This window comes from Micromonospora sp. NPDC047644, from assembly GCF_040704315.1.
GTDB lineage: Bacteria > Actinomycetota > Actinomycetes > Mycobacteriales > Micromonosporaceae > Micromonospora.
Map to the genome: position 1 here is coordinate 1 of NZ_JBEYSY010000018.1, position 57,220 is coordinate 57,220.

Consider the following 57,220-nt stretch of genomic DNA (forward strand, 5'->3'; position numbering starts at 1 on the left):
GCGGCAAGCGACGGCCCGTAGGGTGCGGCGGAGGTCGTGGGAGTCAGGGTTTCCGGGGAGCCCGGCCGGCGCAGGGATCAAGCCTGACCGCCCGGAGCCGGCCGGGCTGCCCCGAAACCCCCCACGGCAACCAGAGGCGGGCCGAGATCGGCAGAAGCAGGGACGAGGCGTGGGCCGACGCGGTGAGAAAGATCAGCCGAGGGCTGGCCGTAGCGGTGGACTACGGGCACCTGATCGGCGACCGACCCGTGGACGGGACGTTGACCGGGTACCGGGGTGGGCGGCAGGTGCCTCCGGTGCCCGACGGGTCGAGTGATGTCACCGCGCACGTGGCCATGGACTCGGTCGCCTCCGCCGGTGCGGCGGTCGCCCGGTGCGCGTACTCCCTGGTGTTGCAGCGGGAGGCGCTGCGGGCGCTCGGGGCCGACGGCGGGCGACCACCGCTCAGCCTGGCCGGCACCGACCCGGTCGGCTACGTGCGGGCGCTGGCCGCCGCGTCGACGGTGGCCGAGCTGACCGACCCGGCCGGGCTCGGCGGGCACTGGTGGCTGCGCCAGCCGGTCGGCATCCCGCTCCGGCCGGCCGTGGCACGATGACGGGCATGACCACCGACGCCGGGGACCTCCGTGAACTGACCGTCGGCACCGGGGCCGGACTGATCCCCGGCACCGGTGATCAGCAACTCGGCACCGACATGGTGCTGAACATCGGTCCGCAGCACCCCTCCACCCACGGCGTGCTGCGATTGAAACTGGTGCTCGACGGCGAACGGGTGGTCGCCTGCGAACCGATCGTCGGCTACATGCACCGGGGGGCGGAGAAGCTCTTCGAGGTGCGTGACTACCGGCAGATCATCGTGCTGGCCAACCGGCACGACTGGCTCTCGGCGTTCTCCAACGAGCTGGGTGTGGTGCTCGCCGTGGAACGCCTGATGGGCATGGAGGTGCCGGAGCGGGCCACCTGGCTGCGAATGGCCCTCGCCGAGCTGAACCGGGTGCTGAACCACCTGATGTTCCTCGGCTCGTACCCGTTGGAGATCGGGGCGATCACGCCGATCTTCTACGCCTTCCGGGAACGCGAGACCATCCAGGCGGTGATGGAGGAGGTCTCCGGTGGCCGGATCCACTACATGTTCAACCGGGTGGGTGGCCTCAAGGAAGAGGTCCCGTACGGGTGGACCGGGCGGGCCCGCGCCGCGATCGGCGAGGTACGCCGCCGGTTGCCCGACCTGGACCACCTGATCCGGCGTAACGAGATCTTCCTGGCCCGCACCGTCGGCGTGGGCGTGCTGTCCGCCGCGGACGCCGCCGCGTTCGGCGCGTCCGGGCCGGTGGCCCGCGCGTCCGGGCTCGACCTGGACCTGCGTCGCGACGACCCCTACCTGGCCTACGACGAGCTGGACGTGCCGGTGGTCACCAAGACCGCCGGCGACTGCCACGCCCGCTTCGAGGTGCTGCTCGACCAGGTGTACGCGTCACTGGACCTCGCCGAGCAGTGCCTCGACCGGGTGGACCGGCTGACCGGGCCGATCAACACCCGGCTGCCGAAGGTGCTCAAGGCGCCGGAGGGGCACACGTACGCCTGGACGGAGAACCCGCTCGGCATCAACGGCTACTACCTGGTGTCGCGGGGTGAGAAGACGCCGTGGCGGTTGAAGCTGCGCACCGCCTCGTACGCGAACGTGCAGGCGTTGGCCACCCTGCTCCCCGGCTGCCTGGTCCCCGACCTGATCGCGATCCTCGGCTCGATGTTCTTCGTGGTCGGCGACATCGACAAGTGACCCGAGTCGCCTGAGCGGTCACCGCCAGCGGTCGGTGGGCGGCGCGCCCCCGGCACGCGGTACGTCGTCCTGCGGCGGGTAGCCGTAACGCTCGTCGACCCGCCGCCGGCCGGTCCGTTCCGGCGCAGGTTCCGGCTGGTGGCCGCGTTGGCGCGGTGGGCGCCACTCCTCCGGCACCGGCACACCGCCCACCTGCAGCGCGGGCCTTCCCGGCTCGGCCCGCCGACCACCGTCGTGGCGACGCGGCTCCCCGTACCGGCCGGCGTCCTCGTAGCGGCCGGTGTCCTCGTGACGGCGCGGCTCCTCGTAGCGTCCGGCGTCCTCGTGACGGCGCGGCTCCTCGTGGCGGACGGCGGCCCAGCGGTCGGCCACCCGGTACTCGGTGCCGGTGGCGTCGGCGTGCACCTCGGCCCGACGTTCGCCGACGCGCAGCTCTCGACCGTTCTCGTCGTCGCGGACGGCAGCCCACCGGTCACCGGCCCGCAGCTGGGACCAGTACTCGCCGGTGTCGTCGGCCCGCAACGGCGGCCCCGCCTGCGGCGCCGGGGCACCCGCCCGGTCGCGCTGCTCCGACCAGCCCCGATCGTCCGGGCTGTCCCAGGATTCCGCCGTCGGCCTCTCCGAGCTGCGGTGTGACCGGCCCGCCGGGGCCGGCTCGTCGGGCTGGGCATACCCGTCGCGCCGATCCGTCCACTCCGGTTCGTCGCGGCGGCCCGTCCAGCCCGCCTCGTCGCCGTACCCGGCTCGGGGGTGCTGCTCCGGCTCGCTCCTCCGGCCAGCCGGGCGGGCAGGCTGATCGGCGTCGCCGCCCCGGGTCCACTCCTGCGCGGGCGGGGTCCACTGGCCGGCGTACCCGCCGCCGTAGCGCCCGGCCGGCTCGGCCGGACCGCCGTCCACCACCGTGTGCCGGGTGGTGACGTGCACGGTCTCGGTGTGCCGGACCACGCCACCCGAGCGGTGCGCCGTCTCGGGGCGGTCGTGCTCCCGGGGGCGAGCTGAGCCGTACGCGGTGGCGGCCGGTCGTTCCCCGCCGTACCTGCCGGAGGCGGCCGGCGGCTCGGCGGCCTCCCGGGCGTACGCCGGCTCGTCGTCGTCCGGCTGCCCGGAGCGCCCCCACCGGGGTGCGTCGTCGGGGCCGGAAACCCGGGCGCGGCCGGCCGGCGCGTCGGCCCGGTCAGGGGCCACCGGCGGTTCGTCCACCGGCGGCTCGACGGCGGCCACCCGAGCCCGTCCGGCGCCGGCCGGCTCGACGGCCGAGGCGGCACCGGCGAGGGCGGCACCAGTGGCGTCGAGACGACGGCGCAACGCCGTGATCCCCTCCTGGGCCCGTTGCGCCTGGTCCAGTGCCTGGTTACCGCGCTGGGCGGCGGCCACGATCTCGCCGCGCAACTCCCGACGCAGCTCCTCGATCTCGTCCAGCAATTCGTCGGTCCTCGCCGAGGCGCCCTCGTTGTCGGGCCGCAGCGCGATGGAGAGGCCGATCAGCACCACCGCCAGGATGGCCAGCACTGCGGCGAAACGCAACGGAGCATTGCCGTCGGCCACCAGCAGGATCAGCGCCGCCACCGGCGCGAGAGCGACGCCCGCCCAGAAGAGCATGGTCAGCAGCGGTGGTTGACGCCGGGCGTCAGGGGTGGCCGGGGCTGGCATGGATGTGCAGCCTACCGACGATGTCCGGCAGAGGGAACGGGGTCCCCGGGACGCGAGGACGCCCCCGCCCGGTCGGGCGGGGGCGTCCTCGACACGTACGGAAAGGGCTCAGCTGGTGGCGAAGGCGCCGTCCGAGGAGAAGATCAGACCCACGCTGATCGAGCCGTCGCGGAGCCCGCTCTTGGTCAGCGGCCCACCCTGGTCCAGGGAGGAGAACTTGCCGACCGACAGGCCGTAGGTCTTCTCCAGGCCCGGCTTGCAGAACGGACGCTGCTCGCACTCCGGCGGGCCACCCAGCACCGTCGCGCTGCCGGAGCACTTCGCCGCCAACTCGGAGAGGGTCCGCACGCCGTACTTGTCGGCGAAGGCCTGGGTCACCGCGAAGGCGTTCTGGTCCTGCGCGGCGGCCGGGGTGCCGAAGGTGAGGCCCGCCTTGTCGCCCTCGGTCTTCAACGCGGTCACCGTCGTGTTGACGTCCGGCGAGGAGATCGGCTGGGCGTTCGGACCGTTGGCCTTGGTGTTGAGGAACTCGGCCATCGTCGCCGCGTACTCCGGGACGACCTGGATCTCGCCCTTCTCCAGAGCCGGCGCGTAGAGCTCCCGGTTGCCGATCTGCTGCACCTTGACCTGGTAGCCGGCGGCGCCGAGCGCGATCCGGTACAGCTCGCCCAGGATCTGGCTCTCGGCGAAGTTGCCGGCGCCCACGGTGATGTCGCCACCCGGGCCCTTCGCGATGCCCGCGGTGAGGTTGTTCGCGCTGGCGAACTCCTCCGCCGCCACCTTGGGGGTCTTGCGGTCCTCGTTGACGGCCTTGTTGAGCTGGATCAGCTTCGGGGTGTCGAGGGCGGCGGAGACCTTGTCCAGTGCGGCGATCAGCTGCGGGTTGGCCGCCTTGCTGTTGACCGCGGGAATGACGTTGTCGGAGTTCTGGAGCTTCTTGTCGTCCTGCAGAGCGATCAGCTGCTGGCCGGCGACCGGGGCGCACCCGGCGCCGGAGGCGCTCGTCTGGGGTGCGTCGGTGCCGGACGAGCCGGCGTCACCGCAGCCGGTGAGCAGTGCTGCCCCGGCGACGGCGCTGACCGCCCCGATCGCCAGACGTGTACGTGCGCGCATGTGCCCGCCTTCCGTGTCCCGGCGCGGCCCGTCCCGGGCCGGCCGCGTGTCCGACGGGCGATCCTGACTGTCGGCCGCCCGCGAATGTCCACCCAACATGCTCCGGAACCGACCGACAACTTGAGATGGACTTCGTCACCCCATCGTCACCGAACTGACGGCTGTGGGTCGCCAGCTCGACGCGGGCTCACCCGGACGGGTCAGGCGCTCCCGGTGGCGTCGGCGGCCCGGGGTCGCCCGAGGCGCTGCCGCCCACGCCGCAGCGGCTTGGGGGTGACCAGCCGTTCGACGCCGCCGAGGACCGCCTCGGCCAGCAGCGCGAGCCCGGCCACCAGCACACCACCGGCGAGGATCTGCCCACCGCCGGCCGCGATACCGATGCCGAAGCCGGTCCGGATGATCTGGCCCAGGCCGCCGCCGTTGACGAAGGAGGCCAGCGCCGCGGTCGCGATCACCTGGACCGCCGCGGTGCGGAAGCCGGCCGCCAGATAGGGCACCGCGAGCGGCAACTCCACCCGGCGCAACAGCTGCCCGCCGGACAGGCCCATCCCCCGGGCCGCGTCGCGGGCCTCCGGGTCCACCTGCCGCACCCCGGTGTACGCGTTGGCCAGCAGCGGTGGCACGGCGAAGACGGCGAGCGCCACCACGACCGGTGTCTTCCCGAAGCCGCTGGCGAAGACCACCGGGAGGATGGTCAGCAACGCCAGAGTGGGGATGGCCAGGGTGGCATTGGAGATCAGCACCACGAGGCCACCACCTCGACCGAGGTGCCCCAACCAGAGCCCGAGCGGCCAGGCCACCAGGCAGCCGAGCGCCACGGCCAGGGCGGAGATCGTCAGGTGCTCGCCGAGCCGGTCCAACATGCCACCGGGGTTGGTCCAGTTCAGTGGGTCGTTGATCCAGGTGACGGCCTGACCGATCGGGTTCTCCGCGACGGTCACCGTGCCCTCCGGGTGGACCAGGGGGTCACCAGTCGGGCGACCAGGATGAGCAACAGGTCGAGCACGACCGCGAGCGCCACGCAGAGCAGTGCGGCCGTCATGATCTCGGCCTTGTAGAGGTTGTTCTGGAAGCCCGCGAAGATGAGCTGCCCGAGCCCGCCGTGCCCGACCAGCACCCCGACCGTGACCAACGCCACCGTCGAGACGGTCGCCAGCCGTACGCCGGTCACGATGCCCGGCAACGCCAGCGGGAGGTCGATCCGGAACAGCCGCCTCCAGCGGCCGTAACCCATGCCCTCGGCGGCCTCGCGAACCTCCGGGGGCACCTGGTTGAGGCCGGCCACCACGTTGCGCACGATCAGCAGCAGCGCGTAGAGGACCAGCCCGACCAGCACCGTGGTCGCACCGGTGCCCAGGTAGGGGGCGATGAACGCGAAGAGCGCCAACGACGGAATGGTGTAGACCACCCCGCTGACAGCGAGGATCGGACCGGCGAGCGGACGGACCCAGTACGCCAGCACGGACAACGGCAGGGCGATCAGCACCGCGATCAACACCGCTCGCCCGGTGAGGGAGGCGTGTTCGCGCACCGCGGCGAGGATCGTGTCAGAGTTGTCCCGCACGTACTGCCAGGAGAACCAGGGGTTACCCGGGTCGGCCCGGTAGCTCAGGCGGAAGGACATACGTGGACGTTACCCCGGAGGCTGCCGGCGTGGCCCAATCCCCTCGCGCGGCGTCGATCTCCCTGGAGGGCATCCAGAAGCGCTACCCGAATGGCACCGAAGCTGTCCGGGACCTCAGCCTGGAGGTTCGGGCCGGCGAGTTGGTGGTGCTGATCGGCCCGTCCGGCTGCGGCAAGTCGACGGTGCTGCGGATGATCAATCGCCTCATCGAACCGACCGCCGGTCGCATCACGCTCGGCGACGAGGACGTCACGAACGTCGACCCGGTGCGACTGCGCCGTCGCATCGGATACGTGATTCAGAACGTCGGCCTCTTTCCACACCAGACCGTGCGGGCCAACGTGGCCACCGTGCCGGGCCTGCTCCGCTGGCCCAAGGGCCAGACCCGGGCCCGGGTCGACGAACTGCTCGACCTGGTCGGGCTGGACCCGGCCGAGTTCGGCGGTCGCTACCCGCACGAGCTGTCGGGTGGCCAGCGGCAGCGGGTCGGGGTGGCCCGGGCGCTCGCCGCCGACCCGGTGGTGCTGTTGATGGACGAGCCGTTCTCGGCCGTCGACCCGATCGTCCGGGCCCGCCTCCAGGAAGAGTTCCTGCGCCTCCAGGCCGAGGTACGCAAGACGATCGTGCTGGTCACCCACGACCTCGACGAGGCGGTCCGACTCGGTGACCGGATCGCCGTCCTCTCCGAGGGCGGGCACCTGGAGCAGTACGACACCCCCGCCGCGCTGCTCGGCGCACCCGCCACCGCGTTCGTACGCGAGTTCGTCGGCGCCGACCGGGGCATCCGCCGGTTGGCGGTCACCCCGCTCGACCGGGAGGCGCTGGAGCCGGTGCCCGAGGACGCCGCACCGGACCTGCCCACCGTCGCCGTGGACGCCTCGGCGTACGACGCGTTGGCGGTCCTGCTCACCTCGGGCCAGGACCGGCTCCTCGTGACCGACGCCGGCCGGCCGGTGGGCGCGCTCAGCCGGCAGCGCCTCCTCGACCTCGGCCGCCCGAACAGCTGACCCCGGCGCACGCACGACCGTCGCGCCTGGCCCCACCACGGTGCGGTCAGGCGCGTCGGCCGAGGTGGGTCAGGCGCGACCTCCGACGTGGGGTCAGGCGCGATGGCCGAGGCTGGCGATGCCGATGATCCACCCGGTCAGGAAGCCGTAGCCGGCGCCGGCGCTGGCGTCCTGAAGGGCCCCCAGCAGTGACGGTGTCGGGCCGAGCAGCGCCGCCAACACCCCGGCCAGCCCGCCAGCCAGCACGTACGCGGCCCAGCCGGAGAAGAACTGGCTGACCGGGCCGGGCACCCGGGCGACCTGGGCGGCGGGCAACAGGTAGAGCAGCGCCACCGCGAGGACCACCAGCAGCACGGCTCGCAGGTCGGCGGCGAACAACCCGCCGGCCTGCCCGTCCGCGTCGAGCCGCCAGGCCGGCCAGGCGAGCAGGCGGGCGTAGAAGGCCCCGGCCGACTCCGGGTCGGTCAGGGTGACGGCCCAGCCGGTGTACGCCGGACTCCCGCAGATGCCGACCAGCAGCAGCACGGCGAGCGCGCCGGTGCCGGCGGCCGTGCCGTAGCGGCTGACCGGGCCGGAACGGTGGACGAACGACGCGATGCGCCCAGGCCCCGAACCGGTGGCTCGGGCGGACCTGGGCTGCCCCGAGCGGCTCAGTGCTTCATCAGGTAGTCGATGAAGGCGGCCCGCAGCAGCGGCGCCGACTCCTCGTAGCCGTGACCGGTCAGCTCCCGCCACAGCGCGTTGGCCTCGTCGATCGTCGGGCCGATCGAGTTCGGGGCGCCATCCAGCACCGTTGCCTCGTCCGCGTTCGGCAGGTGGCGGAGCACCGACCAGAAGAAGCCCACGTCCCGATGGTCCCGGGCTCGGGCGAACGCCCGCTCCCGCAACTCCTCGGTGGACAGCGCGTCAAGCTCCTCGAACGTGGTTCCGCCCGGGGTGGCGGCAGGTGAGTCGGTCATGTCGCCGAGCCTAACGGTCGAGATCAGCTCCGGCTCGGCGGACGCGGCGCGGCTCACCGCTCGTCGGTGTCCCACCGGCGCGGGCCGTCCTCCCACCGCGGATCCCGCCACGGGTCGATCGGCTGCGGTGCGGCCTGGGTCGGCAGCGTGGGAGGCCAGTTGTCGACGGACTGCGGCTGCGGTGTGGTCCAGCCCGAGCTGATCGTGCCGTCGCTGACCGGCTCGGGCCGCTCAGGCCTGCCCGGTCGGGGCCGCCCGAGCGTCTCGACCAGCCGGGTGGCCAGCAGCCCGACGCCGAGCGCGGCCCCACCGATCACCCAGTTGCTCAGCGTCCAGCCGCGCTCCGGCGCGTACACCTGGAAGACGGTGACCAGGCCGACCGCCAACAGCGTGCCGAACACGCCGCCGCGGCGGCCGTACGCGCTGGTGCCGGCGAGCAGGGCCACGCCGATGGCCAGCACCGTCCAGTCCAGGCCCGAGGTGGGCGCTACCGGCCCGGGGTCGTTGGCGGCGAGCAGCACGCCGGCCAGTGCGGCCAGCACCGTGGAGACGACGAGCGCGGCGGCGGTCACCGCGGCGGCCACCGCGCCCCGCCGACGGGCCGGGTCGGCGATCGGTCGGTATCGGCCGACGAGCCGGCGGATCGCCCGGATCGCGCCGAACAGCCCACCCAGGACGGCCACCGCGGCGAACCCGGCGAACAGGTAACCGGCGCTGCCGCTGGGGTCGTAGTCGCCCTGCACCAGCACGGGCGCCGATCGGCGTTCGATGAACACCACCACGGCGGCGGCACCGGCCAGGCTGGCCGCCCAGCCGGGCACGTGCAGCACCACCACGGCCAGCGCCAGCGCCAGCCCGCCCACCGCGGCGACCGCCACGGCCGGGCCGAGCGACGCCGTCAGGCCCCGGTCACCCTGCTCGGCGTAGTGCAGGGCGGCGGCCACCGCGACCGGACCGACGGCCAGGTTCGGCGCGGCCGTCCGCAGGCTCAGCCCTGCGGCCACTGCGAGCAACCCCAGCCCGACCGCGTCGATCAGCAGCGTGCGCAGGTTGCCGTCGCGCACGGCGGCCGGGTCCTCCCGCCAGAGCAGCCAGCTCACGGCGGCCAGCCCGGCCAGCAGCAGCAGCTCCCACCCCAGGTGTACGCCGATTCGATCCCGACCGGGCTCACCGTGGGTGGGATCGTCGAAGACGTTGTCCAGGACGGCGGCCGGCACCCCGGACGAGGGTTCGGCCGACCGGTCCCGGCCCGCTTCTTCGTAACCCATGACGCCGCCTCCCCAGTGGCCGGCCGTCCCCAGTCCGGCGCACGGACGGACCCTGGGCGGCCCTTGCTCCCCGATCGCAAGGCACCGTACCCGCGACCGCAGCCGGGCGTAACCCCCTGCTCAGCGCTGGCCGGGGCGGCTCTCCCGGGGGTCCTGCTCGCGCTCGTCGTCCGGGCGTTCCGGCACCCGGCAGGAGCGCTCCAACCAGAGCGCGGCGCCGACCAGGGCCAGTGAGGCGAGCAGGCCTCCACCGGCGGCCGGTCGATCGTCCAGGGCGGCGCGGGTGGTCTCCACGAAGAGCCAGCCGGTGAGCCCCGCGTAGAAGCCCGCGAAGATCGCGGCGGCCAGCGCCGACGCCTTGGCCAGCACCACGAAGCGGGCGACCAGCAGCGGGTTGACCGGCTCCCGACCCGGTTTGCGCTCGATCCGGCCCCGGGTGTTGATCGCGGCGTACGCCTCCAGCACGGCGAGCCCGGCCAGCGTCACCACCGGCAGCCAGGGCAGCCGGGGAATCCCGCTGTAGTAGAGGGTGCTGATCAGCAGCCAGGCCACCGCCGCCGCAGCCAGGCCGGCCACGACCAGGGTCGAGATCCGGGTGGGGCCCATCCGCGACCCGTCCGGGCCCGACCCGCGGGGTGGGGGCTTCGCCTGCGTCATGCCGGCCGGTTCCGCTCGGTCATGCCGTCGACTCTAACGCCAACTCCGGCCGGGGACGCAGTTCCAACGCCCCGTCCGCGGCAGGGCCGGTGGTCAGCAGGTCGGTCAGCCAGCCGTGACCGGGCAGCCGACCGTACGGCTGGATGTCGATCCACGGGCGCAGCACGAAGGCCCGCAGGTGCGCCCGGGGATGCGGCAGGGTCAACTCCTCCTCGTCGCTGAGCACCGGCTCGTCGTCGTCGCCCCAGACCGCGATCACGTCCACGTCGAGGGTGCGCGGCCCGAACCGCCGCTGCGGGTCACGGACCCGTCCGGCCGCGCGCTCCGCGTCGCGGGCCCGCTCCAGCCAGTCGCGCGGGGTCGCGCTCGCGTCCTGCACGAGCACCACCGCGTTGAGGTACGCGGGCTGATCGGTGTCGCCCCACGGTGGAGTCTCGTACACCCCGGAGAGCACGAGCACCGTGTCGCCGAGGGTGGCGACGGCCGTACGCAGGTGCTCCAGGCGGTCGCCCAGGTTGCTGCCGAGCGAGAGAACCGCCCGGGTCACCGGTTACGCCTCCGGGTCATGGTGACGGCCACATCGGTGAAGGTGTGCGGCACCGGCGCCTCCGGCTTGTGCACGGTGACCGTCGCGGCGTCGACCCGAACGTCCGCCAGGCAGACCGCGAGGAGCCGGTCCGCCAGGGTCTCGATCAGGTTGACCGGCTCGCCGGTCACCACCGCGACCAGGCGCTCGGCCAGCTCGCCGTAGTGCACCGTGGCGGCAACGTCGTCACTGGCGGCGGCCGGGCCGAGGTCCAACTCCAGGACGGCGTCTACCACGAAGTCCTGCCCCTGAGCGCGTTCGAAGTCGTACACCCCGTGCCGGCCGCGCGCCCGCAGGCCGGTCAGCTGGATCCGGTCCGTCGTCATCGCCGTACCCCATGCTCGTGATCGTTTTGCGTCAGCTTCCTGTCGTGCGGCGGCACGGCCAGGCGGGGGCTGCCGGTCGCCGCCCAGACGGCCAGCGCGTCGGCGGTGGCCCGCACGTCGTGCACGCGGACGCCCCAGGCTCCCGCGGCGATCGCCAGCACACTGGTGGCCACGGTGGCCGCCTCCCGCTGGGCGGTCGGTCGCGGCGTGCCGTCCGCGGCGGCGAGCAACCCACCGAGGTACGACTTGCGGCTCGCCCCGAAGAGCAGCGGGTAGCCGAGATCGAGCAACTCCGGCAGGCGGGCGCTGAGCTCCCAGTTGTGCGCGGCCGTCTTGGCGAAGCCGAGCCCGGGGTCGACGACGAGGCGGTCGGCGGCCACCCCGGCGGCCAGCGCCGTGTCGATCCGTTGGGACAGTTCGGCCCGCACGTCGGCCACCACGTCCGTGTAGGTGGCCAGATCGCGCATCGCACGGGAGTGCCCGCGCCAGTGCATCAGCACCCAGGGGCAGCCCGCGTCGCGGACCACCCGGGCCATGTCCGGGTCGGCCAGACCACCGGAGACGTCGTTGACCACCGTTGCGCCGGCGGCCAGGGCGGCCTCCGCGACCCGCGCACGGCTGGTGTCGACGCTGACCGCCACCCCGGCGGCGGTCAGCTCGCGAATGACCGGCAACACCCGCTCGGCCTCGGTCTGGGCGTCGATCCGCGCCGCGCCCGGACGGGTCGACTCGCCACCGATGTCGACCAGGTGCGCTCCGGCGTCCCGTAGACGGACGCCGTGTCCGACGGCGGCGTCCAGGTCGGCGTACCGTCCGCCGTCGGAGAAGGAGTCCGGTGTGACGTTGAGGACGCCCATCACCACCGGGCCCGAAGCCCGCACCAGATCGGTCACGACTAGACGGTACCGGTCGCGGCGACGGCACCCGGCGGCCCGGGTGGGCTCCGCACCACCACCCCTGACGTGCCGATTAGAACAGGTGTACGATCGGTCATCCGGGCAGTATCCGGCAGTCCCTTCGCGGCTTGTCGCAATCCGGGGCGGCCCGTACGCTTTGGAATTGGCCAGCATTGAGATGGCGAAGCTTGGAGGGAGGGCCGAAGCGGGGGAAATCCGTCCAAACCTCGCCACCCTCCGTGGTGAGTAACGAACACAGGGTCAAGAACGCCATGCCCTGTGGAGCACTTTTCCCGCCAGGCTTGCCTATTGCACCGCCGCGGCACCGCCGGCCGCGCTATGGGGAGGTTCCAGTGATCGCCTACGAGCTCATGGAGACGGCGTCGTCCGGCGTCGCCCACGCGCTCTCCACCCTGGCGTCGGCTCCACTCGCGGAGCCGGCACCGAAGGGGATCGACACCAACGGTGTCGTCACCTTCTTCGCCAGCAAGATCGCGCCGATCCTGCTCGCCGTCCTGGGCGTCATCTTCATCGGCCGTGCCAGCCGAGGCGAGATCTCCAAGGTGCTGACCAGCTCCGCGATCGCCATCGTCGGGCTCGCCTTCATAGCGGGCGCGGCAACACTCTTCTTCGTCGGCGATTACCTGATCGACCTGATCTTCGAATAGGCGCGTTCACCAGATGCGGCTCCGCACCGACGACGACATCTACCGGGCCCGCCTGGTCTACCTCGGGCCGCCCGGTTACACCCTTCCGGTCCACCTGCCCTACGCCCAGTACGGGCTCTTCATGCTGCTGGTCCCCCTCTATATGTTCATCCACTGGCTGTTCACGTTGACGGTCGAGCTCTTCCCCGCCTGGGAGATCGCGCTCGCCATCGTGACCACGTCGTTCATCTTCCGGCACGTCGACCCCGATCGGCCGGCGCGGGTGGTCATCCGCACCGCGCTGACCGACTGGCGACGCACCCGGGAGCCGGCGGTCGAGCAGCGCGATCCGCGCCTGGTCGGCAGCCGGATCAGGATTCGGGAGGAACTGGCATGACCGGACGTATGTCGAACGGCCCGTCGCAGGACGCGGACCTGGGTCTGCCGACAGCCGCCGAGGCGATCGCATGAGCCGCTCCTCCACGCCGGGCTCCCCGGCCGGCCGCCCGGGCGCACCAGTTGGTCACCGTGCGCACTCGTTCGACTACACGGAGGACGAGGACGAGGCGGCCCTCGACCCCGCGCTGGTGACGTCACCCGGCCACGGCGCCGTCGGCGTGTTCCAGGCACCCCGGCCGGTTCCCCGCCGGACGCCACCGGCCGAGCCCACCGCGGTGTCGGCCGGCGAGAACGCCGACATCGACTCCCCCTTCCTGGACCTCTTCGGCGGCGGAGGGCGACCCGGCACGGCTCGGGCCGTCACCGCCGGCCCGAGCACCCGCGAGCAACCGGCGATCCCGCACCAGCCGCCACCAACCGCCAGCCCGGCACCCGCTCGCGCGGTCCCCGAACTGGAGCCACCGTGGACGCCCGCCGACCAGCCAGGCGGCAACGGCCGACCCGTCGAGCCACGGCACGGCGGCGGCCACCCGGCCAGCGAGTCCCGGGTGCCGCACCAGGCTGGCGATCGACGGCCCCTGCTGCGTCCGTCCGATGAGCCCGACCCGTCCGCGACCGCCGGCCCCGCCCGCCGACCCGCCAGCACCGCGCCGGGTGGCCGCTCCTCAGCGACGCCCGCGGCCCGACCGGCGGCGCAAGCGCAGCCCCAGCCGACGGCCGCCGCCAGCCGGTCCACGGCTCCGCCGGAGCAGCCGGCCATGATCACATCTGCGGATCGGCCAGCTCTCGAGCGCACGGCGCGGCGGACGACCGAGCCGGACCGACCCCGGAGCACCGGCAAGGAGGTCGCCGCACCCCGGCAACGCGCAACGAGTCGACCGGACCGGCCGATCAAACCGACCCGGGTACGCGCTCCGAAGATCAAGTTCGGGGATCGGGATCCGTCGGTCGAGCTGGCCATCACCGAGATCGCCGGCCACCTCACCTTCACCCCGAACACCGTCACCGCCTGGTACTGGCTTCCCGAGGTCCGCTGGGCGTTCCGGCCGGACGCCGAACGTGAGGCGCTGCTGTCGGCCATCTCCGAGCAGTACGCCGGCCTGGCCGGCTTCCGACTGCACCTACGCCGCACCACCCGGCCGTTCCCCGCCGACGAGTGGGCTCGCACCATCGACACCCACACCTCGGCACCGCTGCCCGACGTCCCCGGCACCACCGGCTGGGCCGACCACCTGGTCGCCGCCCAACGCCACCTGATGGCGGTCAACCACGCCGAGGGTCAGACCTACCTCGGTGTCACCTTCGCCCGGCGTTCCCTCGGCGACTCACTCACCGAGCGGCTGCTGCGCACCTTCGGGCGAGGCACCGCCGACGGCGAGCGCCGTAAGCTCGGCCGCACCGTCGAACAGTTCGACGAGGTGCTCGGGGCATTCGGCATGCGCGGCCGACGGGTCACCGCCCAGGAGCTGGAATGGCTGCTCTACCGCTCGGTGGCGCTGTGCATGTCGCCGCCGAGCACCCTCTCCCCCGTCACCGACGGGCGCTGGGAGCGCGGCGACCTGCTGGCCATGACCGAACAGGTCGAGCGCTACCGCACCCCGTACGGCTCGACGGTCAAGCTGGTCAACCGGATGACCGGCGAGGAGCGGCACGTGGCCGTGCTCGCGGTCGGCCGGATGGAGCCGCTGGAGATCCCCGAACGACACGAGCCGTGGCTGCACTTCCACGAGCGGCTGCCCTGGCCGATGGAGATCTCCACCCGCGTCGACATCCTCGGCTCCGGCGACTCCTTCCGTAACCTGGAACACCGGCTGCGGATGATCCGCTCGCAACAGCTCGACTACGCCGAACACGGCATCGACGCACCCCCGGAGCTGGAACGACTGGCCAAGCGCGCCCTGGTGATCGGCGACGAGATGACCACCGGCCTCCCGGTCGACTCGGCCCGCGCGCACGGCTGGCACCGGATCGCGGTCGGCGGCCGGACCAGGGAGGAATGCCTGGAGCGGGCCCGCCGGCTCATCCAGCTCTACTCCCGGGAGCTGCGCATCTCGCTGCAGCACCCGAAGAACCAGGACTGGCTGGCCCGCGAGTTCATCCCCGGCGAACCGATCGCCAACACCGGCTACGTGCGTCGCATGCCGGTGCCGCTGCTCGCCGCCGCGCTCCCCCAGGCCGCGTCCAACGTGGGCGACCGGCGGGGCGACCTGATCGGCCGTACCGCCGGCACCTGCCGCCGCCCGGTCTTCCTCGACCTGCACTTCCCCATGGAGGTCCGGGAACGCTCCGGGCTCGCGGTCTTCGTCGCCGAGCCAGGCGGCGGCAAGTCCACCCTGCTCGGCGCCCTGGGCTACCTGGCCGCCCGCCGAGGTGTCCAGGTGACCCTGCTCGACCCGTCCGGCCCACTGGCCCGCCTCTGCGCGATGCCCGAGCTGCGGCCGTACTCCCGGGTGTTGAACCTGACCGGCTCGGAACACGGCACCCTGGCGCCCTACTCGCTCATCCCGACGCCGCTGCGCTCCGAGTTCGGCAGCGGGGCCGCCGGTGACCGAGAGTTCGAGATCGCCGTCTCCAATGCCCGAGCCGAGCGGCGGATGCTGGTCCAGGACATCTGCATGATGCTCGTTCCACCGCAGGTGGCCAGGGAGGCGTCGACCGCCACCCTCTTCCGACACGCGGTCCGCCAGGTCCCCGCCGAGGAGACCTCCACCCTGGACGACGTGGTGAGCTGCCTCGGGCGGCTCGACGACGACGCCGGCAAGGAACTGGCCAACCTCCTGCTGGACACCGCCGAGATGCCACTGGCCATGCTCTTCTTCGGCCGACCGCCGGAAGGGCTGCTCGGTGCCGACGCGGCACTCACCGTGATCACCATGGCCGGGCTGCGGTTGCCCGACCTCAAGATCGAACGCGAGTACTGGTCAGCCGAGGAGGCACTGGCCCTGCCGATGCTGCACACCGCGCACCGGCTCGCCGTCCGGCGCTGCTACGGCGGCTCGATGTCATCCCGCAAACTCGTCGGCCTCGACGAGGCGCACTTCATGGAAGGCTGGCGGTCCGGGCGTTCCTTCCTGGTCCGACTCGCCCGCGACTCCCGCAAGTGGAACCTGGCCGCACTGGTCGCCTCCCAGAACCCCCGCGACATCCTCGGCCTCGACGTGCAGAACCTCGTCTCCACCGTCTTCGTCGGCCGCATCGCCGAGGACGCCGAGATCGCCTCCGAAGCGCTACGACTGCTGCGGGTGCCGGTCAACGACGGGTACGAGGCCACCCTCGCCTCGCTCTCCGCCGCCGACGCCAGCTCGTCCAGCCGACTCGGCTTCCGCGAGTTCGTGATGCGCGACGTCGACGGGCGGGTGCAGAAGGTCCGCGTCGACGTCTCGTACGTCGAAGGGCTGCTGGACCACCTCGACACGACGCCAGCCGCGATCGCCGCGGCGGCCGGAGTCCTGCCGAGCATCCCCCTGCCGGATCTGGAGGCGTGACATGGCTAGGGCCTGGGCAAGGACCGCGTCGTTCCTGCTCGCCCTTGGCGTACTGGCCGGGGCCACCCTCACCTGGCCGCTGATCGGCGCGGAGGCCGCAGCCGCCGCACCGCCCACCGCCCAGGCCCGCGCCGACCTCTGCACGACCGCCGAATGGCAAGCCGACTTCCGCGCCTGCGTGGCAAAGCTGCAGGCGATCAGTGAAGACCAAGTCACTTGCCGCAACGCACCAACCCCGGGTACGCCGGACTCCGGGCTTGCCGGCTGGTTCGCCGCCGCGCCACCGACGGAGGCCGCGAATGGAGTAGCTGGTCGGTACAGCCTCTATGGCTACGGCGGCTACAGCTATAACACCTATGACATCGACGGTGGTTGCGCCTCGAGCGTGCTTCATCCGGACTACAAGTTCACCACGACAATCGCCAATGGCGAGTTCATGGCCGCAACGGCGATCATCGGTGCATCAAATGCGCTCAGGGAGCGCGCCTGGGACCCCGGTTCGATGTGGGGATGGGCTGACCCGCTTGTCGAACAGGCGACCAAAGCCGTGTACCAGAAGGTTTTCAGCGTCTTCGGAATCGTCACCCTGTGTGTCGTAGGACTCTATCTGCTCTGGCGGTCCCGACAATCAGACATGAGCAACGCGATGACCACCGCGGGCTGGGCACTGCTGGTGATGGTCGCGGTCACGGCGTTGGCCGCGTGGCCGGTCAAGTCAGCGAATATCGCCGACGGCGCACTTGTGACCGGCCTGGGAGTGGTGCATGACGCCGTTGGGCCGCAGGCAAAGGAGCCGGACCCTGGGCGGTGCATCGACCCTGACCGCTGCAAGGATCTTCGAACCCCTGCCGTCCGCGCCAGCGACACCGCTACCGAGACAATGCTGTATCGGAATTGGCTCCGCGGAGTGCTCGGCTCGGCCGACAGTGAGACCGCTCGTAAGTACGGTCCGGCGCTCTACGACGCCAAGGCGCTCTCCTGGGAGGAGGCGGAGAAGCTACGCGCCAACCCGGCTACTCGACCAGCGACGATCAAGGCGAAGCAGCAGCAGTGGGCGCGGGTGGCCCAGCAGATTAAGACCGAGGACCCAGAGGCGTACGAATACCTCCAGGGCATACGCGATATGGATCGAGTGGGCGCAGGTTTCATCGCCGTGCTCGCGGCTCTACTTTTCGCGATGTTCGACCTGACCGCGTCGCTACTGGTACTGCTGGGTTTCCTGATCTTCCGGTGGGCGGTGATTGCGGCACCAATCCTGGGCACCATCGGTTTGCTTCGACCGGCCAGCGCCGGCCTGCGGCGATTGGCGAACGCCGTGGTCGCCGCGCTGTTCAACATCGCCATCTTCGGCACCGGGGCAGCCATCTACCTGTTCGCCGTCGACCTGATCATGAGCACTCCCACCATGCCGGGTTGGCTGCAGGTGGTGCTGGTCTGGCTCTGCGGGGTGGTCGGGTGGCTGCTGCTGCGGCCGTACCGGAGGATCACGCAACTCGGCGGCAAGGACAGCAGCGAAGCGGTCAGTTCGGCCGGATCCTGGCACCGCCGGTTCTTCCGCGACATGCGGACCGCCGCTCGGCTGGACGTAGCCGAGCCGGGCGGCACCGCCGAGCCGGTGGGCGGACGTCGACGGTCACCCGACGCGGAACAGACCCGACTGCGCCCGGAGGCGCGGCGGGAGGACCCGGCCCCGGTGCCGACGGCTGCGGCCGAGGACCGACGCGCAGACACGGTGCGCCCCGACGGCCGAGAGCGGCCCGACGAGGCGCCGTCGGAGGAGGGCAAAGGTCGGACCCGCCCAACCGCCCCGCAGCCCCGCCGTCGACAGCCGGCGACCTGGACCGAGCCAGATGTTCCGGCTGAAAACCCGTCCTTCGTGGTCTACCGCCCAGGCTCCACCGAACGTGTTCCGGATCGCACCGGACCTCGGGTGCGCTCAGAGGCGAGGTGACGGCGATGCGACGGGCGCTGGAATTCCTCTTCACCCGGGCGTTGCGGTCCCGGCTGGGCGTTGCACTCGTGATCGGGGTGGTGGTCGTCGGTGTGCTCGGGGCGGCCAGGCTGATCTCCAGCCCGGGTGACTCGGCTGACGGATTGAGTAGCCGTCCGGATGGGCCGATCATCACGGTGGACCCGACGGCCGGCGACGACGGCCTGCTCAACAGCGCGGCTCCGCCGTCACCCGTGACGTCGCCCGGCGCCCGCACGCCCGAACAGACCGCCGATCGCTTCGCCAAGGCGTGGCTGGGCAGCCCCGGGATGACCACCGAAGAGTGGCAGGCTGGTCTGCGGCCACTTTCCACGCCGGCGCTGAGGGAGAAGTTGACCGGCGCCGAGCCCGAGAGCGTGCCGGCCGAGAAGGTCACCGGTCCTCCAACCATGCGAGAGCGGACCGAGACGTTCGTCGAGATGTTGCTACCCCTTGATGCCGGCGGGCTCCGGTTGGAGCTGGTCACCTCCGATGGCGGTTGGCTGGTCGACGTTCTGGACTGGGAGCGGCCATGAGCGACGTTGGTAACGTCAAGACCCGCCGCGGCCCCCTCCGGCGCGGGGTAGTTGCCGCGGTGCTCACCGGGGTGCTGCTTCTGCTCTGCTGCACCGGCGGCACTGCGGCGTTCTTCCTCACCGGGCTCGGAGGCGACGACGCCGAGAACGGCGACACCATGGCAGGCATGGAGTGCGGGCCGGTCCGAGCGGTGAACATCGGGGGCAAGCTGCCGCGATTCGCCCAGTACGGCGACACACAGGTCCGGAATGCCGCGATCATCATCAAGGTCGGCCAGGACATGGGCGTGCCTTCGCGAGGCTGGGTCGTCGCCCTCGCCACCGCGATGCAGGAGTCCGCCCTGCGCAACCTCGCCAACAGCGGCGTACCCGAATCCCTGGCCCTGCCACACGAGGGCGTTGGCGCGGACCACGACTCGCTGGGCCTGTTCCAGCAGCGCCCGGGTTGGGGCACCGTCGCCGAGCGGTTGAACCCCGCGTACGCAGCCCGCAAGTTCTACGAGAAGCTCGTGAAGGTGGGGAGCTGGCAACAACGACCACTGACGGTGGTCGCGCAGCGAGTCCAGATCAGCGCATACCCGGACGCGTACGCCAAGCACGAAGAGGTAGCCAGCCGGATCGTCGACGCACTGGCCGGTGGGGCGGCCCGCACTGTCGAGATCAACGGCAAGGCGGTGTGCAACGCGGCCGAACGCGGTCAGATCGCCGCCTCCGGTTGGACCGCGCCGATCCCCGGCGGAGTGGGCTCCGGTTTCCGCACCGCCAGTCGACCCCGTCACAACGGCGTCGACATCGGCGCGGCCAAGGGCACCGAGATCCGCGCCGCAGCGACTGGTCGGGTGTTGGTCTCCACCTGCGACGAGGACGACCGCGGCCGAGAAGACTGCAACGTGGACGGATTTCCCGGCAAGGGGGGCTGCGGCTGGTTCGTCGACCTGCTGCACGCGGGCGGCTACATCACCCGGTACTGCCACATGGTGGTGCAGCCCTTCGTCAAGAAGGATCAGATCGTGACAGCCGGTCAGGTGATCGGCAAGGTCGGCAGCAGTGGCAACTCCTCCGGCCCGCACCTGCACTTCGAGGTGCACCTGCGCAACGACCGTAACGCGTCTGGCGCGGTGAACCCGGTTCCGTTCATGCGCGCGCGGGGTGCCCCGCTGCGCGCCGCCGAGTGAGGCCAGCACCTGTATGACCGGGCCGTTACCTGACCCCTTCGCCGACCAGCCGGACTGGGCACCGCAGCCGCCGAGACCGCTGACCATCGTCCCCGCGACGGAGCGGGTCGAGCTACGCGGTCGTCGGGTGCTGGTCGGGCTGCCCGGGATGGGTTGGCGCGGCGACCTGCGCGCCGACGATCGGGTGGTGCAGAGCGCCCGGACCTACGTGCCGGTGATCCCCGAGCACGAGTGGTACCGGGCCGAAGCCGACCAGGTCGAGGTTTTCGCGCCGTTGGTGCCGGTGGAGCGGGTCTGGGTGGAGACCGTCGGCAGCCGTCCCGCAGTGGACGAGGCCCGGGACACGGGCATCCGCTTGGTCTCGCTGGACGGCCCGGCACACCGGACCCCCACACCGGTCTTCGAAGCGGACGCGGTCACTGGCCGACGGGTGGTGCACGTCGAGGGCGGCCTGGAGCACCGTGACCTCCGAGCGGTCACCGAGACCTACTCGGGCGCCGAAGGGGACATCTGCGTACGAGTCACACCTGAGGTGGAGTGGTACCGCTGGGCCTGGCGCGGCCAGTCACCCAGCACCCTGGAGGTGCCAGTTCATCTCTTGTGGATCGAGTGACGTCAGCCTAGTTTCACGCCGCCACAAACGCGCCAGCCCTCCTGCTTTACGACGTCAAACCGCCAAGAGTCCGTCAAGCTTTGTGGCACGCCATCCACGGTGGCGCTGCGCCGGATTACCGTCGAGACGGAGGCGGAATCACCATGAGAATCAATGTCAAGGCCACCCCAGCTAACGAGAATGGCGACGCCGAGTTGTTGTTCCCGCTCGACTAGATCGGTCCGCAGAGCGCGTAACGCCTCCAACTGTGACTCGCTCTCGCAGGTGAAGAGGTCCGCTTTGACGTCGTTGCGATCGACGAGGAACGCGCGCAGATAGTTGTCCACCACCACCTCCGGGGTGCTGCGGTCGGGTGTCGAGGCGCGGTTGTACCAGACCAGGGCGGTGGCGACCCCGCCGAGGCAGAGCAGGGCGAGCACGCCAGCGACGACCGTGAGCACCGTCCGCATTCGGCGGCGTGGCGGTTGCGGTGCCGGCGTTGCCGGGGCGGGCGGCAACTGCTCGGACGGTGTCCGCTGGGCCGGTACGCGGGAGACCTGGGAACCGGCGGGGGGCTGCACTGATTCCACCTCCTGACGTTATCGGCTGGACGCTCCGGAGCCAATGCCCCAGATCCAGCGGATCGTGACGCACCCCTACCCACCGGTGAGATCCACGACAACACCGGCGCAGCGCCGAGGCGCCTCCCGGAGGAGGACCGTCGGCTGGGATACCGTCTCTGCTCGGGGAGGGGTTGCCAACCTCGGGTAGAGGGGGTGGACGCGGTGGCCGGTCCGAAGGCTCGCACGAACCGCGCCGCAGCCCTGCACCGTCGGGCGTCGGCCGTCGTGACCGCGGCTGCCGGGATCCTGGACGAGACGCGGCCGGCTCCGGCCGATCAGCGCCGTCAGTACGAGGTGGCCGACCGGCTACGGACCGCTGCGGCCTTGCTGGCGCCAGGCTGGTCGGGTGCTGCGCTGGACTCACTCACCGTGGATTCGCCGGCCGGTGACGGTCCGCCGCCATTCGTTCGGGTCGGCACCGCAGCGCCGTTGGACGACGCTCGTTTCCCCGCGTTGGTGCCACTTGTCGGCACCGGTCACCTCAGCGTGGACGCTGACGCGCGGGAGCCACGGGTCGCGGGGTTGCTCCGGGCCGTACTTCTGCGGTTGTTGGGTGCGGCCCCGGCGGGTGCCCTGCTGATTCGCGCCGTGGATGCCACCGGGGCTGCGTTGACGCCGTTCGGGCCACTCGCGGACGCTGGCCTGTTGCCGCCACCGGCGGTGGACGTGGTGGGTCTGCGCGCGGTGCTGACCGAGGCGGAGCAGTGGGTGACGCCGGGGGCGAGTGGACGACGCCGCCATGATCGGACGCTGTTGCTGGTGGTGGCCGCGCTTCCGGAGTCGACCGGCCCGAGCGATCTGGCGCGCCTCGAGACGTTGGCCGAGCAGGGGCCTGCCGCTGGGCTGCACCTGGTGGTGGCGGGTTGGCCGCCGGCCGGGCCGTACTCGGCCCGGGCACCGCTGCCGCACACCACCGCGCTGTCGTTGCGGAATGCGTACGCGCTGCTCGGCGATCCGCCGGGGTCGTCGTTCGCCGGGCCGGGCGCTGATCCGCCGGGCGGTTTGAACTCGCCGGTCTTCGTCGAGTCGGATCCGCCGGCCGAGCTGGTCGACGCGGTCTGTCGGCGGCGCGCCGAGCAGGTGGAGGCGGGCTCCCGGTTGGCGTTGGCTGCCCTGCTGCCGCCGACTGGTGAGCGGCTGTGGGAATCGGACTCGGCCGACGGGTTGACCACGACCGTCGGCGATGCCGGGGGCCGGTCGGTGCCGTTGGGCTTCACCGAGTTGACCCCGCACTGGTTGGTGAGCGGCCGGTCCGCGGCGGGCCGGGGGGCGTTCCTGACCACCGCGTTGCTCGGCCTGGCCGCCCGGTACGGCCCGGACGACCTGGCGTTCTACCTGGCGGATCTCGGCGACGGCGAGTCCTTCGTGGAGTTCCTGCAGACCGAGCGGGACCGGTCGTGGGTTCCGCAGGTGCGCGCGGCGGCGATGGCCGCCGACCGGGAGTACGTCCGGGATCTGCTGGACGAGTTGTCGGCCGAGGTCCAGCGCCGCACGGAGGCGGGCGCTCGGGCCGGGGGGCAACGCTTCGCGGAGCTGCGTCAGCACCAACCGCTGCCCCGGATCGTCTGTGTGGTGGACAATGTGCCGCTGCTCTTCGCCGAGCGGGACCGGCTGGCCGCCGAGGTGGCCGCCCAGTTGGACGGGCTGGCCCGGGCGGGTCGGGCGTACGGCGTACACCTGGTGTTGGCGGGTGCCGGCGAGTTGGGGCTGAGCGCGCGCGCGGATGCTGGTCATCGGGATTCGGTGCTCGGGCAGTTCCCGGTGCGGGTGGCGCTGCCGGGTGGGAGTCCGGTGTTGGAGCCGACCAACGACTCGGCGGCCGGCCTACCGGTGGGCAGCGCGGTGGTGAACACGGCCGGCGGGCTCGGCGGCCCCCGGGGAGCGATCCGGGGTCACGAGAGGTTGATCCGTCACCCGGACCCGCAGGATCATCCGGAGGTCGTGGAGAAGCTGCGGCACGAGTTGTGGGCGGCCCGTCCAGCGGGTTCGGTGCCGCCGAAGGTCTTCGCGGGTTACGCCCGCCCGTTGCTGGGCAACGATCCGCGCCACCGGGCGGCGCTGGCGGGACAGGCTCACGGGCCGGCCGCCCTGCTGGGCCGGGCGGTGGACGTGGCCCGGTCGACGGTCGCCGTGCCGTTGGGGCCGGCGGCCGGGCGCAACCTAGCGGTGTTGGGGTCGGGCACCGCGGCGGGCGGGCTGTTGGCGACGGCGGCACGGAGCACGTCGGCTCACCACGCGCCGGGCACTGCCCGCTTCCTGGTGGCGGCTCCGGATCCGGGGGCCCGGGTCCTGGCGGAGGCGTTGACGGCCGATCTGGCGACCCGGCATCCGGCCGAGTTGGTGGATCTGCCGACACTGCTCGCGGACGCGGCCGACGACCTGCCGACATACCTGGTGGTCTTCGGGCTGGACCGGCCGGGTCCCCGGGAGCTGCCGGTGGACCGGCTGCGGTCGCTCCTGCGGGACGGACCGCCGACGGGGCGGCATCTGCTGGGCTGGTGGCGCGCGGTGCCGCCGTTCGCCGCGTTGTTCGAGCCGGCGGGTGAGGTCGACAAGCTGGCGGCGGTGGCCGTGCTGGACGTGCCGGTCGCGCAGCTCACGGCGGTCTTCGGTCGGCCGGTCAAGTGGCAGGTGCGCCCCGACCGGGCAGTGCTCTGGGACGGCCCGGACGAGCGGGGCACCGTCCTGGTGCCGTTCGCCGACGTGGCCGGCTGATCGGGTGGCGCACGTGGAGGGTGTCGAGGTGGATTCGATCGCGACGGTGACCGGGCCGGGACGGCAGCGGGCAGCCGCGGCGACCGGGGACCCCACGCCGCGGGCGGTCGAGCACAGCAGTGCCTGGACGGAGTATCTCGCGGCCGCCCGCCAGCTGGACGGGGTACGCCGGGGCGCGGCTGCCGCCGCCGGTGAGCAGGCCCGGTCGGCGGAGGCCGCCCGGGAGGAGTTGACGGTGCTCCGCACCGGCCTGGCGAGTCAGCAGGAACGGTTGCGCGAGTTGGGCGTACCGGCGATCTCCCTGGTGCCGTCACCGCCGGAGCTGACGGAGGCGGCCCGGTCGATGGCGGGCGGCCCGGCCGCCGTGTTGGCGGCGCTGCGGACCGCGCGGGGTTGGGCCGAGGCGGCGGACGGGGCGCTGGCGGCGCGCCGCCGGTTCCGGCCGGGGTCCTGGCCCGCGAGGGCGCGCAACCTCCTGGTGTACGGGCCGTTCGCGCTGTTGGTGCCGCTGATCCAGGTCATGGTTCTGGCGGCGACGGGGGTGGGACCGGCCACCGTGGCGGCGTTGATCTGCGGGCTGCCGATGCCGGCGGTCGCGTTCGTCGCCGGTTGGATTGGCATTGGCCGGTTGTTCCGGGTCGGCCCCACCGAGCGACTGGACCGTACGGTGCGTTTCGGCGCGTTGGTGTGCCTGGTGCCGGCGGTCCTGGCGACGGTCGGCCTGCTGCTGGCCCTGCTCGCCGGCTGACGGGCGGGACCTACCCGGCCGTGGTGCGACGGGATCTCAGCGGGGGATGATCAGCGCCATCGCCTCGGCCCGTGACTTGGAGTCCGACTGCAGGATCCCGCGTACGGCCGACGTGATGGTCTTGGCACCGGACTTCTGGATGCCGCGCATCGCCATGCACATGTGTTCGCATTCGAGCACGACGACGACGCCGCGTGGCGCAAGTTTGCTCATCAGCAGGTCGGCGACCTGTGAGGTGAGCCGTTCCTGCACCTGCGGACGACGGGCGAAGACCTCGACCAGTCGGGCCAACTTGGACAGGCCGGTGATCCGCCCGTCGGGGCCGGGAATGTAGCCGATGTGCGCGCTGCCCCGGAAGGGCAGCAGGTGGTGCTCACAGAGGCTCATCACGTCGATGTCCCGGACGATGACCAGCTCTTCGTGGTTGGCCTCGAAGGTGGTGCTGAGCACCTGGGCCGGGTCGACCCGCAGGCCGGCGAAGAGTTCGGCGTACGCGCGGGCGACCCGGGCCGGGGTCTGCTGGAGTCCGTCGCGGTCCGGGTCCTCACCGACCGCGATCAGGATCTCGCGGACGGCCTTCTCGATCCGGCCGAGGTCGACGGCGTCCTCGACGGGGCGGCCGGTCAGTTTGCCGCTGATCAGCCGCGCGGCCACGTAGTCCAGCTCGTCGTCGCCGTCGGGTTCGGTCGCGGAGACGGCCAGCTCCCGGTGTGGGGAGCTGGCCGTCGGGTCGTTGCTCAGTGCGTGCCGTCCGAGTTGTTCGACGGTGTCCCGCCGCCGACCGACGCCTGCGCGCCGTCGGCCTGGGCCTGCGCCTTGAGCTTGTCCTTCTCCGCAGGGGTGAGCACGGGCGGCTCGGTGGAGGGCTGACGCTTGCCGAAGCCGTTGTACGGCGCCAGCGGCGGGCGCTTGACCACCCGGGAGCAGATCCGCGCCATGTCGGCCGTGGAGAGGGTTTCCTTCTCCATCAGCTCGAGCACGATGTTGTCCAGGACGTCCCGGTATTCCACCAGGATCTCCCAGGCCTCGTCGTGCGCCAGCTCGACCAGTGCCCGCATCTCGCCGTCGATCTCGGCGGCCACCGAGTCCGAGTAGTCCCGCTCGTGGCCCATGTTGCGGCCGAGGAACGGCTCGTCCCCGCTGGTGCCGTACTTGATCGCGCCGAGCTTGGAGCTCATGCCGTACTGGGTGATCATCGCGCGGGCCAGTTGGGTGGCCTTCTCGATGTCGTTGCCGGCGCCGGTGGTCGGCTCGTGGAAGACCAGTTCCTCGGCAGCGCGACCGCCCAGCGCGTACGCCAGGGTGTCGATCATTTCGGCGCGGGTCTGCGTGTACTTGTCTTCGGTGGGGAGCACCAGGGTGTGGCCCAGCGAGCGGCCACGGGACAGGATCGTCACCTTGTGCACCGGCGCGGCGTGCGGCAGCGCCCAGGCGACCAACGCGTGGCCACCCTCGTGGTACGCGGTGATCTTCTTCTCCTGGTCGCTCATCACCCGGGTCCGACGCTGCGGGCCGGCGACCACCCGGTCGATCGACTCTTCCAACGAGTCGTTGGTGATCGCGCGCTGCTCCTTGCGGGCGGTGAGCAGCGCCGACTCGTTGATCACGTTGGCCAGGTCGGCGCCGCTGAAGCCCGGCGTGCGACGGGCCACCGCGTCGAGGTCGACGTCGGGCGTGAACGGCTTGCCCTTGGCGTGCACCCGCAGGATGGCCTTGCGACCCTCCATGTCGGGGGCGTCCACCGGGATCTGCCGGTCGAACCGGCCCGGGCGCAGCAGCGCCGGGTCGAGGATGTCCGGCCGGTTGGTGGCCGCGATCAGGATGACGCCGCCCTTGGTGTCGAAGCCGTCCATCTCGACGAGCAGCTGGTTGAGCGTCTGCTCCCGCTCGTCGTGGCCGCCGCCCATGCCGGCGCCACGGTGCCGGCCGACGGCGTCGATCTCGTCGACGAAGACGATCGCCGGGGCGTTCGTCTTGGCCTGCTCGAACAGGTCACGGACCCGGCTGGCGCCGACGCCGACGAACATCTCCACGAAGTCGGAGCCGGAGATGGAGTAGAAGGGCACCCCGGCCTCTCCGGCGACCGCGCGGGCCAGCAGCGTCTTGCCGGTGCCGGGCGGGCCGAACAGCAGCACGCCCTTCGGGATCTTGGCGCCGAGGGCCTGGTACTTGGCCGGGTTCTGCAGGAAGTCCTTGATCTCGTACAGCTCTTCGACGGCCTCCTCGGAACCCGCGACGTCCGCGAAGGTCGTCTTCGGAGTGTCCTTGGTGATCATCTTGGCCTTGGACTTGCCGAAGTTGAGCACCCGGGAGCCGCCGCCCTGCATCTGCGACATGAAGAACAGCAGCAGGAGCACGAGCAGCGCGATTGGCAGCAGGTTGACCAGCAGGCTCACCCAGATGCTGTCCGAGGAGACCTTGGTGTCGGCCGGGCCGGTGACCCGGTTGGCCGCCTTGGCGTCCAGCACCTCGTTCCAGATCTGGTCGCCAGCCTGGTACGGGAACTGGGCCTCGATCTTGTTGGTCTCGGTCTTGCCGAACTTGGTCTTCTGGGCCAGGTCCAGTTGGAGCGTCTGCTCCTTGTCCTGGAAGACCGCTTTGTTGATCTTGGCGGTATGCAGCTGATCGAGCGCAACGGAAGTGTCCACCCGGTGGTAGCTGGGACCACTGGTGAACAGTTGACTGAGCACAACGGCGCCGAGGATGACCAGGATGATCCAGACCACCGGTCGGCGGAAGAAACGCGTACGTTCCATACTGTTGTCGAGCGCCGGGGCGCCCGCATCCTCCTGATCGACGTCCTGACCGTCTGATGGTGTCGCCGCGCTGAGCGGCGGCCGGAGCCGCCGTGCGGGCCGACTCGACCCCGAGGCGCGAAAACTACCGCGCCGCGGTCATTCGACGGTACACCGTGTACGCGAGGAGTGAGCTTGCGAGCCCCGCAGTCGTGCACCATCAAAAGACCGTGTACGCCAGCAGCGAAACTGCGAGCCTGCGCACTCCGCGCGCCTTCGACATCGACGACACGCACCGTGGGCAGGCCCACCAGCCCCGCAGCCGCCGTACGGCGAGTCCGGGTGGAAGCCGGCGTGGCGGGGAGTCCGGCTCGGCCACCCGAGCGCCCGGTCACGCGATCGAGTGGGTCGAGCGCGGAGGAACCTCCGGGCCACCGTGCTACACGGTAACCGCATCAGCTGAGAGCGCGCTGAACGTCGGCTTGATGGATGCCGATACAAGTCGGGCTCACGTCGACCCGCAGGCCGTCGTGACGGGTCGGCCCGGCGTCAGGAGCGGGCGTAGACCTCGGGCTTGAGCACCCCGACGTACGGCAGCTCCCGGTAGCGCTCACCGAAGTCGAGGCCGTACCCGACCACGAACTCGGTGGGGATGTCGAAGCCGACGTACTTCACCGGCACCGGGACCTTCACCGCGTCCGGCTTGCGGAACAGGGCGACCACCTCGACGCTCGCCGCCGAACGCGACTCGAGGTAGCGCAGCAGCCAGGAGAGTGTGAGCCCGGAGTCGACGATGTCCTCGACGACGACCACGTGCCGACCGGCGATGTCCCGGTCCAGATCCTTGAGGATGCGGACCACCCCGGAGGAGGTGGTGCCCTGGCCGTAGGACGAGATGGCCATGAAGTCGAGCTCCGCCGGCGGGCCGTTGCGGCCCAGGGCCCGGGCGAAGTCCGCCATGAACATCACCGCGCCCTTGAGTACGCACACCAGCAGCAGCCCGTCGCCCACGTGGGCGTAGTCGGCGGAGACCTGCTTGGCCAGCTCCGCCGTCTTCTCGCGGATCTGCGCCTCGGAGATGATCACGTGGTCGATGTCGGCGTCGTACCAGGAGCCGTCAGCCATGACTCCTAGCCTGCCGTACGTCGGATGGCCTCCGTCGGCGGGGCCGCACCTTTTGGCGCGGTCCCGCCGAGGATTTTCTGCGCAAACAACGCTAATCACATCAGTTGGTGCGTGACCGCCAGCGGCGGCCATCGTCGCTCGGCTTCCAGTCGGCCGAATCGTGGCTGTCGACGGTGAGGCCGGCCGCCGAGGCGGCGGCGAGGAGGACGAGGAACAGGAGGATGAACAGGAACTCCATGGCGGCGCTCGCTTTCGCATGATTGCTGTCGGTTTCGCCGCCGGTGCGCACCGGACTGAGACAAGTCTGCGACCTCGCGAAGCGATCGGACAGTGGCAGGAATGCCATTGGTCATCGATTTACTGCCACCTTCCGGGTTACCCTCGTCACATGCTGCGGTCCGTTGCCGTCCTCGCCCTCGACCAGGTCGCTCCCTTCGAGCTCGGCGTGCTGGCCGAGGTGTTCGGCACCGACCGGACAGCCGACGGTTTCCCCGCCTACCGCTTCCAGGTGTGCAGTCCGGACGGCGCTCCCGTGCGTACCTCGTCCGGCTTCCACCTCACCCCCCACGCCGACCTCGGCCCGGTCGACGAGGCCGACCTGGTGGCCATCCCCGCGCACAGCCAGGGCACCACGGTCCCCGGCCCGGTGCTCGACGCGCTCCGCCGGGCCGACGCCCGCGGGGCGTACCTGTTCAGCGTCTGTTCCGGAGCCTTCCTGCTCGGCGAGGCCGGGCTGCTCGACGACCGCGAGTGCACGACCCACTGGCGGTACGTGGACGAGCTGCAACGCCGGCACCCGCGCGCCCAGGTGCGGTGCAACTCGCTCTACGTCCAGGACGGTCGGTTGCTCACCAGCGCGGGCACGGCGGCCGGCATCGACGCGTGCCTGCACCTGATCCGCCAGGAGCACGGCTCGGCCACCGCGACCCGGCTGGCCCGGCGGATGGTGGTCCCGCCGCACCGCGACGGCGGCCAGTCCCAGTACGTCGAGGCGCCCATCCCGAAAGCGCCCGAGGCACCCACCCTCGAACCGGTGCTGGAGTGGCTGATGGGCCACCTGGACCGGACGGTCACCGTGGAGGAGTTGGCCGCCCGCGCCGGCATGGCGCCCCGCACGTTCGCCCGCCGGTTCCGGGCCGAGACCGGCACCACCCCGCACGACTGGCTCACCAACCAGCGGGTGCTGCTCGCCCGCCGGCTGCTGGAGGAGACCCCGTTGAGCGTGGAGGCGGTCGCCGACCAGTCCGGCTTCGGCGACGCGGCCGCGTTGCGCCACCACTTCAGTCGCCGGGTCGGCGCCACCCCACACAGCTACCGGACCACCTTCCGGGACCGGGCACACAGCGGCTGAGAGCGGCCGGTCAGGTCAGGCCGGGCGCACCGATGTCAGCCGGCCGTCGCGGCGGAGCACCCGGACACCGCCGGGCAGGTCGGCCGGGCCCTGACCGCGCCATTCGGTCACCAGGGCGTCCAGAGCGGCGATGTGCCGGTGCGACAGGGCACCGGGCGGCGCGCCCAACTCGCGGGCCCAAGCGTGCAGAACCCGGTTGCGTACGGCGGGAACCAGGCCGAGCAGCGCCGGCACGGACAGCCCTCCGTCGGGGCACCGGGCCACCGCCAGGGCCGTCCCCGCCAACTCGTCGAGCGCGGCGTTGTCGGCCGCCACCAGCCGGGCGGTACGCGCCAGGTTGTCCACCACACCCGGCCCGAGCGCCCGTACCAGCGCCGGCAGCAGGTCACCCCGCACCCTCGAACGGGCGTACGACGGGTCGCTGTTGTGCGGGTCCTGCCACGGGCTCAGCCCGAGGGCGACGCAGGCGGCGCGGGTCTGATCCCGTCCGATCTCCAGCAGCGGGCGCAGCAGTGGCACCCCGCCCAGATCGCGCCGGGCGGGCATCCCGGCCAGCCCTCGTGGGCCGGCGCCCCGGGCAAGCGCGAGGAGCACCGTCTCCGCCTGGTCGTCACGGGTGTGCCCGGTGAGCACCGCGACGGCGTTCTGCTGCCGGGCCGCCTCGGTCAGCGCCTGGTAGCGGGCCTCGCGGGCGGCTGCCTCCGGCCCGCCGGGACGCCCGGCCACCTCCACCCGGACCACGGTCGTCGACCCGAACCCGACCTCTCGCCCCCAGGTGGCCACCGCCTCGGCGCGCTCCGCGGAGCCGTCCTGCAAGCCGTGGTCGACGGTGACGAGCCCCGCGGCGCGGTCCAGCCGCGGCGTCACGAATGCGGTGGCCGCCGCGAGCGCGAGCGAGTCGGCTCCACCGGAGCAGGCGACCAGCACCGGCCCGCCGGACGGCAGACCGGTCAGGGCGCGGCGGACCGCCACCCGGATCGCGGCCACCGGCGGTGCGAGCGCGGCCACCGGCGGGTGGTCAGCCAGCGGCCGGGATCGTGCCGGCCGGCCCGTGCACCCGGGCGACCCAGGCGTCCGGGTCACCCAACTCCGACAGTCGAGGCAGGGTCAGCGGCGAGTTGAAGATCGAGTTGAACCCGTCCATGCCGACGCGTTCCACCACCCCGTGCACGAACTTGCGCCCCTCGGCGTACTGGCGCATCTTGACGTCCACGCCGAGCAGCCGGCGGATCGCCTTCTCCAGCGGGTTGCCCGCCTCCCGGCGTCGGTTGAACGACGCCCGGATCCGCTCCACGCTCGGGATCACCTGCGGGCCGACGCCGTCCATCACGAACTCGGCGTGCCCCTCCAGCAGGGTCATCAAGGCGGTGAGTCGGTCCAGTACGGCCCGCTGCGCCGGGGTCTGCACGATGTCCAGCACGCTGGTGCGGCTCTCCGGGTCACGGACCGCGTCGGACAGGGTGGCCACCCCGCGCCGCAACCGCTCGACCAGGTGCTCGCTGCCGGTGGACGAGGCGTCGACGAACGCCTGCACCTCGCTGAGGAAGTAGGCCCGCATCCACGGCACGGCCGTAAACTGGGTGCGGTGGGTGACCTCGTGCAGACACACCCAGAGCCGGAAGTCCCGAGGGTCCGCGCCGAGCTTGCGCTCCACCTCGACGATGTTCGGCGCGACCAGCAGCAGCTGGCCCGGGTCGGCCGAGAAGACCTCGTACTGGCCGAGCACCCGGCCGGAGAGGTAGGCCAGCACCGTCCCGGCCTGCACTCCGGTGAGCCGGGACCCGATCGCCTCGGTCAACGCGCCCGGTTGCTTGTCGCCGGAGAGCCGGCTCACCAGCGGTGTGATCACCTCGCGGAGACCGGCGATGTTGGTCGCGGCCCAGTCGCGGCGATCGACCACCCGGACCGGCGGATGCGACACCTGCGCCCGCAACCCCGTGTAGTCGGCCACGTGCCCGGCCGCCTCGTCGGTCAGCCGACGCAGGTCGCCGACCACGTCGGTGGCTTCCGCGTACGACACGCGGGGGCCAGACTTGCTCAACGCCCCCGCGGTTGCGGCGGCCAGATCCCAGTCCACGAACTGCGCCATGAACCCACCGTACCCGCGCCGCGACACCCCGGCCCGGGCTCGCGCCCTCGATCGACGCCGATGGCGACCGCGTCGCTCCCGAACCGGCGACGGTCAGCCGCAGCCGCAACCGGCCAGCGCGGCGGCGATCCGGTCCAGTGCCGGCTGGGCGGTGTCCCGGTCCCCCGGCACCTTGTCGGTGAGCACCGCGAAGGTCAACAGCCGACCGTCGGCGGTGGTGACCAGGCCCGCGACGGAGTGCACGCCGGTCAGGGTGCCGGTCTTGGCCCGGACGCTGCCCGCGCCCGCGGCGGTGCCCGCAGCGGTGCGGTAGCGCTCGTTCAGCGTCCCGGACCATCCGCCCACCGGCAGACCGCCGAAGACGCCGGCCAGCTCCGGATGGTCCGGGCTGGCGGCCAAGCGGATCAGGTCGGTCAGCAGCGACGGGCTGATCCGGTTACGCCGGGACAGGCCGCTGCCGTCGGAGACGCTGATCTCGTCGGCGGGCAGGCCCAACTCCGCCACCTCGGCGTCCATGGCGGCGGCACCGCCGTCGAACGAGGCGGGTTGACCGCGGGCCAACGCGACCTGCCGGGCGAGCGCCTCGGCCACCAGGTTGTCACTCTCGCTGATCATGACGTCGACCAGCCTGATCAGCGGCGGGGACTGCACCACGCCCAGTTCGGTACCCGGTGCCGGGCTGGCACCGGCCGCCGCCTGGGGCGGGGCCGCTCCCCGCTTCACGGAGTCGGTCGGCACCCCGAGCAACCGGGCGAACGCCTTGCCGGCGGCCAGGTCCGGCTCGGCGAACCGAGGGGCGGACCCGTGCTCGACGCCCGGGTCGGTCCGCGCGCCGTCGGTCATCAGCGCGGTCACCGCGCCCCCGGAACCGCCGGTGGGGATGTCGTCGTCCCAGCCGGGGCCGTAGACCGGGCCGGAGTAGACCGAGCCGTCGACCGTGACACTGGTCGGGGGTGTGCCGCCGAGCGCGGTACGCACCTGGGCGGCCAGATCGTCGAGGCGCGCCGCGCCCGGGTAGTAACCCTTCTTGTTGATCGCGAGGGTCGGGTCACCACCCCCGATGATCACCACCTCGCCGGCCTTCGCGCCGGCCACGGCTCGGGTGGGAATCCGGTAGCCGGGCCCCCGGGCCGCCAGCACTGTCACCGCGGTCGCCAGCTTCGTCACCGAGGCGGGCACCGTGCCGTCGTCCGCCCCCTTGGCGAACAGCGTCTGACCGGTGATCACGTCGGCGACCGAGACGTTCACCCGGTCGCCCAGGGCGGCGACGCCGACCAGTGGATCGAGCGCGGCCCGAACCCCGTCCGGGGTGGGCACCGGGGCGTTCGCATCCGGGCCACCCAGCACGTCCGACGGGGCGGGTTCCGGAGTCACTCCGACCGCGTTCGGCCCGGACCCGGCGTCGTCGCCCAGCCACCCGGCGACCGGGCCGGGACGGGTGATCACGATCCCGACGCTGGCGAGCACCAGCAGGAGCACGGCGGCCAGCACCACCGGCAGTCGTCTCCTGGGGCGTGGCGGGGCGGGCGCTGGCGCTGGCGCGGCGTCGGCGGGTGCCGGCAAGGCGGAGATCGGCGGCCCCACCGGGGGGACCCCGGCCGGGCCGGGGGCGGTCGGTCCGGGACCGAACGACGGGCTGACCGGGGCGGGGCTCACCGGGACCGTGGCGCTGCCGCGTGGCGGGCCGCTCACCGGTTGCTCACCGCCGGCTACCGGGAATCGACCCGCGTTCGGAGTGGGCGACGCCGGCCCCACCGGTGGGCGCCAGGGCAGCGGCGGGGGCCGCTCGGGCACCGTCTCCGGTGCCGGGGTCGGTGCTTCGGGGGCCCGTGGGAGGTGCGCCTCCGGCACCGGGACCCGCCCCTTGGCACTGCCGGAGCCGGATCGTCCGGTACCGTGCGCGGAGCCCCCATCCGGGCGGTAGTGTGAATCTTCCCTCCCCACGACCCCCTCCTCCCCCAGCGAAAATCGGCTTGGGTGACACTACTTCGGTCCGAAGACTATGCGGCGGCCGGAGTCGGCGGGTGGGCATTCACCTGTCCGGGGGGCCGCCAGTGGTTCCGTTAGCCAGCGTGGGCAGACGAGGGAGCGTGCAGATGGATTTCGACGTGACGGTTGAGATCCCCAAAGGTCACCGGAACAAGTACGAGGTGGACCACAAGACCGGCCGGATCCGGTTGGACCGCACCCTCTTCACCTCCACCCAGTACCCGGCCGACTACGGGTTCATCGAGGGCACCCTCGGCGAGGACGGCGACCCGCTGGACGCCCTCGTGCTGGTCCCCGAGCCGACCTTCCCGGGCTGTCTGATCCGCTGCCGCACCATCGGCATGTTCCGGATGACCGACGAGAAGGGCGGGGACGACAAGGTCCTCTGCGTGCCCTACGAGGACCCGCGCCAGGAGCACCTGCGCGACATCCACCACCTGGGCGAGTTCGACCGCCTGGAGATCCAGCACTTCTTCGAGGTCTACAAGGACCTGGAGCCCGGCAAGTCGGTGGAGGGCGCGACCTGGGTCGGCCGCACCGAGGCCGAGGCCGAGATCCACGCCTCCTACCAGCGGGCCCGCGACGCCGAGGCGCGCGGCGAAACCATGCACTGACCAGCACTGACGCACCGGGCCCGAGGGTCGCTCAACCGAGCAGCCCTCGGGCCCTGTCGTACAGGTCGAGCACCGCGCAGGCGATCGGCACCACGGCGACCACCAGGGCCGTGTCGGTGAGGTCCGCGACCCTCCCGAGGTACGGCGAGACGGGCCGGCGGGCGTACCCGGTGCCGCTGGCGACCGCCACCAGGGCCAGCGCCGCCCCGCCCAGAACCAGCACGAGTCGCCCGGTCTCGTCGGCCCGACCGACCAGCACGGCACCCAGCGCCGCGTAGCCGGCCAGCCCGGCGAGCACCGTCGGCACCCGGTGTCGCAGCGCCACGAACAGCCGCGACCGCAGCAGCAGCACAGCCGAGGTGACCGCCACCAGCACCCGGCCCGCCGTGCCACCGGCGACCACGAGGACGACCGCTGTGGCCACCACCAGCAGCGCGTGGCCGATGAGCATCCCGGTGAGCACCTCCTCGGTGCGGATCACCGCGGCGAGCACTCGGCCCCGGTCCGGCAGATCCCGGACCCGCTCCGGCTCCTCAGCGGGGGTGGCGGTGGGCAGGGTGATCGGCGGCAGCGGCAGCTTGCCCAGCCGGATGGCGAGCAGCGGGATGACGCCGACGGCGAAGACCAGTGCGCTGAGCAGCACCGCCGCCGTACCGGCCGTGGTCGTCAGCAGCCCACCGAGCGCGGCCCCCGCGCCGATCAGGCCGACGGTGACACCGGCCACGAAGACCCGCAGCCGACTGGCCACTCCGAGGAAACCGATCAACGCCACCAGCAGCAGCGAGACCGAGCCGGCCAGCAGTTCGGGAGCGCCCACCCAGCGGGCCGTCCCGATCGGCCCGACCGGATCACCGGAGCCGACGGCCAGGGCACCGGCCGTGAACGCGTAGGGCAGCGCGTAGCCGCCGAGCGTCGCCCCGGCGGCGCCGTCGCCGTTGGCGCGGGAGGCCACCGTGCCGGCCACGGTGAGCACCAGCGCCACGACGGCGGCCGCCAGCCAGCCGGCCCGGTGCGTCGGGCCGCCGGCGAGCAGCGCGAGCAGTCCGACCGCGAGCGGTACGGCGGCACCGGCCAGACCGGCTGCCCGGGTGGCAGTCGGCGACCAGGCGCCGCCGCGGCGGCGAGCACCGTCGGCGATGGCCTCGATGACGTCGTCGTACTCCAGCTCGGGCCAGTGGGCGCGGGCCGGCACGAGATGCAGCACCTCACCGTCGCGGACTCCCTGCGGCAGCAGCGCCTGTGCGGTCACCAGCAGCGCTCCGTCGGTGCGGCGCAGGACCCAGCCGCCGTGCTGCTCGCCGTCGTCGGCGAGCCCGACACCGGCGTGCCGGAGCACGTCGGGCAGCAGCTCAGCCAGGGGCACCTGCTCCGGCAGGGCGACGTCCACCCGTCGTTGCGGAGCGCTGATGGTGACGCGTGCCAGCCCGGTAGTCATCGACTGGTCTCCATATCGAGGGGGATCGGAGGCTGCGCGGACGACAGGACTTTACCTACCATGAGCCAGGCTCGGGTTACCCAGCGCTGTCAGGAGGCCGAGTGTCCACCGTCGTCATCAAGCGCCCCCCGCGCCGACCAGCGCCGGAGATACCCGCCGGTGAGCTGCCGGTCGACGCGCCGCCGGAGATCCCCGTGGTGACCGGCGGGCGGTGGCAGCAACTGCTCATGCTGCTGCCCATGCTCGGCGGCACCGTGGCGATGGCGATGATGTTCGGCCGGGGCGGCGGCGCCTACTCGTACGTGGTGGGCGGCATGTTCGGGCTCTCCTCGTTGGCGATGCTGGTGACGTCCTGGGGCAGCGCCTCCGGCACCCCGAAGAAGTCCGAGATGATGGCCGCCCGCAGGGAGTACCTGCGCCACCTCGCCACACTGCGGCGGCGGGTACGCCGCACCGCGGGCCAGCAACGGGCCGGGCTCTACTACCGGCACCCGGACCCGGGCCGGCTCTGGTCGACGGTGGACAGCCACCGGGTCTGGGAACGCCGCCCCGCCGACCCCGACTTCGCCGTGGTGCGGGTCGCCGTCGGGCCGCAGACCCTGGCCACCCCACTGGTCCCACCGGTCACCCGGCCGCTGGAGGAGCTCGAGCCGATGACCGCCGGCGCGCTACGCCGCTTCCTGGACGCGTACTCGGTGGTGCCGGACCTGCCGGTGGCGCTGTCGCTGCGCAGCTTCGCCCGGGTGCACGTGCGATCCGCCGGCCGTGGCCGGGCCGCGACCACCGACGGGCCAACCACCGGCGACCCGCCGGCGCAGGCTCTGGTCCGGGCCGTGCTGACCCAGCTGGCGGTCTTCCACGCCCCCGACGAGCTGCTCGTCGCGGTCTGCGCCGGGCCGGAGCGCCGCGCCTGCTGGGAATGGGTGAAGTGGCTTCCGCACGCCCACCATCCCGGCCGCGCCGACGCGCTCGGCCCGGTACGCCTGGTCACCAGCTCGGCCGCCGAGTTGGAGTCGCTGCTGGCCGACGTCCTGGCCACCCGGTCCCGGTTCAGCCCGGCCGGTCCGGCCACCGACGGCCAGCACGTGGTGGTGGTCCTCGACGGCGGCGACCTGACCGGTGCCAGTGACCTGACCGGCGACGGCGGCATCGACGCGGTCACCGTGCTGGACCTGGACACCCCGCCGCCCCGACTGCTGGACCGGTACGCGTTGCTGCTGGAGTTGCACGGCCGGCGGTTGCACTCGCGGTCCTCCGACGGGCACGCCGAGGTGGGCACCGCCGACCAGTTGGACCTGGCCGACGCCGAGGCGGTCGCCCGACGGTTGGCACCGCTGCGGCTCGCCGGCGCGGCCCGCGGGCCGGACTCCCCGCTCCAGGCCGACCTGGGTCTCCCCGAGCTGCTCGGCCTCGGTGACCCGGAGAGCTTCAGCGCGGAACAGGGCTGGTTGCCGCGCTCGGCACGCGACCGGTTGCGGGTGCCGATCGGGGTGGGCGCGGACGGCGGCGCGATCGAGCTGGACCTCAAGGAGTCCGCCCAGGACGGTATGGGCCCGCACGGCCTGCTCATCGGGGCGACCGGCTCCGGCAAGTCCGAGCTGCTCCGCACGCTGGTGCTGGGGCTCGCCGCCACGCACAGCTCCGAGCAGCTCAACTTCGTGCTCGTCGACTTCAAGGGTGGCGCCACCTTCACCTCGTTCGACCGGCTGCCGCACACCGCGGCCGTGATCACCAACCTGGCCGACGCGTTGCCCCTTGTCGATCGCATGGTGGACGCGATCAACGGGGAGTTGGTCCGCCGCCAGGAGTTGCTGCGGCGGGCCGGCAACTTCGCCAGCGTGCGCGACTACGAGCGGGCCAGGGCGGCCGGCAGCCCTCTCGCGCCGCTGCCGTCGCTGCTGCTGATCTGCGACGAGTTCTCGGAGCTGCTCTCCGCCAAGCCCGACTTCATCGACCTGTTCGTGCAGATCGGCCGGCTGGGCCGGTCGCTCGGCGTGCACCTGCTGCTCGCCAGCCAGCGCCTGGAGGAGGGTCGGCTGCGCGGGTTGGACACCCACCTCTCGTACCGGATCGGGCTGCGCACCTTCTCGGCGCTGGAGTCCCGGACGGTGCTCGGCGTGGCGGACGCGCACGAGCTGCCCCGCTCACCGGGTCACGGCTACCTGCGTGCCGGCACCGACCCGCTGGCCCGTTTCAAGGCCGCGTACGTCTCCGGCGCCGTCCGCCGGCGGGCCGCGCCGGGCGGCGTCGCCGCCGAGGGAGGAGCGCGGCTGCTCACCTTCACCACCCACGTCGTACCGGTGCCCGAGCCGGAGACCCCGGCCCTGCCCGTGGTGGCGGAGGAGGAGGGTGCCAGGACGCTGCTCGACCTGCTGGTGGACCGGCTCGTCGGGCAGGGCCCGCCGGCGCACCAGGTCTGGCTTCCGCCGCTGGGCCAGCCGCCCGCCCTGGACGAACTGCTCGGCCCGGTCGAGGCGCACCCGAAACGCGGGCTGACCGTGGGCAACCCTGAGCTGCACGGGGCCCTCGGGGTGCCGATGGCGGTGGTGGACAAACCATTGGAGCAGCGCCGGGACCTGCTCTGGCTGGCGCTGGACGGCGCCGCCGGCCACGTCGCGGTGGTCGGCGCGCCGCAGAGCGGCAAGTCCACCGCCCTGCGCACGCTGATCTGCGCGCTGGCGCTCACCCACACACCGGCCGAGGTGCAGGTCTACTGTCTCGACTTCGGCGGCGGCGGGTTGGCCGCGCTGCGCGACCTTCCGCACGTCGGCGGGGTGACCGGCCGCGCCGACCCGACCGCCGTACGGCGCACCGTCGGCGAGATGACCACGCTGCTGGTCGACCGGGAACGCCGCTTCGCCGAGCTGGGCGTGGAGTCGATGGCCGCGTACCGGCAGCGTCGAGCAGCAGCGGGGACCGTGGGCCAGCCGGGCACCGACCCGTACGGCGACGTGTTCCTGGTGATCGACGGGTGGACCACCATCCGCGGCGAGTACGACGACCTGGAGCCACTCGTCACCGACCTGGCCACCCGGGGTCTGTCGTACGGGCTGCACGTGGTCGCCACCGGGCTGCGCTGGCTGGATTTCCGCCCGGCGATCCGGGACCTGTTCGGCTCCCGGCTGGAGCTGCGCCTCGGTGACCCGGCCGACTCGTTGGTGGCCCGGCGTGCGGCCGCCAACGTGCCGGAGCGCTCCGGCCGCGGGGTGACCGCGGAGGGCCTGCACTTCCTCACCGCGCTGCCGCAGCTCGGCACCGCCGGCGGGGACACCGCCGACCTGGTCAAGAGGGCCGCCGACGGGTGGACGGGTGCTCGGGCGCCCCGGGTGCGGCTGCTCCCGCCGGTGCTGCCGTACGCCGATCTGGACCTCACCTCGACCACCGGGCTGCGGCTGCCGATCGGGATCGCGGAGGCGGACCTGCGCCCGGTGTCGCTCGACTTCGCCAGCGAGCCGCACTTCGTGGTCTTCGGGGACTCGGAGTGCGGCAAGTCGTCGTTCCTGCGCGCGCTGGCCACGTCGATCATCACCCGGTTCACGCCCGAGCAGGCCCGGGTGATCCTCGTCGACTACCGGCGCAGCCTGCTCGGTGCCATCGAGACGCCACACCTCATCGGGTACGGCACCGCGGCGGCCCACACCGCCGACCTGGTCGAGTCGGCCGCCGGGTACCTGGAGCGGCGGGCTCCCGGGCCGGAGGTCACGCCGCAGCAGTTGCGGGACCGGTCCTGGTGGTCCGGGCCGGAGCTGTTCGTGCTGGTGGACGACTACGACCTGGTGGCGGCGGGGCCGGCGAACCCGTTACGCGCGCTGGAGGAGCACCTGCCGCACGCCCGGGACATCGGGCTGCACCTGGTGCTGGCCCGCCGGTCCGGTGGGGCGAGCCGGGCCCAGTACGAGCCGATCGTGCAGCGCCTGCGGGAGCTGTCCACGGCCGGACTGGTGATGGCGGGCAGCCCCGAGGAGGGCGCGCTCGTCGGGTCGGTGCGTCCCGGGCCGTTGCCGCCGGGGCGTGGTCGGCTGGTCACCCGACGGGAGGGCGTACGCCTCGTTCAGCTGGCACAACTGGCGCCGCAATGACCTGACTCGCCGGTTCTTCCCGTGACGGGTGGGGAAACCGGTAATCTCCGATCGTCATGGTTCCGTCGGGATGAATGGCTGGGTATGTGACTGGGGTGCGGCACAGCGGTCCGTCGGCGGCCCGACGAGCGACCGGCCGGGCGCTGCTCGGCGTGGCCGCGGCGCTTGCCGTCGTGGCCCCGACCGCGGCAGTCGTGCCGGTCGCCGCGCCCACGAACGGTGGACAGCTCGCCGGCGCGCCGATGGCATTCGCCCCCGGTGACGCCGTCGCCCGCACCGACCAGGTCCGCGACGAGCAGTGGCAGCTCGACGAGTTGCAGGCCGAAACGGCGTGGCGCAGCTCGACCGGCCGGGGCGTGACGGTGGCGGTGGTCGACTCCGGAGTGGACGGCAACCATCCCGACCTGGTCGGTCAGGTGCTGCCCGGCAAGGACCTGGTCGGCCCCGGTGGCGCCCCGGGCCCGGATCCGGTGGGTCACGGCACGACCGTCGCCGGCCTGATCGCCGGGCGCAACGACGACAAGCGGGGCGTGGTCGGCCTCGCACCGGACGCCCGGATCCTGCCGGTCCGCGTGCTGGACGAGGAGAACCGTTACGACGACGCGCTGATCGTCGCCCAGGGCGTCCGCTGGGCGGTCGACAACGGCGCCCGTGTGATCAACCTGTCGTTGGGCGGCAGCGGTGACAGCCCCGCCCTGGCCGCCGCCCTGGACTACGCGTTCGTCCGGGACGTGGTCGTGGTCGCCTGCACCGGCAACCTGGCCACCTCCACCAGCACCAAGGTCTGGTACCCGGCTCGGGAGCCGGGTGTGATCGCGGTGTCCGGTCTCGAACGCAGCAGCGACAACCTGTGGTCCGGCTCGATCACCGGTCGGGCTACGGTGCTCACCGCTCCCGCCAGCGGCCTGGTCGGCGCCAAGCCTCCGGGCGGGTACTGGCGGGTGCAGGGCACCAGCTTCGCCGCGCCACTGGTGGCGGCGACCGCCGCGCTGGTCCGGTCCCGCTATCCGCAGATGCCCGCGGGTGAGGTGGTCAACCGGTTGTTGGCCACCGCCCGGGACCTGGGCCCGACCGGGCGGGACGACCGCTTCGGGTACGGGGTGGTCGATCCGGTCGCCGCGTTGACCGCTCAGGTGCCGCCGGTGACCGCCAACCCGTTGGACGACCAGACGTCGCCGGGCGTGACCGGTTTCGGTCCGGCGCCCGGCTCGGTCGACGACGATCCGGTGGCCGGGGCGGGCGCCGATCCACTCGGTCTCGCCGCATCCGGTCAGCAGAGCCGCTGGACGGCTCGGGCGGCGGGCGGTCAGGACACGTCCGCGCCGGAGCAACTGTGGGTCACCGTCGTGCTCATCGTCGCTCTGGTCAGCGGTGCGGCCCTGATGGTGCGCCGGCTGCGTCAGCGGCCCCGTTGACAGCGACCGCCCGGCAGGCCTGAGCGGCTGCCCGGCCGGGTAGAACGGACCCATGAGTACGCACCGGCCACCCACCCTCGCGCCCACCGGCCAGCCGTCCTGGCGGCACCGCCGATTCGACCCGGACCGCGCGCTGGGTCTGCGGCTCACCCTCGCCGCGATCGCGGCGTTCCTGGTGCTGGTGCCGTTCGCGCTGCTCACCCTGCTGGTGCTCGGCGTCTGGGCGCCGTTGCACCGGCTGGACACGGCGGTCACCGACGCGCTGCACAGCTACGCCCAGGATCACCCGGCCTGGGTCGCGCTGATGCGGGGCTGGACCGAGGTGTTCGCACCGATGCCACTGCGCGCCGTGGTCCTGCTCCTGGTGGTCTGGTTGCTGCGCCGGGGCGCCCGCCGGCTGGCCCTCTGGGCGGCCACCACAATGGTCGTCGGCGGGTTGGTCGGTCCGCTGCTCAAGTTGCTGGTCGGCCGGGACCGGCCGGAGTTGCTGGACCCGGTGGCCCGGGCCGCCGGCTACTCGTTCCCCTCCGGGCACGCGCTGAACGCCACCCTGGCCGCCGGGGTGCTGCTGCTGGTGCTCCTGCCCTACGCCGGGCGCGGGGTGGCGCGGGCCACGCTCTGGGTGGCGGCGGTCCTGCTCACAGTGGTGACCGGGCTGAGCAGGGTGACGCTGGGCGTGCACTTCACCAGCGACGTGGTGGGTGGATGGTTGCTCGGTGTGGCGGTGGTCGCTGCCACTACCGCCGCGTTCACCAGTTGGCGGGCCCACACCGGTCTTCGGCCGGTCCGGCCGACCCGCGACGGCGTGGCTCCCGAGGTCGAGCGGCAGCCGGGAGCGGCCTGAGGAGTGACGGCGAAGTCGGCCGGGTACTGGGCGACCCATGTCCGAGACCGTGGTCCAGATCGTCCGGCGGGTGCTGCTGCCGGTGTCCCTCCTGCTGGGGCTCATGGTGCTGCTCGGGGTGCTGGTCACCCGGGTGTTCGCCGGTAGCTGGCCGTTCACCGTCGAGGACGCGGTGAACCGGGAGTTGGCCGCCGACCGCACCGGCGGCTGGAACGACGTCTCGCTGGTGTTCAGCACGCTGGCCAGCACCCAGATGATCGTCGTGGTCACCGTGCTGGTGGCGTTGGCGCTACGGCTCTGGCTGAAGCGCTGGCGCGAGCCGCTGTTCCTGTGCGCGGCGGTGACCGCCCAGGCACTGGTGTTCCTTCTGACCACGCTGGCGATCGACCGACGGCGGCCGGCGGTGGAGCACATGGACGTCTCGCCGCCCACGTCGAGCTTTCCGTCCGGGCACACCTCGGCGGCGGTGGCGCTCTACGTCGGCATCGCCGTGCTGCTGGCGCTGCGGGCACGGAGCACCGGCGCGAAGGTCGCCTGGTGGACGCTGCTGCTGACGGTGCCGCTGGGCGTGGCGCTGACCCGGATGTACCGGGGCATGCACCACCCGAGCGACGTGGTGGCGTCCTTCGTCAACGGCGGCACCTGCGTCGCGATCATGGCCCGTGCCGTGCTGGACCGAGGGCTGCGGTGGAGTCGGGCAAAGCTGCCGGCCGTCGGGCGTCCCGCCCCGGCTCAAGGCTGAGCCGACCTCACGGCGACGCTCAGGTGCACTCGCCGGTGCCGACCTGCCTGTTGCGCTCGGCACCGGCCAACGCCACCGGGCGGGCCTCGGCCGCCGTCACGGCGAAGCCGGTGTTCGGGTCGTCGGACGCCGCCGCGAAGATCACACCGAGCACCAGGCCGTTGGCGGAGAGCAGCGGGCCCCCCGAGTTGCCGCTGCGGACCAGCGCCCGGATCGTGTAGATCTCCCGGGTCACCTCGTTGGACGAGTAGATGTCCGGGCCCTTGATCCGGTCGACGTCCCGGACCCGCGCCGACTGCGCGTTGTACGGGCCGTCGAGCGGGAAACCGAGAACTATCGCGTCGGAGCCACTGCCCGCGTTGCCGGCGGCGAACCGCAGGGACGGGCCGGGCAGCCCGGGTACGAGCAGCACCGCCAGATCCCGGCTCGGGTCGTAGACCACCACCTTGCCGTCGTACCGCTCGCCGCCCAGCTCCACGGCGACCGAACGGGTGCCGGCCACCACGTGCGCGTTGGTCATCACCCGGTCGTCCGCGTACACGAAGCCGGAACCCTCGATCCGGCGTGAGCAGCTGGGCGCGGAGCCGAGCACCTTCACGACCGACTGTCGACCGCTGAGCACCACCTGCGAGCCGGCCAGTGCCGGGTCCGGCGGGTCGACCTGCCGGGCCCGGGTGGGCGCGAGGTCACCGAAGACGTCCGGGAACCCGTCGGTGTCGACGGTGTCCTCCAGCGCCGTGGACAGCCGGTGTGCCTGCTCCGGCAGGACCTGGTTGACCACCGTGATCAACGCGCTGTTGCGGACCGAGGCGGCAAGCCAGGGCACCGACGACGAGCCGAGCGGCACGGCGACCAGCCAGGCGAGCAGGAGCACCGCGAACAGCGAGACGAGCGCCCCGCCGACGTCGTCGGCCCGTCTGCCCACGTCGCTGGTGATCGTCTTGCGCAGGTGCGAGCCGAGCCAACCGGCGAGGGCCTGCCCGACCACCGCCAGCCCGAAGATGGCCACCAGCGAGATCAGCACACGGGTGCCGGCGTCCACGAACTGTCTGGCGAACAGCGGCCCGAGCTGGAGACCCAGCAGCAGACCCAGGAAGAAGCCGGACAACGAGGTGACGCCGATGACGAAACCCTGGCGGTATCCGCTGATCGCGAACACGAGCATGAGCAGCAGCAGGACGAGATCCACGACGGACACGGCTCAAGCGTACGGGCAGTGTGCCCGCCGGATGACCATCGCTTGCGGATGGTGACCGTGCGGTCAGCGCAGGGCGCTCTCGTCAGCCTCGTCGGTGCCGGCGGACGGGGCCGGTGTCGCCCGGGTCGACGGAAGCTCCACCACCCGGTCGTGCGACCACGGGCGGGCCCAGCCGCCCATCTCGAGCAGGGTGGCGAGCACCCCGGCGGTGAAGCCCCAGACGAGCATCCCGCGCGCCGAGAACGCCGGCCCGATCCAGCCGCTCGGGTGCCGGACCCGCAGTCGGTTGGCCGGGTCGACCAGCTCGCTGACCGGCAGGCGGGCGACGTGTGCCACCTCGGCCGGCTCCCGTGGGTGCACCGGGTGCGGGTCGTGCCACCAGGCCAGCACCGGCGTGACCACGAAGTCGCTGACCGGGATCCACAGTTTCGGCAGCTCGGCCAGCACTGTGACGCTGGCCGGGTCGAGGCCGACCTCCTCGTTCGCCTCCCGCAGGGCGGTGGCGCGGACGTCGGCGTCCTCCGGGTCGGCCGCACCCCCGGGAAAGGCGGGCTGGCCGGCGTGGTTGCGGAGGGTGGCGGCGCGTTGCAGGACCAGCACGTCCGGGCCCGCGCCGGGCTGCTCGCCGAGCAGCACCAGTACGGCGCTCTCCCGACCGCCCTCGGTCGGCGTGGTCAGCCGGGTGAAGTCCTCGGCGCGAGCGGTGCCCAGCCGGGTCAGCAACGGATCGATCCAGGCGGGTGGCCGACGGGTCACGCCGGCACCGCCAGGCCGAGGTGCTGGCGGACCAGCTCGGCGAGCCTGGTGTCGTCGAGAGCGCCACTGGCGTCGATGTGCCGGACCTGACCGTCGCCGTCGACGAAGAGGGTCAGCGGAATGGCGTTGCGCTTCAGCTCGCGCTGTAGCGCCTCGCCCTGGTCCACCAGGATCGGGAACCGGACGCCGAAGTCCTCACCGATGGACTGGGCGCCGCCCCGGCTGTCCCGACTGTTGACCCCGATCACCTGGAGCTTGCCGGTGGCCCGTTCGCTGAGGCGCTGGAAGGCGGGTAGCTCCTTGCGACACGGCGGGCACCAGGAGGCCCACACGTTGATCACCGCCGGCCCGGCCACCTCCCGCAGCACGACGGGGGCGCCGCCGGTGAAGCAGGAGAGCGTCAGCTCCGGCAGCACCGACCCGCCGGCGGCGCGGGTCGTCGGGCCAGTCGTGACGGAGGCCGTCGGGCTTGCGCCGGGCGACGCCGGGGTCGCCGTGCCGGGGCCGGACGACGTTGCCGTGGGTGCCGTGCTCAGCGTCGAGCAGTCCCGGAACGGCGATGGTCGTTCAGCGGCGGCCGGGCGGGGGGCCGGATCGTCGTCGGCAGTGCCGCTGGTGCAACCGGTGACCGCCAGCAGCAGCGGCAGGACGGCGATAGCGAGGCGGCGGTTCACGGCACCTCCGCAGCGACCGCCTGCGCGGGCACCAGATCCGGGTCGACCCCGGCCGCCACCGCGAGGTCGCGCGCCCGAGGGCCCTTGAGCAGCTTGGCGGCGGCGGCCGGCTCGGTCGGGCCGGTGCCGTACGAAGGGCAGAGCTTCGCGAGCGTGCACGCGCCGCAGGCCGGCTTGCGGGCGTGGCAGACCCGTCGCCCGTGGAAGATGATCCGGTGCGAGAGCATGGTCCAGTCGCGCTTGTCGTACAGCGCGCCGACCGCGTGCTCGATCTTGACCGGGTCGGTCTCGGTGGTGAGCCGCCACCGGTGGACCAGCCGCTGGAAGTGCGTGTCGACCGTGATGCCCGGGACGTCGAAGGCGTTGCCCAGGATCACGTTGGCGGTCTTGCGGCCGATGCCGGGGAGCGTCACCAGGTCGACGAGCCGCCCCGGGACCCTGCCGTCGTACCGGTCGAGGAGTGCCTGACCGAGCTTGAGCAGTGAGTCGGTCTTGTTGCGATAGAAGCCGGTGGGCCGGATCAACTCCTCCATCTCGCCCCGGTCGGCGCCCGCGTACGCGGCAGCGCTCGGGTAGCGGGCGAAGAGCTTCGGGGTGACCTCGTTGACCTTCTTGTCCGTGCACTGGGCGGACAGGATCGTGGCGACGGCCAACTCCAGGGCGTTGGAGTGGTCCAGCTCACAATGCGCGTCGGGATGCGTCTCGGCCAGCACCCGGCCGATCTTGCGAGCACGGCGTTTGCGCCCGAGATCGGTCTCGCTGGCACCGGGAGGGCTACTGGTCACGACGGTCAGCCTACGTCGCACCCCGGACGTTCCCCGTCGGGTCAGCCGGCGGTCGGCGCGGTGATCTTCCCCTGCCCGTCGAGGCGAGCGCCGCCCTTCGGAAAGTCGGCGCGACTCAACTCGGTGACCAGGCCCAGACCCCGGTCGTCCGGGTCCATGGTCGGCTTGCCGGCGGAGTTCATGTACGTGGAGGTGAACGAGCCGCCGGCCCAGCTGCCGTCCGGCTTGAGCGACACCTTCAGCACCCCGCCCCAGCCGAGGCGGCCGGCGTTGCTCAGCGAGTTGCCGCCGCCGGCGAAATTGCCCAGGCTGTACGCGATCAGGCGGCCCTTGTAGAACTCCATGCCGCGCAGCACGTGCGGGCCATGCCCGACGATCAGGTCGGCGCCGGCGTCGATCATCGCGTGCGAGAACTTCACCGGATCGCCCCGGTTCTCGCCCAGGAACATCTCGGTGCCCGGCTTCACCCGGGTCTTGTCGACACCCTCGCCACCCATGTGCACCTGCACCACGACCAGGTCGGCCATGGTGGCGGCCTTGGCGACCACCGCCTTGGCCTTGTCGATGTCGACGAGGCTGTTGGACCAGACGTACGACGAGAACCCGGCGACGGCGACCTTGACGCCCTTGACCTCCACCACGGTGATCTCGTTCGGTGCGCCGGTGTGCTCCAGGTCGTACTTCTTCAGCGCCTTCTGGGTGTTCTCGTAGCCCTTGGGCCCGTAGTCGTAGCCATGGTTGTTGGCCTGGTTGAGCACGTCGAACCCGGCGTCGCGCAGGTGGGCGGCGTACTCCGGCGGGGCGCGGAACTGGAAGCAGCGGGTGGAGTTCGCTCCGCACTTGCCGGTGCCCGTGTCGACCGTCAGCGGCTCCTCCAGGTTGCCCATCACCAGGTCGGCCTTGAGCGCGTCGGTGACCGAGTTGAAGAAGCCCTTACCGCCGGCGGCGGGCAGCCGACTGGGCGCGTTGCCCATGATGATGTCGCCGGTGGCGGAGAGCGAGATCGCGCCACCCTGACCGGAACCGGTGGCCTTCGGGCCGGTCGTGGATACCGGCGCGCCGGTGCCACCACCTCCCGCGCCGGGCTGCCAGACGGGTGCCTCACCACCGGGGTCGGCACAGCCGGCCACGAGGAGGGCGGCCAGCAGCGCGGCGAGGCCGAGGGCGACGCGGCGGCGCGGGCGGGACGCGAGGGGGGCGGGAGCGTACATCGCCCGCGACCCTACCGGTCGTTAAACGCGCCAACGACAGCCGATCGGTTGGACTTCGCGTCCGTGAGCTGGTCGGACCACGGCACGACCGGCCGGGATCCACCGGCGAGCACCGCCGCGTGCACCGCTCGGGCGAGAGGGGCGCCCCAGGTGGAACGCGGCCCGCCGTACGCGGCCTCCGGCCCGTCCACCGGGCAGAGCACCGTGACCGCGTCGGTGGGCGTACCGGTCCCCGGCAACCCCAGCTCGGCGATGGCCTGGGTCTTCGCCTCGGTTGCCGTGGACACCGCGTTGACCAGCGCCGAGTCGGCGAGCCGGGCCGGCACGTACACCACGATGTTGACGGTGCCGACGCGTGGGCTGAGCGCGGCCGACGTCGGCGCGGCAGCGGGCACCGGCGTGCCGAGCCCGACCGTGGCCCAGGCCCGCACCCCGGCGTCGCTACGCGCCACCACCTCGGCCACATCGACGCCGGTCAGCAGACCGATCCCGGGCCCGTCGAGGGTCAGCTCGGCGGCGAGCGAGGCCAGGTGCGCCGCGGGGTCCTCCCGGTCGTACGACATCGGGACCGTCGCGTTCACGACCCACCGCCGGACCCCGATGCCACCGCCCAGCGGGGCACTGCTGGCCGCCCGCAGGGGCACCTCCGCGCGCCAGACGAGCAGCGGGACGTGCCGCCCGTCCTCGGCGCGGCTGGTCAGGGTCGGCTCGCTCAGCACGTCGGGCAGGTTACGCCTACCGATCACGATTCCAGGGGCGACCTCTGATTCGTGCTCACGTGCGCCTAGACTTGGCGGCGCGCGAGGGGATCAGCGGACGGCGGCCCCGGCCGACGGACGGCACGCGCAACCGGAGGTGCGCAATGGACGAGGTACTGGCCCGCAGCGGGATCTTCCAGGGTGTCGACCCGGAAGCTGCCGAGGCGCTTGCCAAGGAGATGGAGACGATCGAGGTCCGCAAGGGCGAGATCGTCTTCAATGAGGGCGAGCCCGGTGACAGCCTCTACATCCTGCTGTCCGGGAAGATCAAGGTTGGTCGCCGCGCAGCGGACGGCCGACAGAACCTCATCGCGGTGATGGGGCCGTCGGACATGGTCGGTGAGCTGTCGCTCTTCGACCCGGGTCCGCGTACGGCGACCGCCACCGCGGTGACCGACACCCGGCTGGTGCGGCTGCGTAAGCAGGCGCTGCGGCCGTGGCTCAACAACCGCCCGGAGATCGCCGAGCAGCTGCTGCGGGTGCTCGCCCGGCGGCTGCGCCGGACCAACGACTCTCTCGCCGACCTGATCTTCACGGACGTGCCGGGCCGGGTCGCCAAGAACCTGCTCCAGATGGCGGGCCGCTTCGGCACCCGCGACGGCGGCGTTCTGCGGGTGACCCACGACCTCACCCAGGAGGAGATCGCCCAGCTCGTCGGCGCCTCCCGGGAGACCGTCAACAAGGCGCTGGCCGACTTCGCCTCGCGCGGCTGGCTGAGGCTGGACGGCAAGAGCATCATCATCCTGGACCCGGAGCGCCTGGCCCGCCGCGCCCGCGTCTGAGCAGCAACAACGCGTCCCCGCCTGCCGTCACCGGCCGCAGGCGGGGACGTCTGCCGTCTGCCTGGCGCAGAATCGCTGGCCTCGGCGGATGCCAGCGGTCAGGGTGGGGCCATGGTGAATCGAGTCGCCGTGCTCTCCGACATCCATGGCGTCCTGCCGGCGCTGGAGGCCGTCCTGGCCGAGCCGGACGTGGCCGCCGCCGATCTGATCGTGCTCACCGGTGACATTGCTGCCGGCCCGCAGCCGGTCGAGGTGCTGGACGTGCTCGCCGGCCTGGGCGAGCGGGTGTGCTGGGTCGGCGGCAACTGCGAGCGCGAGCTGGTCGAGGCCCGGGCTGGTCGGCCGGCGTCGATCGAGGTGTCGAACTGGGCCGCCGGGCAACTGCGCGACGACCAGGTGGCCCGGCTCGCCGCACTGCCGACGACGGCGACGCTGGACATCGACGGCCTCGGGCGGACGCTGTTCTGCCACGCGACGCCCCGCGACGACGAGGAGGTCGTGCTCGTCGACTCCCGGATGGCGCGCTGGGCTGAGGTGTTCGACGGTCTTCCCCCCGAGGTTTCCACGGTGGTCTGCGGCCACACACACATGCCCTTCACCCGGCTGGTCGATCGGCGCCTGGTCGTCAATCCGGGCAGCATCGGGATGCCGTACGGGGGCGCGGGCGCGTGGTGGGCGCTGCTCGGGCCGGGCGTCCAACTACGCCGCACCGCTTTCGACGTGGACGCGGCCTGCGCCCGGGTGGCGGCCGAGTCGGCCTTCCCCGACGCTGCCGCCTGGGCCGACGAGTACCTGCGCTCCCAGCACAGCGACGCCGACGCGCTGACCGTCTTCGGCCCCCGTGACGGCCGCTGAGCCCGGCAACGCCCGGTGGCCGCCCGAGAGTGACCGCCGGAGGTGACCGCCCGGAGGTGACTCCCCGAGGGTGACCGCCCGAGGGTGTCCGCCGCGTACCGTGGGTCAGGTTCCCTTTCGAGCTGAATCGTTTGCGGCATCAGCGGAGCCCGGTCGACTGATCAGGTCGATGGGTGATTCGTTCACGGCATCAGCTCCATAGCGAGCCTTCAGCGACTGCTACGGCCGCTGCGGCCGCCACGACCGGCGAGGCACCGCGAAAGCGCGAAGCACCGCGAATGCTGCGCATGGGCGCGCGTCGGGGTCAGCGAGCGCGGGCCGGGCTCAGGCGAGGGCGCGGCGCGCATCGATCCCGACCGGACCACCCCCAAAAAAGTCAGGCTTGACTGTTTGTTTCGGAGGCAGCAGGCTGTTGGCGTGCCCACCGCATCGACGCGCGTCCCTCAGCAGGAACGCAGCCGCGCCACCCAGGCCCGACTGCTGGAGGCGACCGTCGACTGTCTGATCGAGCACGGCTGGTCCGGCACCACGACCACCGTCGTCGCGGCGCGGGCCGGTGTCTCGCGTGGGGCACAGCTGCACCACTATCCGACGAAGGCGGCGCTGGTGACGGCCGCCGTGGCCCATCTGGCCGAGCGCCGGGCCGACGAGTTGCGTACCGAGGCCGAGGCGTTGCCGGCTGGCCCGCAGCGGTTGGACCGGGTCGTCGACCTGCTCGCCGTGGCGTTCACCGGCCCACTGTTCGTGGCCGCGCTCGAGCTCTGGGTCGCCGCCCGTACCGATCGGGAGCTGCGGGACGCCCTGGTGCCGCTGGAGGCGACGGTCGGGCGGGAGATGCACCGGCTCACCGTCGCCCTCCTCGGTGTCGACGAGCGTCGACCCGGTGTCCGCGAAGCGGTGCAGGCCACGCTCGACCTGCTCCGTGGGCTCGGGGTGGCCAACCTGCTCAGCGACGACTCCACCCGCCGGGCCGCCCTGTTGACCACCTGGAAGCGCCAGCTCGCCACCCTGCTCACGCCCTGACCGCCGGCCGCACCGGCCACCACCGACCGGAGGCACCATGGTCGACCTCAGCGACCTGCTCACCGACCTGGCCGACGAGTCCGCCCAGCTGGACGCCCTGGTTGCGCCACTGCCCGTGGTCGACTGGGCGAGGCCGACCCCCGCGCCGGGCTGGAGCATCGGGCATCAGATCGCCCACCTCGCCTGGACCGACCACGTCGCGCTGTTGGCCGCGACCGATGCCGAGGCGTTCTACGCGACGGTCGCCACCGCGACGGACGTGACCCGACTTGTCGATGTCGGCGCCGACGAGTTCCTCGCCCCGCCGGCCGACCTGCTGGCCCGTTGGCGGGCCGGGCGAACCGCGCTCGTCGACGCACTGGCCGCCGTCCCGGCCGGCGGCAAACTGGCCTGGTACGGCACCCGGATGTCGGCCACCTCGATGGCCACCGCCCGGATCATGGAGACCTGGGCGCACGGCGCGGACGTGGCCGACGCCCTCGGCGTGGTCCGCCCCGACAGCGACCGGCTCCGGCACGTGGCGCACCTGGGCGTGCGTACCCTCGGGCACGGTTTCGCCGCGCACGGCCGGGAGGCACCGGCGGCGCCGGTCCGGGTCGAGCTGGTCGGGCCCGGCGGCGACACCTGGAGCTGGGGTCCGGCGGACGCCATCGACCGGGTCACCGGTCCGGCTCGGGACTTCTGCCTGCTGGTCACCCAACGCCGGCACCGCGCGGACCTCGCTCTGGTCGCCACCGGGCCGGTCGCCGACGAATGGCTCGACGTGGCGCAGGCCTTCGCCGGGCCGCCGGGTGACGGCCGGCAGCCCGCCGGCGGGATCGGGGTACGGGCATGATCCGCATCGGCAACGCCTCCGGCTTCTACGGCGACCGGTTCACCGCCTGGCGGGAAATGCTCGACGGCGGTGAGCTGGACGTGCTGACCGGCGACTACCTCGCTGAGTTGACCATGCTGATCCTGGCTCGGGACCGTGTGCGCGACGCCGAGCTGGGCTACGCGAAGACGTTCCTGCGGCAACTGGAGACCTGCCTCGGCACCGCCCTCGACCGAGGGGTGCGGATCGTGACGAACGCCGGTGGGCTGAACCCTGCCGGCCTGGCCGCCGCCATCGAGAAGCTCGCCGACCGGCTCGGGCTACCCACCCAGGTCGGGTACGTCGAGGGCGACGCGATCCAACGACCGGACGCGTTGAGCGCGAACGCCTACCTCGGCGCGTTCGGGATCGCCGCCTGCCTGGACGCCGGCGCGGACGTGGTGGTCACCGGCCGGGTCACCGACGCGTCGCTGGTGGTCGGCCCGGCCATCGCCCGGTACGGGTGGGGCCGCGACGACCTCGACGAGCTGGCCGGGGCAACCGTCGCGGGGCACCTCGTCGAGTGCGGCGCGCAGGTCACCGGCGGCAACTTCAGCTTCTTCACCGAGCTGCCCGACGGCGGGCACCGGCCCGGTTTCCCCATCGCCGAGGTGCACCCCGACGGCTCGACGGTGCTCACCAAACATCCCGGCACCGGTGGCGCGGTCACCGTGGAGACGGTCACCGCCCAACTGCTCTACGAGGTCGGTGGGCCGTCGTACCTCGGGCCGGACGTGGTCACCCGACTCGACACTGTGACGCTGCACCCCGACGGGGCGGACCGGGTCCGGGTCTCCGGCGTACGGGGCACCCCGCCCCCGTCCACGTTGAAGCTGGGCGTCAACAACCTCGGCGGTTTCCGCAACTCGATGACGTTCGTCCTGTGCGGCCTGCAGATCGAGGAGAAGGCGGCCCTGGTCCGGGGGCAGGTCGAGGAGGCGGTGGGCAAGGATGGGCTGGAGTTCACCCTCGCGCGGACCGACCATCCGGACGCCGTCGACACCGAGGCGGCCAGCGCCCTGCTGCACGTACACCTGCGCGACGGCGACAAGGCGCGGGCCGGGCGGGCGTTCTCGGCCGCCGCCGTGGAGTTGGCCCTGGCCTCGTACCCGGGCTGCACGCTGACCACCCTGCCCGGTGACGCGACACCGTACGGCGTCTTCATCGCCGAGGCGGTGCCGCAGGACGCGGTGGCGCACGTCGCCGTGCTGCCCGGTGGCGAGCGGGTGCCGATCGCCCCACCGACCCGCACCGCCCCCGTTGCGCCGGACGGATCGGCCCCGGGTGCCGAGGCTGCGATCGACGGCCCGACCCGACGCGGGGCGCTCGGCGAGGTGGTCGGCGCACGCTCCGGGGACAAGGCCGGGGACGCCAACCTCGGTGTCTGGGCGCGTTCCGACGCCGGGTACGCGTGGCTGCGGACCTGGCTGACAGTCGACCGGCTGGCCGAGCTGGTGCCGGAGACCGCCCCGCTGTCGGTGCGGCGCTACGAGTTGTCGAACCTGCGCGCCGTCAACTTCGTGATCGAGGGCCTGCTCGGTGCCGGGGTGGCCGCGTCCACCCGGTTCGACCCGCAGGCCAAGGCGCTCGGCGAGCTGCTGCGCGCCCGGATCGTCGACCTGCCGGCCGACCTTCCGACGGGGGCACCGCGATGAGCATCGTGGACACCCCGGAGCGCCGGCAACTACGCGAGCTGACCCGGGCGTTCGTGACCCGGGAGGTGTTGCCGCACCTGGACGACTGGGAGCGGGCCGGCGAGGTCCCACGGGCGCTGCACGCGACCGCCGCGAAGCTCGGCCTGCTCGGCGTCGGCTTTCCGGAGTCGGTGGGTGGCAGCGGCGGGGACCTGCTCGACTCGATCATCGTGACCGAGGAGCTGATCCGCTCCGGCGGCTCGTCGGGGCTGGTGGCGGCCCTGTTCACGCACGGGATCGCGTTACCGCACATGGTCGCGGCGGCCGGTGCCCGCACCGGTGGCTCGCTGGGCGGTCGGCTCGGCGGCACCGCGTCCCCAGCCGACGACAGCCTGATCGAGCGGTACGTGCGGCCCACACTGTCCGGCACGATGATCGGCGCGCTGGCCATCACCGAGCCGGGCGGTGGTTCGGACGTGGCCGGCATCCGCACCACCGCCCGCCGCGACGGCGACCACTACGTGGTGAACGGGTCGAAGACGTACATCACCAGCGGGCACCGGGCCGACTTCGTGACCACCGCGGTGTGTACCGACTTCCCCGGCAGCGGTGAACTCACCCTGCTGGTCATCGACAAGGGGTCGCCCGGGTTCACAGTGGGACGCCGGTTGGAGAAGCTGGGCTGGCACTGCTCGGACACCGCCGAGTTGTCCTTCGCCGACGTGCGGGTGCCGGTCGCCAACCGGATCGGCGCGGAGAACACCGGCTTTCTGGCGATCATGCAGCACTTCGCCGCGGAACGGTTGTCGCTGGCGACCCAGGCGTACGCGACGGCGCAGCGCTGTGTCGAGTTGGCGGTGCGCTGGTGCCGGGACCGGGAGACCTTCGGGCGTCCGCTGGCCAGCCGGCAGTTGATCCGGCACCGGTTGGCCGAGATGCACACCCGGGCCGAGGCAGCCCGGTCGTACGTGCACGGGGTCGCGGGTCGGGTCGCGGCCGGCGAGCCGGTCGTGACCGAGGTGGCGATGGCGAAGAACGTGGCGGTGGCCGCCTGCGACCACGTCGTCGACCAGGCATTGCAGCTGCACGGCGGGTTCGGCTACCTGCGCGACGCCGAGGTGGAGCGGCACTACCGCGACGCGCGGATCCTCGGCATCGGCGGCGGCACCACCGAGATCATGAACGAGATCATCGCGAAAGGCATGGGTCTGTGAGCGCGAGGAGTGAGCCGGGTCCGCGAGCCCCGCAGTCGCGAACGAAGGAGGCACTGTGACCACCCTGGGCAGCGCTGTCGACCCGTCCGCACCCTCGTACCTGGCGAACCGGGCGGCGTTGCTGGAGCGGCTGACCGAGGTGGACGCCGCGCTGGACCAGGCGCGGGCGGGTGGTGGCGAGAAGTACGTGACCCGGCACCACGCCCGCGGCAAGCTGCTCCCCCGGGAGCGGATCGAGCTGCTGGTGGACGCCGACAGCCCGTTCCTGGAGTTGTCGCCGGTCGCCGCGTACGGCTCGGACTTCCCGGTCGGGGCCAGCGTGGTCACCGGCATCGGTGTGGTCGAGGGCGTGGAGTGCCTGATCATCGCCAACGACCCGACCGTACGCGGTGGCGCCGTCAACCCGTGGTCGTTGGCGAAGACCCGGCGGGCCGGTGAGATCGCCCTGGCCAACCGGCTGCCCATGGTCAATCTGGTGGAGTCGGCCGGGGCGGACCTGCCGACCCAGGCGGAGATCTTCATTCCGGGCGGTCGGGTGTTCCGTGACCTCACCCGGCTCTCGGCGGCCGGCATCCCCACGGTCAGCGTGGTTTTCGGCAACGCCACGGCCGGCGGCGCGTACGTGCCGGGGATGTCCGACCACGTGATCATGATTCGGGACCGGTCACAGGTCTACCTGGCCGGTCCGCCGCTGGTGAAGATGGCGACCGGCGAGGTCACCGACGACGAGTCGCTGGGCGGCGCGGCGATGCACGCCGGCACGTCCGGGCTCGCCGACTATCTGGCCGTCGACGAGCGGGACGGCATCCGGCTGGCCCGGCAGTGCGTCCGCCGGCTGAACTGGCGCAAGCGGGGCCCGTCACCGCGGACGGCGGTGCCGCAGCCGCCGAAGTACGACCCGGAGGAGTTGCTCGGCATCACCAGCGCCGACCTGAAGGTGCCGTTCGACCCCCGCGAGGTGCTGGCCCGGATCCTGGACGGCAGCGACTTCGACGAGTTCAAGCCGGCGTACGGGGACGCGCTGGTCACCGGCTGGGGCGAGCTGCACGGATATCCGGTGGGGGTGCTGGCGAACGCCCGGGGCGTGCTGTTCAGCGCGGAGGCGCAGAAGGCGGCCCAGTTCATCCAGCTCGCGAACGCCTCGGACACTCCGTTGATCTTCTTGCAGAACACGACCGGCTACATGGTCGGCACCGAGTACGAGCAGCGCGGCATCATCAAGCACGGCGCCCTGATGATCAACGCGGTGTCGAACTCGACGGTGCCGCACCTGACGGTGAATCTCGGTGCCTCCTACGGCGCCGGCAACTACGGCATGTGCGGCCGGGCGTACGAGCCGAGGTTCCTGTTCACCTGGCCGAACGCGAAGTCGGCGGTGATGGGCCCGGCGCAGCTCGCGGGGGTGCTGTCGATCGTGGCCCGGCAGGCGGCTGCCGCGCGGGGGCGCGACTACGACGAGGATTCCGACGCGGCGATGCGTCTGATGGTCGAGCAGCAGATCGAGTCGCAGTCCGGCGCGCTCTTCCTCTCCGGCCGGCTCTACGACGACGGGGTGATCGACCCCCGGGACACCCGGACCGTCCTCGGGCTCTGCCTCTCGGCGATCCACAACGGACCGGTGGAGGGCGCCGACGGTTTCGGCGTCTTCCGGATGTAGAGGGGCCACCCATGATCAACAGACTGCTCGTGGCCAACCGGGGCGAGATCGCCCGTCGGGTCTTCGCCACCTGCCGCGCGGTGGGCGTGCAGACCGTCGCCGTGCACTCGGACGCGGACGCCGACGCGCCGTTCGTGACCGAGGCCGACCAGGCCGTACGCCTGCCGGGGAGAACGCCGGCCGAGACGTACCTGCGGATCGACCTGATCCTGGAGGCGGCCCGGCGCAGCGGCGCGGACGCCGTCCACCCCGGCTACGGGTTCCTCGCCGAGAACGCCGAGTTCGCGGCGGCGGTGACCGACGCCGGTCTGACCTGGGTCGGCCCGCCGGCCAAGGTGATCGTCGCGATGGGCGACAAACTGGCGGCGAAGGCGCTGCTGGCCGAGGCAGGCGTCCCGATGCTGCCGAGCTGGACCGACACCGACGGGATCACCGACTTCCCGGTGCTGGTGAAGGCGTCCGCCGGCGGTGGTGGCCGGGGTATGCGGATCGTCCGGACCGCTGACGAACTCACCGAGGCCGTGGCCTCCGCGCGCCGCGAGGCGGCTGCCGCGTTCGGCGACGGCACGGTCTTCATCGAGCGGTACGTCGAGCGTGGCCGGCACGTCGAAGTGCAGATCTTCGGTGACGCCCACGGTCGGGTGGTG

General features: G+C 72.4%; 52 protein-coding genes (1 of these 52 cut by a window edge). 26 read left to right on the plus strand and 26 right to left on the minus strand.

Features of this window, described 5'->3' with window-relative positions; all coding sequences use genetic code 11:
- A partial coding sequence (locus tag AB0877_RS26395; protein ID WP_366612204.1) for an SAM-dependent methyltransferase occupies positions 1–596 on the plus strand: 596 nt, incomplete at its 5' end.
- Positions 593–1,780: an NADH-quinone oxidoreductase subunit D gene (locus AB0877_RS26400; RefSeq protein ID WP_355005951.1), complete on the plus strand. Its 1,188-nt coding sequence runs from the start codon at positions 593–595 to the stop codon at positions 1,778–1,780. The genes AB0877_RS26395 and AB0877_RS26400, both read left to right, overlap by 4 nt.
- An 18-nt stretch (positions 1,781–1,798) precedes the next feature.
- On the opposite strand, the gene AB0877_RS26405 is transcribed toward AB0877_RS26400, so the two are convergent.
- From AB0877_RS26405 to AB0877_RS26420, 4 genes are all read right to left on the minus strand, one after another.
- Entirely contained in the window at positions 1,799–3,430 is a 1,632-nt protein-coding gene (locus AB0877_RS26405; protein WP_366612206.1) for a hypothetical protein, read from the minus strand.
- A 108-nt stretch (positions 3,431–3,538) separates the two neighbouring features.
- Positions 3,539–4,543, minus strand: a complete 1,005-nt coding sequence (locus tag AB0877_RS26410) for a glycine betaine ABC transporter substrate-binding protein (protein WP_366612207.1) — start codon at positions 4,541–4,543, stop codon at positions 3,539–3,541.
- A gap of 200 nt (positions 4,544–4,743) precedes the next feature.
- Positions 4,744–5,484 carry an ABC transporter permease gene (locus tag AB0877_RS26415; protein WP_366612209.1) on the minus strand — a complete coding sequence of 247 codons (741 nt, stop codon included), beginning with the start codon at positions 5,482–5,484 and terminating at the stop codon, positions 4,744–4,746.
- Entirely contained in the window at positions 5,481–6,167 is a 687-nt protein-coding gene (locus AB0877_RS26420; RefSeq protein ID WP_091403225.1) for an ABC transporter permease, read from the minus strand. The genes AB0877_RS26415 and AB0877_RS26420 overlap by 4 nt, the downstream gene beginning before the upstream one ends.
- A 29-nt stretch (positions 6,168–6,196) precedes the next feature.
- Here AB0877_RS26420 and AB0877_RS26425 point away from each other — a divergent pair, with 29 nt between their 5' ends.
- Positions 6,197–7,174 (plus strand): ATP-binding cassette domain-containing protein, encoded by a 978-nt coding sequence (locus tag AB0877_RS26425; RefSeq protein ID WP_366612210.1) that lies wholly within the window; start codon positions 6,197–6,199, stop codon positions 7,172–7,174.
- Positions 7,175–7,267: 93 nt separating this feature from the next.
- Here the strand turns inward: AB0877_RS26425 and AB0877_RS26430 are convergent, their stop codons facing one another.
- From AB0877_RS26430 to folP, 7 genes are all read right to left on the minus strand, one after another.
- Positions 7,268–7,699, minus strand: coding sequence for a hypothetical protein (locus AB0877_RS26430; RefSeq protein ID WP_366612212.1), 432 nt, complete (start codon positions 7,697–7,699; stop codon positions 7,268–7,270).
- A gap of 125 nt (positions 7,700–7,824) precedes the next feature.
- On the minus strand, positions 7,825–8,133 hold the full coding sequence (locus tag AB0877_RS26435) for a hypothetical protein (RefSeq protein ID WP_366612215.1): 309 nt from the start codon (positions 8,131–8,133) through the stop codon (positions 7,825–7,827).
- A 53-nt stretch (positions 8,134–8,186) separates the two neighbouring features.
- Positions 8,187–9,401, minus strand: coding sequence for an ABC transporter permease (locus tag AB0877_RS26440; protein WP_366612217.1), 1,215 nt, complete (start codon positions 9,399–9,401; stop codon positions 8,187–8,189).
- 120 nt (positions 9,402–9,521) lie between these two features.
- Positions 9,522–10,058, minus strand: coding sequence for a DUF3180 domain-containing protein (locus tag AB0877_RS26445; RefSeq protein ID WP_238667218.1), 537 nt, complete (start codon positions 10,056–10,058; stop codon positions 9,522–9,524).
- A 19-nt stretch (positions 10,059–10,077) separates the two neighbouring features.
- The gene (gene folK, locus AB0877_RS26450; protein ID WP_366612219.1) at positions 10,078–10,605 is read right to left on the minus strand and encodes a 2-amino-4-hydroxy-6-hydroxymethyldihydropteridine diphosphokinase; all 528 of its coding nucleotides are present in this window, start codon (positions 10,603–10,605) and stop codon (positions 10,078–10,080) included.
- Entirely contained in the window at positions 10,602–10,970 is a 369-nt protein-coding gene (gene folB, locus AB0877_RS26455) for a dihydroneopterin aldolase (RefSeq protein WP_366612220.1), read from the minus strand. Before folB ends, folK begins: the two co-directional genes overlap by 4 nt.
- A complete protein-coding gene (gene folP, locus AB0877_RS26460) occupies positions 10,967–11,863 on the minus strand; it encodes a dihydropteroate synthase (protein ID WP_366612222.1) in 897 nt (298 codons plus the stop codon). Before folP ends, folB begins: the two co-directional genes overlap by 4 nt.
- 356 nt (positions 11,864–12,219) lie before the next feature.
- Between folP and AB0877_RS26465 the strand changes: the two genes are divergently transcribed.
- The 7 genes from AB0877_RS26465 (at position 12,220) to AB0877_RS26495 (ending at position 20,690) form a co-directional block, all read left to right on the plus strand.
- Positions 12,220–12,534, plus strand: coding sequence for a hypothetical protein (locus AB0877_RS26465; protein ID WP_366612224.1), 315 nt, complete (start codon positions 12,220–12,222; stop codon positions 12,532–12,534).
- A gap of 13 nt (positions 12,535–12,547) precedes the next feature.
- The gene (locus tag AB0877_RS26470) at positions 12,548–12,910 is read left to right on the plus strand and encodes a hypothetical protein (protein ID WP_053654782.1); all 363 of its coding nucleotides are present in this window, start codon (positions 12,548–12,550) and stop codon (positions 12,908–12,910) included.
- Positions 12,911–12,980: 70 nt separating this feature from the next.
- A complete protein-coding gene (locus AB0877_RS26475; RefSeq protein ID WP_366612225.1) occupies positions 12,981–16,397 on the plus strand; it encodes an ATP-binding protein in 3,417 nt (1,138 codons plus the stop codon).
- A gap of 1 nt (position 16,398) precedes the next feature.
- Positions 16,399–18,348, plus strand: coding sequence for an MFS transporter (locus AB0877_RS26480; RefSeq protein ID WP_366612226.1), 1,950 nt, complete (start codon positions 16,399–16,401; stop codon positions 18,346–18,348).
- Positions 18,345–18,902, plus strand: coding sequence for a hypothetical protein (locus AB0877_RS26485; RefSeq protein ID WP_366612228.1), 558 nt, complete (start codon positions 18,345–18,347; stop codon positions 18,900–18,902). The genes AB0877_RS26480 and AB0877_RS26485 overlap by 4 nt, the downstream gene beginning before the upstream one ends.
- Positions 18,899–20,077 (plus strand): M23 family metallopeptidase, encoded by a 1,179-nt coding sequence (locus AB0877_RS26490; protein WP_366612230.1) that lies wholly within the window; start codon positions 18,899–18,901, stop codon positions 20,075–20,077. The genes AB0877_RS26485 and AB0877_RS26490 overlap by 4 nt, the downstream gene beginning before the upstream one ends.
- Positions 20,078–20,090: 13 nt before the next feature.
- Complete coding sequence (locus AB0877_RS26495; RefSeq protein ID WP_366612232.1) at positions 20,091–20,690, plus strand: hypothetical protein; 600 nt, start codon at positions 20,091–20,093, stop codon at positions 20,688–20,690.
- A gap of 2 nt (positions 20,691–20,692) precedes the next feature.
- Here the strand turns inward: AB0877_RS26495 and AB0877_RS26500 are convergent, their stop codons facing one another.
- Positions 20,693–21,250 (minus strand): hypothetical protein, encoded by a 558-nt coding sequence (locus AB0877_RS26500; protein WP_366612382.1) that lies wholly within the window; start codon positions 21,248–21,250, stop codon positions 20,693–20,695.
- 195 nt (positions 21,251–21,445) lie between these two features.
- On the opposite strand from AB0877_RS26500, the gene AB0877_RS26505 reads away from it, so the two are divergent.
- Positions 21,446–24,007, plus strand: a complete 2,562-nt coding sequence (locus tag AB0877_RS26505; protein ID WP_366612234.1) for an FtsK/SpoIIIE domain-containing protein — start codon at positions 21,446–21,448, stop codon at positions 24,005–24,007.
- A 28-nt stretch (positions 24,008–24,035) separates the two neighbouring features.
- On the plus strand, positions 24,036–24,755 hold the full coding sequence (locus AB0877_RS26510) for a hypothetical protein (protein ID WP_366612236.1): 720 nt from the start codon (positions 24,036–24,038) through the stop codon (positions 24,753–24,755).
- 36 nt (positions 24,756–24,791) lie between these two features.
- On the opposite strand, the gene folE is transcribed toward AB0877_RS26510, so the two are convergent.
- From folE to AB0877_RS26530, 4 genes are all read right to left on the minus strand, one after another.
- Positions 24,792–25,457 carry a GTP cyclohydrolase I FolE gene (gene folE, locus AB0877_RS26515; RefSeq protein WP_091403265.1) on the minus strand — a complete coding sequence of 222 codons (666 nt, stop codon included), beginning with the start codon at positions 25,455–25,457 and terminating at the stop codon, positions 24,792–24,794.
- 35 nt (positions 25,458–25,492) lie between these two features.
- Positions 25,493–27,511, minus strand: a complete 2,019-nt coding sequence (ftsH, locus tag AB0877_RS26520; RefSeq protein WP_366612237.1) for an ATP-dependent zinc metalloprotease FtsH — start codon at positions 27,509–27,511, stop codon at positions 25,493–25,495.
- 528 nt (positions 27,512–28,039) lie between these two features.
- Positions 28,040–28,615 carry a hypoxanthine phosphoribosyltransferase gene (gene hpt / locus AB0877_RS26525; RefSeq protein ID WP_030328005.1) on the minus strand — a complete coding sequence of 192 codons (576 nt, stop codon included), beginning with the start codon at positions 28,613–28,615 and terminating at the stop codon, positions 28,040–28,042.
- Between the two features lie 100 nt (positions 28,616–28,715).
- Positions 28,716–28,961 carry a hypothetical protein gene (locus AB0877_RS26530; RefSeq protein ID WP_366612395.1) on the minus strand — a complete coding sequence of 82 codons (246 nt, stop codon included), beginning with the start codon at positions 28,959–28,961 and terminating at the stop codon, positions 28,716–28,718.
- Positions 28,962–29,003: 42 nt separating this feature from the next.
- Here AB0877_RS26530 and AB0877_RS26535 point away from each other — a divergent pair, with 42 nt between their 5' ends.
- Positions 29,004–29,966, plus strand: a complete 963-nt coding sequence (locus AB0877_RS26535) for a helix-turn-helix domain-containing protein (RefSeq protein WP_366612239.1) — start codon at positions 29,004–29,006, stop codon at positions 29,964–29,966.
- A gap of 15 nt (positions 29,967–29,981) precedes the next feature.
- Here the strand turns inward: AB0877_RS26535 and tilS are convergent, their stop codons facing one another.
- The 3 genes from tilS to dacB all read right to left on the minus strand — a co-directional run bounded on the left by tilS (position 29,982) and on the right by dacB (position 33,618).
- A complete protein-coding gene (gene tilS, locus AB0877_RS26540; RefSeq protein ID WP_366612241.1) occupies positions 29,982–30,974 on the minus strand; it encodes a tRNA lysidine(34) synthetase TilS in 993 nt (330 codons plus the stop codon).
- Between the two features lie 10 nt (positions 30,975–30,984).
- Positions 30,985–32,055 carry a zinc-dependent metalloprotease gene (locus AB0877_RS26545; RefSeq protein WP_366612243.1) on the minus strand — a complete coding sequence of 357 codons (1,071 nt, stop codon included), beginning with the start codon at positions 32,053–32,055 and terminating at the stop codon, positions 30,985–30,987.
- Between the two features lie 93 nt (positions 32,056–32,148).
- Positions 32,149–33,618 carry a D-alanyl-D-alanine carboxypeptidase/D-alanyl-D-alanine-endopeptidase gene (gene dacB / locus AB0877_RS26550; RefSeq protein ID WP_366612384.1) on the minus strand — a complete coding sequence of 490 codons (1,470 nt, stop codon included), beginning with the start codon at positions 33,616–33,618 and terminating at the stop codon, positions 32,149–32,151.
- A 533-nt stretch (positions 33,619–34,151) separates the two neighbouring features.
- Between dacB and AB0877_RS26555 the strand changes: the two genes are divergently transcribed.
- Positions 34,152–34,658 (plus strand): inorganic diphosphatase, encoded by a 507-nt coding sequence (locus AB0877_RS26555; RefSeq protein WP_210864877.1) that lies wholly within the window; start codon positions 34,152–34,154, stop codon positions 34,656–34,658.
- A gap of 31 nt (positions 34,659–34,689) precedes the next feature.
- Here AB0877_RS26555 and eccD read toward each other — a convergent pair whose 3' ends face one another.
- A complete protein-coding gene (gene eccD / locus AB0877_RS26560) occupies positions 34,690–36,093 on the minus strand; it encodes a type VII secretion integral membrane protein EccD (RefSeq protein ID WP_366612245.1) in 1,404 nt (467 codons plus the stop codon).
- A 101-nt stretch (positions 36,094–36,194) separates the two neighbouring features.
- Here eccD and eccCa point away from each other — a divergent pair, with 101 nt between their 5' ends.
- The 4 genes from eccCa to AB0877_RS26580 all read left to right on the plus strand — a co-directional run bounded on the left by eccCa (position 36,195) and on the right by AB0877_RS26580 (position 43,173).
- Entirely contained in the window at positions 36,195–40,172 is a 3,978-nt protein-coding gene (gene eccCa / locus AB0877_RS26565; protein WP_366612246.1) for a type VII secretion protein EccCa, read from the plus strand.
- A 74-nt stretch (positions 40,173–40,246) separates the two neighbouring features.
- Entirely contained in the window at positions 40,247–41,587 is a 1,341-nt protein-coding gene (mycP, locus tag AB0877_RS26570) for a type VII secretion-associated serine protease mycosin (protein WP_366612248.1), read from the plus strand.
- A gap of 52 nt (positions 41,588–41,639) precedes the next feature.
- Complete coding sequence (locus tag AB0877_RS26575; protein ID WP_366612250.1) at positions 41,640–42,431, plus strand: phosphatase PAP2 family protein; 792 nt, start codon at positions 41,640–41,642, stop codon at positions 42,429–42,431.
- Positions 42,432–42,468: 37 nt separating this feature from the next.
- Positions 42,469–43,173: a phosphatase PAP2 family protein gene (locus AB0877_RS26580; RefSeq protein WP_366612252.1), complete on the plus strand. Its 705-nt coding sequence runs from the start codon at positions 42,469–42,471 to the stop codon at positions 43,171–43,173.
- A gap of 19 nt (positions 43,174–43,192) precedes the next feature.
- On the opposite strand, the gene AB0877_RS26585 is transcribed toward AB0877_RS26580, so the two are convergent.
- From AB0877_RS26585 to AB0877_RS26610, 6 genes are all read right to left on the minus strand, one after another.
- The gene (locus AB0877_RS26585) at positions 43,193–44,371 is read right to left on the minus strand and encodes a MarP family serine protease (RefSeq protein ID WP_366612254.1); all 1,179 of its coding nucleotides are present in this window, start codon (positions 44,369–44,371) and stop codon (positions 43,193–43,195) included.
- A gap of 63 nt (positions 44,372–44,434) precedes the next feature.
- Positions 44,435–45,127 carry a CoA pyrophosphatase gene (locus AB0877_RS26590; RefSeq protein WP_366612256.1) on the minus strand — a complete coding sequence of 231 codons (693 nt, stop codon included), beginning with the start codon at positions 45,125–45,127 and terminating at the stop codon, positions 44,435–44,437.
- Entirely contained in the window at positions 45,124–45,801 is a 678-nt protein-coding gene (locus tag AB0877_RS26595) for a redoxin family protein (protein WP_366612258.1), read from the minus strand. The genes AB0877_RS26590 and AB0877_RS26595 overlap by 4 nt, the downstream gene beginning before the upstream one ends.
- Positions 45,798–46,586 (minus strand): endonuclease III, encoded by a 789-nt coding sequence (gene nth, locus AB0877_RS26600; RefSeq protein WP_366612259.1) that lies wholly within the window; start codon positions 46,584–46,586, stop codon positions 45,798–45,800. Before nth ends, AB0877_RS26595 begins: the two co-directional genes overlap by 4 nt.
- A gap of 41 nt (positions 46,587–46,627) precedes the next feature.
- A complete protein-coding gene (locus tag AB0877_RS26605) occupies positions 46,628–47,797 on the minus strand; it encodes a CapA family protein (RefSeq protein ID WP_366612261.1) in 1,170 nt (389 codons plus the stop codon).
- An 11-nt stretch (positions 47,798–47,808) separates the two neighbouring features.
- Positions 47,809–48,516, minus strand: a complete 708-nt coding sequence (locus tag AB0877_RS26610) for an adenosylcobinamide amidohydrolase (RefSeq protein WP_366612263.1) — start codon at positions 48,514–48,516, stop codon at positions 47,809–47,811.
- A 143-nt stretch (positions 48,517–48,659) separates the two neighbouring features.
- Here AB0877_RS26610 and AB0877_RS26615 point away from each other — a divergent pair, with 143 nt between their 5' ends.
- The 8 genes from AB0877_RS26615 to AB0877_RS26650 all read left to right on the plus strand — a co-directional run.
- On the plus strand, positions 48,660–49,337 hold the full coding sequence (locus tag AB0877_RS26615; RefSeq protein ID WP_007466162.1) for a Crp/Fnr family transcriptional regulator: 678 nt from the start codon (positions 48,660–48,662) through the stop codon (positions 49,335–49,337).
- 111 nt (positions 49,338–49,448) lie between these two features.
- The gene (locus AB0877_RS26620) at positions 49,449–50,192 is read left to right on the plus strand and encodes a metallophosphoesterase family protein (RefSeq protein WP_366612264.1); all 744 of its coding nucleotides are present in this window, start codon (positions 49,449–49,451) and stop codon (positions 50,190–50,192) included.
- A 417-nt stretch (positions 50,193–50,609) separates the two neighbouring features.
- Positions 50,610–51,215, plus strand: coding sequence for a TetR/AcrR family transcriptional regulator (locus tag AB0877_RS26625; protein ID WP_196929148.1), 606 nt, complete (start codon positions 50,610–50,612; stop codon positions 51,213–51,215).
- Positions 51,216–51,252: 37 nt separating this feature from the next.
- Positions 51,253–52,050, plus strand: a complete 798-nt coding sequence (locus tag AB0877_RS26630) for a TIGR03084 family metal-binding protein (protein WP_366612265.1) — start codon at positions 51,253–51,255, stop codon at positions 52,048–52,050.
- Positions 52,047–53,723 carry an acyclic terpene utilization AtuA family protein gene (locus tag AB0877_RS26635; RefSeq protein ID WP_366612267.1) on the plus strand — a complete coding sequence of 559 codons (1,677 nt, stop codon included), beginning with the start codon at positions 52,047–52,049 and terminating at the stop codon, positions 53,721–53,723. The genes AB0877_RS26630 and AB0877_RS26635 overlap by 4 nt, the downstream gene beginning before the upstream one ends.
- Entirely contained in the window at positions 53,720–54,916 is a 1,197-nt protein-coding gene (locus AB0877_RS26640; RefSeq protein ID WP_366612269.1) for an acyl-CoA dehydrogenase family protein, read from the plus strand. The genes AB0877_RS26635 and AB0877_RS26640 overlap by 4 nt, the downstream gene beginning before the upstream one ends.
- 55 nt (positions 54,917–54,971) lie before the next feature.
- Positions 54,972–56,573, plus strand: a complete 1,602-nt coding sequence (locus AB0877_RS26645) for a carboxyl transferase domain-containing protein (protein WP_366612270.1) — start codon at positions 54,972–54,974, stop codon at positions 56,571–56,573.
- 11 nt (positions 56,574–56,584) lie between these two features.
- Positions 56,585–57,220 carry the 5' end (the start) of a biotin carboxylase N-terminal domain-containing protein gene (locus tag AB0877_RS26650; RefSeq protein WP_366612272.1) on the plus strand. 1,353 nt of this gene lie beyond the right edge of the window, so 636 of the gene's 1,989 nt are visible here — the first part of the coding sequence; it begins with the start codon at positions 56,585–56,587; its stop codon lies off the right edge, out of view.

What these genes read in the sequence shown, in the direction of transcription:
- AB0877_RS26435 (WP_366612215.1), bottom strand. Translation starts at nt 8,133, where the DNA reads ATGACCGACTCACCTGCCGCCACCCCGGGCGGAACCACGTTCGAGGAG.
- AB0877_RS26480 (WP_366612226.1), top strand. Translation starts at nt 16,399, where the DNA reads ATGGCTAGGGCCTGGGCAAGGACCGCGTCGTTCCTGCTCGCCCTTGGC.
- folB (WP_366612220.1), bottom strand. Translation starts at nt 10,970, where the DNA reads ATGACGACGGACCGGATCCAGCTGACCGGCCTGCGGGCGCGCGGCCGG.
- AB0877_RS26495 (WP_366612232.1), top strand. Translation starts at nt 20,091, where the DNA reads ATGACCGGGCCGTTACCTGACCCCTTCGCCGACCAGCCGGACTGGGCA.
- AB0877_RS26420 (WP_091403225.1), bottom strand. Translation starts at nt 6,167, where the DNA reads ATGTCCTTCCGCCTGAGCTACCGGGCCGACCCGGGTAACCCCTGGTTC.
- AB0877_RS26630 (WP_366612265.1), top strand. Translation starts at nt 51,253, where the DNA reads ATGGTCGACCTCAGCGACCTGCTCACCGACCTGGCCGACGAGTCCGCC.
- eccD (WP_366612245.1), bottom strand. Translation starts at nt 36,093, where the DNA reads ATGACTACCGGGCTGGCACGCGTCACCATCAGCGCTCCGCAACGACGG.
- hpt (WP_030328005.1), bottom strand. Translation starts at nt 28,615, where the DNA reads ATGGCTGACGGCTCCTGGTACGACGCCGACATCGACCACGTGATCATC.
- AB0877_RS26490 (WP_366612230.1), top strand. Translation starts at nt 18,899, where the DNA reads ATGAGCGACGTTGGTAACGTCAAGACCCGCCGCGGCCCCCTCCGGCGC.
- ftsH (WP_366612237.1), bottom strand. Translation starts at nt 27,511, where the DNA reads ATGGAACGTACGCGTTTCTTCCGCCGACCGGTGGTCTGGATCATCCTG.
- AB0877_RS26535 (WP_366612239.1), top strand. Translation starts at nt 29,004, where the DNA reads ATGCTGCGGTCCGTTGCCGTCCTCGCCCTCGACCAGGTCGCTCCCTTC.
- AB0877_RS26410 (WP_366612207.1), bottom strand. Translation starts at nt 4,543, where the DNA reads ATGCGCGCACGTACACGTCTGGCGATCGGGGCGGTCAGCGCCGTCGCC.
- AB0877_RS26640 (WP_366612269.1), top strand. Translation starts at nt 53,720, where the DNA reads ATGAGCATCGTGGACACCCCGGAGCGCCGGCAACTACGCGAGCTGACC.
- AB0877_RS26580 (WP_366612252.1), top strand. Translation starts at nt 42,469, where the DNA reads ATGTCCGAGACCGTGGTCCAGATCGTCCGGCGGGTGCTGCTGCCGGTG.
- AB0877_RS26605 (WP_366612261.1), bottom strand. Translation starts at nt 47,797, where the DNA reads ATGTACGCTCCCGCCCCCCTCGCGTCCCGCCCGCGCCGCCGCGTCGCC.
- AB0877_RS26555 (WP_210864877.1), top strand. Translation starts at nt 34,152, where the DNA reads ATGGATTTCGACGTGACGGTTGAGATCCCCAAAGGTCACCGGAACAAG.
- AB0877_RS26445 (WP_238667218.1), bottom strand. Translation starts at nt 10,058, where the DNA reads ATGACGCAGGCGAAGCCCCCACCCCGCGGGTCGGGCCCGGACGGGTCG.
- AB0877_RS26635 (WP_366612267.1), top strand. Translation starts at nt 52,047, where the DNA reads ATGATCCGCATCGGCAACGCCTCCGGCTTCTACGGCGACCGGTTCACC.
- AB0877_RS26475 (WP_366612225.1), top strand. Translation starts at nt 12,981, where the DNA reads ATGAGCCGCTCCTCCACGCCGGGCTCCCCGGCCGGCCGCCCGGGCGCA.
- AB0877_RS26470 (WP_053654782.1), top strand. Translation starts at nt 12,548, where the DNA reads ATGCGGCTCCGCACCGACGACGACATCTACCGGGCCCGCCTGGTCTAC.
- AB0877_RS26545 (WP_366612243.1), bottom strand. Translation starts at nt 32,055, where the DNA reads ATGGCGCAGTTCGTGGACTGGGATCTGGCCGCCGCAACCGCGGGGGCG.
- AB0877_RS26615 (WP_007466162.1), top strand. Translation starts at nt 48,660, where the DNA reads ATGGACGAGGTACTGGCCCGCAGCGGGATCTTCCAGGGTGTCGACCCG.
- AB0877_RS26620 (WP_366612264.1), top strand. Translation starts at nt 49,449, where the DNA reads ATGGTGAATCGAGTCGCCGTGCTCTCCGACATCCATGGCGTCCTGCCG.
- AB0877_RS26575 (WP_366612250.1), top strand. Translation starts at nt 41,640, where the DNA reads ATGAGTACGCACCGGCCACCCACCCTCGCGCCCACCGGCCAGCCGTCC.
- AB0877_RS26405 (WP_366612206.1), bottom strand. Translation starts at nt 3,430, where the DNA reads ATGCCAGCCCCGGCCACCCCTGACGCCCGGCGTCAACCACCGCTGCTG.
- AB0877_RS26400 (WP_355005951.1), top strand. Translation starts at nt 593, where the DNA reads ATGACGGGCATGACCACCGACGCCGGGGACCTCCGTGAACTGACCGTC.
- mycP (WP_366612248.1), top strand. Translation starts at nt 40,247, where the DNA reads ATGGCTGGGTATGTGACTGGGGTGCGGCACAGCGGTCCGTCGGCGGCC.
- AB0877_RS26530 (WP_366612395.1), bottom strand. Translation starts at nt 28,961, where the DNA reads ATGGCATTCCTGCCACTGTCCGATCGCTTCGCGAGGTCGCAGACTTGT.
- AB0877_RS26440 (WP_366612217.1), bottom strand. Translation starts at nt 9,401, where the DNA reads ATGGGTTACGAAGAAGCGGGCCGGGACCGGTCGGCCGAACCCTCGTCC.